The organism is Pseudomonas sp. 44 R 15, from assembly GCF_900004965.1.
Lineage (GTDB): Bacteria > Pseudomonadota > Gammaproteobacteria > Pseudomonadales > Pseudomonadaceae > Aquipseudomonas > Aquipseudomonas orientalis_A.
Genome location: NZ_CVTU01000090.1, coordinates 57,672 through 114,039 on the forward strand (window position 1 = coordinate 57,672; position 56,368 = coordinate 114,039).

The window sequence follows — 56,368 nt, forward strand, 5'->3', positions numbered from 1 at the left end:
CGTGAATACTGCCGTTGATCGTGGAGCCTTGGCCGATACCGTCATAGGCAACGGCGTGAAGCTCGACAACCAGATCCATATCGCTCACAACGTGCAGATTGGCGACCACACCGCCATGGCGGCATGCGTGGGCATTTCCGGCAGTACCAAAATCGGCAAGCATTGCATGCTCGCCGGTGGCGTCGGGCTGGTGGGGCATATCGATATTTGCGACAACGTCTTCATCACCGGCATGACCATGGTCACCCACTCGATTACCGAGCCGGGTTCCTATTCTTCCGGTACCGCCATGCAGCCCTCGGCTGAATGGCGCAAGAGTGCAGCACGCTTGCGGCAGATCGACGACATGGCTCGACGTCTCAAACAGCTGGAAAAGCGTGTTGGGGACGTGACCCCTGGCGGTGATGCTTCATCAGAAGGCTGATACCATTTCCATATCAAGTGTGCACAGCCGATAGACTGCCTCCTTGATTTGCTAGCGGGGCGTGCTTTTAGTCCGCCCGCCCCCAATCTTTATTACAGGCTTCCCCCCGAAATGATGGACATCAACGAGATTCGCGAATACCTGCCTCACCGTTATCCGTTCCTGCTGGTGGATCGTGTAGTGGACCTCAATGTTGAGGAAAAGCGCATTCGTGCCTACAAGAATGTCAGCATCAACGAACCGTTTTTCAATGGTCACTTTCCTGCGCATCCCATCATGCCGGGCGTGTTGATCATCGAAGCAATGGCCCAGGCTGCCGGTATCCTTGGTTTCAAAATGCTTGACCTCAAGCCTGCCGACGGCACGCTTTACTATTTCGTGGGTTCCGACAAGTTGCGTTTCCGCAATCCGGTCACTCCGGGTGACCAGTTGATCCTGGAAGCCAAGTTCATCAGCTGCAAGCGCCAGATCTGGAAGTTCGAATGCCAGGCTTCGGTGGATGGCAAGCCGGTGTGCTCAGCCGAGATCATCTGTGCGGAACGCAAACTATGAGTTTGATTGACCCTCGCGCAATCATCGATCCGTCGGCCGTACTGGCCGCCGACGTTGAGGTCGGCCCCTGGTCGATCGTCGGCGCAGGTGTGGAAATCGGCGAGGGGACTGTCATCGGGCCACACGTGATCCTCAAGGGTCCGACCCGCATTGGCAAACACAATCGTATCTACCAGTTTTCCTCGGTAGGCGAAGACACCCCGGACATGAAGTACAAGGGTGAAGAAACACGGCTGGTCATCGGTGACCACAACATCATCCGTGAAGGCGTGACCATTCACCGTGGCACTGTGCAGGACCGCGCCGAGACCACGCTGGGTGATCACAACCTGGTGATGGCCTACGCGCATATCGGCCACGACAGCGTGATTGGCAACCACTGCATCCTGGTCAATAACACCGCGTTGGCCGGGCATGTGCATGTGGATGACTGGGCAATCCTGTCCGGTTTCACCCTGGTTCATCAATACTGCCATATCGGCGCCCACAGCTTTTCCGGCATGGGCACCGCCATCGGCAAGGATGTCCCTGCATTCGTCACGGTGTTCGGCAACCCTGCCGAAGCGCGCAGCATGAATTTCGAAGGCATGCGCCGTCGCGGTTTCAGCGACGACGCAATCCAGGCCCTGCGCCGCGCCTACAAGACGGTTTACCGTCAAGGGCTGACGGTTGAGCAGGCCTTGATCGAACTGACCGAGCCGGCAGCGTCGTTCCCGGAAGTCGCGGTGTTCCGTGACTCGATCCAGGCGTCGACTCGCGGCATTACTCGCTGATCATGGCCAAGTTGCGTATCGCATTGGTCGCCGGGGAAGCTTCCGGCGATATTCTCGGCGCCGGCCTGATGCGGGCGCTGAAAGCCCGGCACCCGGCCATCGAGTTTATCGGCGTCGGCGGCCCCTTGATGCAGGCTGAAGGCCTTACCTCCTACTTTCCGATGGAGCGCCTGTCGGTCATGGGGTTGGTCGAAGTGCTGGGGCGCCTGCGTGAATTGCTCGCGCGGCGCAAGTTGCTGATCAAGACGCTGATCGACGAAAGGCCCGACGTCTTTATCGGTATCGATGCCCCGGATTTCACCCTCAACATCGAACTCAAGCTGCGCCAGGCCGGGATCAAGACCGTGCACTATGTCAGCCCGTCCGTATGGGCGTGGCGGCAAAAGCGTGTGCTCAAGATTCGCGAAGGCTGCGACTTGATGCTGACCCTGCTGCCGTTCGAGGCCAGATTCTACGAAGAGAAGGGCGTGCCGGTGCGGTTCGTCGGCCATACCCTGGCCGATGCCATTCCTTTGCAGGCTGACCGTGACGCGGCGCGTACCGAACTGGGGCTGGTTGCCGGCCCGCTGGTCGCACTGATGCCGGGTAGCCGAGGGGGCGAGGTCGGACGACTGGGCAGCCTGTTTTTTGATGCCGCCGAACGTCTGCAGGCACTCAAGCCAGGCGTTCGTTTTGTGCTGCCGTGCGCCAGCCCGCAGCGCCGCGCGCAAATTGAAACACTGCTGCAAGGGCGCAACCTGCCGCTGACCCTGCTCGACGGTCAGTCCCATCTGGCCCTGGCCGCTTGCGACGCCGTATTGATCGCGTCGGGTACCGCGACCCTGGAAGCCCTGCTGTACAAGCGTCCGATGGTAGTGGCCTATCGCCTGGCTCCGCTGACTTTCTGGATTCTCAAGCGGATGGTCAAGAGCCCGTATATTTCATTGCCCAATCTGCTGGCCCAACGGTTGCTGGTGCCGGAGTTGTTGCAGGACGATGCTACGCCCGAAGCGCTGGCGCAAACTCTACTACCCTTGATTGACGGCGGCGCCGAGCAGACCCGTGGTTTCGACGCTATTCACCGCACCTTGCGCCGTGATGCCTCGAACCAGGCGGCGGATGCTGTGCTGGAGCTGATCGGCCACAAACAGGAAGCCTTATGAGCACGCAGATGGGCCTGGATTTCAGCCTGGTTGCACAAGCCCACGAATTGGTGGCGGGTGTCGACGAAGTCGGACGCGGCCCGTTGTGCGGTGCGGTCGTGACGGCGGCGGTGATCCTCGACCCGAGCCGTCCGATCCTGGGCCTGAATGACTCGAAAAAACTCACTGAAGCCCGTCGTGAAAAACTCTATGACGAGATCTGTGAAAAGGCTTTGAGCTGGCATATCGCCCGGGCGGAAGTCGAAGAAATCGACGAGTTGAACATCCTGCACGCCACCATGCTTGCCATGCAGCGCGCGGTTGAAGGGCTGCATATCACGCCCAGGCTGGCGATGATTGACGGTAACCGTTGCCCCAAACTGGCGATGCGCGCCGAGGCCGTGGTCCAGGGCGACAGCAAGGTGCCGGCGATTGCGGCGGCGTCGATTCTGGCCAAGGTCAGCCGCGACCGCGAAATGGCGGCTTTCGATCTGGTTTACCCGGGCTACGGCATGGGCGGCCATAAAGGCTACCCGACGCCCGTTCATCTGGAAGCCCTGGCGCGACTCGGTCCTACGCCGATCCACCGCCGCTCGTTCGCCCCGGTGCGCCAGGCTTATGAGCTGCGCGAGAGCCTCAGCGAGGTGTAGTCGCGAGGCTGATGTTTTGCTCCAGGCCCGGTACAATCCCGGGCCTTGTCGTTTCCAAGTTATTGCACAGGATCACTATGCCGGCTTCATTCGTTCATCTACGCCTGCACACTGAATACTCCCTGGTCGACGGCCTGGTACGGATCAAGCCGCTGGTCAAGACCCTGGTGGGCATGAACATGCCGGCGGTGGCGGTTACCGACCAGAACAACATGTGCTCCCTGGTCAAGTTCTACAAAAACGCCATGGGCGCAGGTATCAAGCCGATCTGCGGCGCCGACCTGTGGTTGTCCAACAAGGACCCGGATAACCCGCTGAGCCGCATCAGCCTGCTGGCGATGAACGGCGTGGGTTATCGCAACCTGACCGAGCTGATTTCCCGTGGATTTATCGATGGTCAGCGAAATGGCTCGATCATCATCGAGCGCGAGTGGGTGGCCGAAGCCAGCGAAGGCGTGATCATGCTCTCGGCCGCCAAGGAGGGCGAGATCGGTATCGCGCTGCTGGGTGGCAATCCGCAGGAAGCCGAAGTGCTGGCCCGCGAATGGATGCAAGTCTTCCCTGACCGCTTCTACCTCGAAGTGCAACGCACCAATCGTCCCAACGATGAAGAGCATCTGCACGCCGCCGTGGCCCTGGCCGACAAGCTGGGCGCACCGCTGGTGGCGACCAACGATGTGCGCTTTATCAAGAAGGAAGATTTCGAAGCCCACGAAACGCGCGTGTGCATCGGCGAAGGCCGCGCCCTGGATGACCCGCGCCGCTCGAAGAACTACAGCGAAGAGCAGTACCTCAAAAGCGCCGAGGAAATGGCCGAACTGTTCAGCGACTTGCCCGAGGCCCTGGAAAACTCGGTCGAAATCGCCAAGCGCTGCAACATCGAAGTGAAGCTGGGCAAGCACTTTTTGCCCAACTTCCCGATTCCCGATGGCATGACCATTGATGAGTACTTCCGCAAGGTGTCGTTCGACGGCCTTGAGGATCGCCTGCGCGTCCTGTTGCCCAAAGACACTACTGAAGACTACGAAGCCAAACGCCAGGTCTACGTCGACCGGCTGAATTTCGAGCTGGATATCATTATCCAGATGGGGTTCCCCGGCTACTTCCTGATCGTGATGGACTTTATCCAGTGGGCCAAGAACAACGGCGTACCGGTAGGTCCGGGCCGGGGGTCAGGTGCGGGCTCGTTGGTGGCCTACGTGCAGAAGATCACCGACCTTGACCCGTTGGAATATGACCTGCTGTTCGAACGCTTCCTGAACCCGGAGCGGGTATCCATGCCCGACTTCGACGTCGACTTCTGCATGGACGGTCGCGATCGGGTGATCGAATACGTGGCCGAGAAGTACGGCCGCAATGCGGTGAGCCAGATCATCACCTTCGGTTCCATGGCCGCCAAGGCGGTAATCCGCGACGTGGCCCGGGTGCAGGGCAAGTCCTACGGCCTGGCCGACCGCCTGTCGAAGATGATCCCGTTCGAAGTCGGCATGACCCTGGAAAAAGCCTACGAGCAGGAAGAAATCCTGCGCGACTTCATCAAGGTCGATGAAGAAGCCGCCGAAATCTGGGACATGGCGCGCAAGCTCGAAGGCGTGGTGCGTAACGTCGGTAAACACGCCGGTGGCGTGGTGATCGCGCCGACCAAGCTGACTGACTTCTCGCCGATCTACTGCGACGAAGAAGGTGACGGCCTGGTTACCCAGTTCGACAAGGATGACGTGGAGGCGGCCGGCCTGGTGAAGTTCGACTTCCTCGGCCTGCGCACCCTGACGATCATCGACTGGGCGCTCAAGACCATCAACCGCGACCGCGCCAAGGTGGGCGAGGAGCCGCTGGATATCGCGTTCATCCCGCTGGATGACAAACCGACCTACAGCCTGCTGCAAAAAGCCGAAACCACGGCAGTGTTCCAGCTTGAATCCCGGGGCATGAAGGAGCTGATCAAAAAGCTCAAGCCCGACTGCCTGGAAGACTTGATCGCACTGGTGGCCCTGTTCCGTCCTGGGCCGTTGCAGTCCGGCATGGTGGATGACTTCATCAACCGTAAGCACGGCCGCGCCGAACTGGCGTACCCGCATTCGGACTATCAGTACGAAGGCCTCAAGCCGGTACTGGCGCCGACCTACGGCATCATCCTGTATCAGGAACAGGTGATGCAGATTGCCCAGGTCATGGCGGGCTACACCCTCGGCGGTGCGGACATGTTGCGTCGCGCCATGGGTAAAAAGAAACCCGAGGAAATGGCCAAGCAGCGCGGCGGTTTCATTGAGGGCTGCGCCACCAACAATATTGACGCTGACCTGGCGGGTAACATCTTCGACCTGGTGGAGAAGTTCGCCGGTTACGGCTTCAACAAATCCCACTCCGCCGCCTATGGCCTGGTGTCGTACCAGACCGCCTGGCTGAAAGCCCACTATCCGGCGCCGTTCATGGCGGCGGTACTCTCGGCGGATATGCACAACACCGATAAGGTCGTGACCTTGATCGAGGAAGTGCGCACCATGAAGCTGCGCCTCGACGCGCCGGACGTGAACGCCTCGGAGTTCAAGTTCACGGTGAACGACGAAGGCCGCATCATTTATGGCCTCGGCGCGATCAAGGGAGTCGGTGAAGGCCCGGTGGAAGCCATCACCGAAGCGCGCCAGGACGGGCCCTTCAAGGACCTGTTCGACTTCTGCGCGCGGGTCGACCTCAAGCGTATCAACAAGCGTACCCTCGACGGCCTGATCCGCAGCGGCGCGCTGGACCGTCTTGGCCCGTACTTCCATGACGAGCCGAAGGCCTACCAGGCCAATATCGACCGCAATCGCGCGGTGTTGCTCACCGCCATGGAAGAAGCGATCAAGGCTGCCGAACAGACCGCCCGTACCCATGACAGCGGCCACGCCGACCTGTTTGGCGGGTTGTTCGTCGAAGAAGACGCGGATGTGTATGCCAACCACCGCAAGGCCAAGGATCTGACCCTCAAGGAACGTCTCAAGGGCGAGAAAGACACCTTGGGCCTGTACCTCACCGGTCACCCGATTGACGAGTACGAAGGCGAAATCCGCCGTTTTGCCCGCCAGCGCATCATCGACCTGAAACCGGCGCGCGATACCCAGACCGTCGCCGGCATGATCATCGCCCTGCGTGTGATGAAAAATAAGAAAGGCGACAAGATGGGCTTCATCACCCTCGATGACCGCTCGGGCCGGATCGAAGCCTCGCTGTTTGCCGACGCGTTCCACTCCGCCCAGTCGCTGCTGCAGACCGACGCCATGGTGGTGGTGGAAGGGGAGGTCAGCAACGACGACTTCTCCGGTGGCCTGCGCCTGCGCATCAAGCGGGTGATGAGCATGGAAGATGCACGCACAAACCTGGCCGAAAGCCTGCGCCTGAAGGTCAAGACCGAGGCACTCAAGGGCGATCAGCTACGCTGGTTGGGTGACCTGCTCAAGCGTCACCGTGGCGCGTGCCCGGTGACCATGGAGTACACCGGCAATGACGCCAAGGCCATGCTGCAGTTTGGCGAGACCTGGCGAATTGATCCGGCTGACGGCTTGATTCAAGCTTTGCGTGACCAGTTCGGGCGAGACAACGTCTTCCTCCAATACCGTTGACGGTCAGCACCCCTGACCTCGGCTGAACATTTAATCTCGACCTAACCGCGCCTCTCCCTTAAGGTAGGGCGCGAATAGACAACCGGCTGGCCAGGCACCCCTTGGCCGTCGACCCAAGACGGACGCTTATGAACCCGAATTTTCTTGATTTCGAACAGCCGATCGCTGACCTGCAAGCCAAGATCGAAGAGCTGCGCCTGGTCGGCAACGATAATTCGCTGAATATCGGCGATGAGATCGCCCGCCTGCAAGACAAGAGCAGCACGCTCACCGAAGACATCTTCGGCAAGCTGACCAGCTGGCAGATCGCGCGCCTGGCCCGCCACCCGCGCCGTCCGTACACCCTGGATTACATTCAGCACATCTTCACCGAATTCGACGAGCTGCATGGCGACCGCCACTTCTCGGACGACGCGGCCATCGTGGGCGGTATCGCTCGCCTGGACGACCAGCCGGTGATGGTGATCGGTCATCAGAAAGGCCGTGAAGTGCGCGAAAAAGTGCGTCGCAACTTCGGCATGCCGCGTCCGGAAGGCTACCGCAAGGCGTGCCGCCTGATGGAAATGGCCGAGCGCTTCAAGATGCCGATCCTGACGTTCATCGACACGCCGGGTGCCTACCCTGGGATCGACGCCGAAGAGCGCAACCAGAGCGAGGCGATTGCCTGGAACCTGCGCGTCATGGCGCGCCTGAAAACCCCGATCATCGCGACTGTGATCGGTGAAGGCGGTTCCGGCGGTGCACTGGCCATTGGCGTCTGCGACCAGTTGAACATGCTGCAATATTCGACCTACGCGGTGATTTCGCCGGAAGGTTGCGCCTCGATCCTGTGGAAAACCGCCGAAAAGGCGCCGGACGCTGCTGAAGCGATGGGCATCACTGCTGACCGCCTCAAAGGCCTGGGGATCGTGGACAAAGTGATCGCCGAGCCACTGGGCGGCGCACACCGTGACCCGGCTGCCGCTGCCGCCACCATCCGCGCCGAACTGGGCGCGCAACTGGCGATGCTCAAGAAGCTCGATAACGAAGCGCTGCTGGCCCGTCGTTATGAGCGCCTGATGAGCTACGGCCTCTAAGCCGACGCCGTCACTTAATGTGGGAGGAGGCTTGCTCCCGATTGCTGAGTGTCAGTCACAACATCTGTTGACTGGCCCACTGCTATCGGGGGCAAGCCCCCTCCCACATTTGCTTTGTGTATGCTTGACGGACGTATTTCAGATTTGCGGCGGTAACCTGTGATGAAATCAATCCTGCCGGCCCGACTTCTGAAAACCCTGGCCCCCTGGCGCAATGCCCCGGCCTGGCACATCGCGTTCTCTGGTGGGCTCGATTCCACCGTGCTGCTGCATCTTCTGGCCACCCTGGCAAAGTCCGAAACATTACCGCCCCTCTGCGCCGTGCATGTTCATCATGGCCTGCAAGCGGCCGCCGATGCGTGGCCCGCTCATTGCCAGTCGGTCTGCGACAGCCTGGGCGTGCGCTTGCGCATCCTGCGCGTGCAAGTACCACCCGGTGCCAGCCTTGAGCGCGCGGCTCGTGACGCACGTTATCTGGCCTTCGCCGGGGTGATCGGGGCAGGGGAGGTGTTGCTCACCGGCCAGCATCGCGACGATCAGGCCGAAACCCTGTTGTTCCGCCTGCTGCGCGGTGCGGGTGTGCGCGGGCTTGCCGCAATGCCTGCGCATCGTACGTTGGCGGCGGGGCATCTGGTGCGGCCGCTGCTGGAGGTGGCCCGTGGCGAGCTGCAAGCTTACGCCCACCAACATCACTTGAAGTGGATCGAAGACCCTTCGAACGCTGATCCACGCTTCTCCCGTAATTATCTGCGCCATCAAGTATTTCCATTGCTTACGCAGCGCTGGCCCCAGGCAGCCTCAAGTCTGGCCCGTACTGCCGAACACCTCAACGAAGCCCAGGGGCTGCTCGATGAGCTGGCGCACATGGACCTGAACCTCGCCGATCAGCCTTCAGCGTTTCCCTGGTTGCTTTTGCCATCCTTGGCCCTGGCGCCCTTGCGCGAGCTTTCCGACGCCCGCCAGCGCAACGCCCTGCGTCACTGGCTGAACCCACTGACCCGCCTGCCCGACAGCGATCACTGGGCCGGCTGGTGTTCCCTGCGCGATGCCAAGGGCGATGCACAGCCCGTATGGCGCCTGGCCGACGGCGAGTTACACCGTTGCGGCGAGCGCATCTGGTGGTTGCCTTCTATTTGGTCCGAATTCTCCGACGCATCGGTAAGCTGGCCCGATCCGCGAAACCCACTGGAGTTACCTGGCAATGGTCAGCTTCGATTTGTCGGCGAGGCACCTTCAGGTTCTTTGGTGATCCGTTATCGGCAGGGCGGCGAAGTCATCGACGTGCCGGGGCGAGGTCGTCGCGACCTCAAGCGCCTGCTCAACGAAAGTGGCGTGCCCGGCTTCGTCCGTGGCAGATTGCCGCTGGTCTACCGGGGTGAGCAATTGCTGGCTGTCCCAACCATCGCGGGGCCATGGGCCGGGTCGGCAGATCACGGGCAATTAGATTGGTTGCCGCAGACCTGCGATCAAGGTTTGAGCTGATAGCGCCTTTCCGGTAGACTACGCTCCCTTCTTGATACAACTTCTGTGGATTCGCCTGAATCGCAGCAGTTGCCGATTACCAAGCAGTCTTTGCTGGGCGATTCCAAAAAATGTGTAGCGATCAACGTACCGGTGTTCCATTGCTGGTCTGTCACAACGCGGCGGTTTTTTTGAAAGGTGCACTGTGATTAATGCAGGTGATCGGGGGCTTCGGCCTCTCTTCGCTTTCCCCGGCGGCTCGGACCGCTTTAACGCAGACTTCTAGGGTTTTTCATGACGCGCTACATATTCGTCACGGGCGGTGTTGTTTCTTCATTGGGGAAAGGCATTGCCTCCGCTTCATTGGCGGCCATCCTGGAGGCGCGGGGGCTTAAAGTCACCATGCTCAAGCTGGACCCGTACATCAACGTCGACCCGGGCACCATGAGCCCGTTCCAGCACGGTGAAGTGTTCGTCACGCATGACGGCGCCGAGACCGACCTGGACCTGGGCCACTACGAGCGGTTCATCCGCACGACCATGACCCAGAACAACAACTTCACCACCGGCCGCGTCTACGAGCACGTGCTGCGCAAGGAGCGCCGTGGTGACTACCTGGGTGCAACCATCCAGGTGATCCCGCACATCACCGACGAAATCAAGCGCCGCATCATCAAGGGTGCGGGCGATGCCGACGTGGCGATGGTCGAGATTGGTGGCACCGTGGGTGACATCGAATCCCAACCGTTCCTCGAAGCCATCCGCCAGTTGCGTTTCGAAGTCGGCGCCAAGCGCGCAATGCTGATGCACCTGACCTTGGTGCCCTACATCGCGACCGCCGGCGAAACCAAAACCAAGCCTACCCAGCACTCGGTCAAGGAACTGCGTTCCATCGGCCTGCAGCCGGACGTGCTGGTATGCCGCTCCGATCACCCGATCGACATTTCCTCGCGTCGCAAGATCGCGCAATTCACCAACGTTGAAGAACGTGCGGTGATTGCCCTGGAAGACGCCGACACCATCTACAAGATCCCGGGCATCCTGCATTCGCAAGGCCTGGACGATTTTGTGGTCGAGCGTTTCGGCCTGCAATGCAATTGCGCGGACCTGTCCGAGTGGGAAGCGGTGGTCGATGCCAAGCTCAACCCTGAGCACGAAGTCACCATCGCCATGGTCGGCAAGTACATGGAACTGCTGGATGCGTACAAGTCGCTGATCGAAGCGATGAGTCACGCCGGCATCAGCAACCGTACCAAGGTCAACCTGCGCTACATCGATTCCGAAGACATCGAGAACCAGGGCACCGCGCTGCTTGAAGGCGTGGATGCGATCCTGGTTCCCGGCGGTTTCGGCCTGCGTGGCGTGGAAGGCAAGATCACTGCCGTGCAATACGCTCGCGAGAACAAGGTGCCTTACCTGGGTATCTGCCTGGGCATGCAAGTGGCCGTTATCGAGTTCGCCCGTAACGTGATGGGCTGGAAAGACGCCAACTCCACCGAGTTCGATCACACCAGCGGCCATCCGGTCGTGGGCCTGATCACCGAGTGGGAAGACGCCACCGGCGCCGTCGAAACCCGTACCGAAAGCTCCGACCTGGGCGGCACCATGCGCCTTGGTGCGCAGGATTGCCTGCTGGAGCCGGGTTCGCTGGTTCACGATTGCTATGGCAAGGACGTGATCGTCGAGCGTCACCGTCATCGCTACGAAGTGAACAACAACCTGCTGCCGCAAATCAAAGAGGCCGGCCTGAAAATCTCCGGTCGCTCCGGCGATGGCGCGTTGGTTGAAGTGGTCGAGGCGCCGGATCACCCGTGGTTCGTGGCCTGCCAGTTCCACCCTGAGTTCACCTCGACGCCGCGCGACGGTCATCCGTTGTTCAGCGGTTTCGTCAAAGCTGCACTGACGCAACATCAGAAGAAGGCATAACCCTGATGGCCCAGAAGATCATTCGCGTAGGCGACATCGAAATTGCCAACGACAAGCCCATGGTGCTGTTCGGCGGCATGAACGTACTGGAAAGCCGCGACATGGCGATGCAGGTCTGTGAAGAGTACGTGCGGGTTACCCAGAAACTGGGGATCCCTTATGTGTTCAAGGCCAGCTTCGACAAGGCCAACCGTTCGTCCGTGACCTCCTATCGCGGCCCGGGCCTTGAAGAAGGCATGCGGATCTTCCAGGACATCAAGCAAGCCTTCGGCGTGCCGATCATCACCGACGTCCACGAGCCTGAGCAGGCTGCCGTGGTTGCCGAGGTGTGCGACATCATCCAACTGCCGGCCTTCCTGTCGCGCCAGACCGACCTCGTTGTCGCGATGGCCAGGACCGGCGCTGTGATCAATATCAAGAAAGCCCAGTTCCTCGCACCCCAGGAAATGAAGCATATCCTGAGCAAGTGCGTGGAAGCCGGTAACGACCAGTTGATCCTCTGCGAGCGTGGCTCGAGCTTCGGCTACAACAACCTCGTGGTGGACATGCTCGGTTTCGGCATCATGAAACAGTTCGAATACCCGGTGTTCTTCGACGTGACCCACGCGCTGCAAATGCCCGGTGGTCGCTCGGACTCCGCCGGTGGGCGTCGTGCCCAGGTCACCGACCTGGCCAAAGCGGGCATGAGCCAGTCCCTGGCCGGCCTGTTCCTGGAAGCCCACCCGGACCCGGACAACGCCAAGTGCGACGGCCCTTGTGCCCTGCGCCTGGACAAGCTGGAGCCGTTCCTGGCCCAGCTCAAGCAGTTGGACGAGCTGGTCAAGAGTTTTCCGACGGTAGAGACCGCGTAAGCGGCGTTTCTCCGGTAGAATTTCCCACGCTTTATGCTCAGGCCCCAGGCCTGGGCCTTGTCGTCTGCAAGCCTGCCCTGTTGTTCCACCCTTGCGGTCGGTCAAAAGATTTCCTTCAGCTGCGTCGTTTTCGTCAACTTTGGAGTGTTTACAACAATGGCAAAAATCGTCGACATCAAAGGTCGTGAAGTTCTCGACTCCCGTGGCAACCCCACCGTCGAAGCCGATGTGCTTCTCGATAACGGCATCATCGGCAGCGCCTGCGCGCCGTCCGGTGCTTCCACAGGTTCCCGTGAAGCGCTGGAACTGCGTGATGGCGACAAGAGCCGTTACCTGGGCAAGGGTGTACTCAAGGCAGTAGCCAACATCAACGGCCCGATCCGTGATCTGTTGCTGGGCAAGGACCCGCTGGACCAGAAAGCCCTGGACCACGCGATGATCAAGCTCGACGGCACCGAAAACAAAGGCAGCCTCGGCGCCAATGCGATCCTCGCCGTATCCCTGGCCGCTGCCAAGGCGGCTGCCCAGGATCAGGACCTGCCGTTGTACGCGCACATCGCCAACCTGAACGGCACTCCGGGTGTTTACTCGATGCCGGTCCCGATGATGAACATCATCAACGGTGGCGAGCACGCTGATAACAACGTCGACATCCAGGAATTCATGGTGCAGCCAGTGGGCGCCAAGACCTTCTCCGAAGGCCTGCGCATGGGCACCGAGATTTTCCATCACCTCAAGGCTGTACTGAAGGCCCGTGGCCTGAGCACTGCGGTGGGTGACGAAGGTGGTTTCGCGCCCAACCTGGCGTCCAACGAAGATGCACTGAAAGTGATCTCCGAAGCCGTGGCCAACGCCGGCTACAAGCTGGGCACCGACGTGACCCTGGCCCTGGACTGCGCCGCCAGCGAATTCTATGAAGACGGCCAATACAACCTGTCCGGCGAAGGCCAGGTGTTCAACTCCGAAGGTTTTGCCGACTACCTCAAGGGCCTGACCGAGCGCTACCCGATCATCTCGATCGAAGACGGCCTGGACGAGTCCGACTGGGACGGCTGGAAAATCCTCACCGACAAGATCGGCGAGAAAATCCAGTTGGTAGGCGACGACCTGTTCGTGACCAACACCAAGATCCTGAAAGAGGGCATCGACAAGAAGATCGCCAACTCGATCCTGATCAAGTTCAACCAGATCGGCACCCTGACCGAAACCCTGGAAGCCATCCAGATGGCCAAGGCTGCCGGCTACACTGCCGTGATCTCCCACCGCTCCGGCGAAACCGAAGATTCCACCATTGCCGACCTGGCCGTGGGTACCTCGGCGGGCCAGATCAAGACCGGTTCCCTGTGCCGTTCGGACCGTGTGTCCAAGTACAACCAATTGCTGCGCATCGAAGAGCAATTGGCGGGTAAAGCCAAGTACAACGGTCGCGGCGAGTTTCGCGGCTGAGCAGTAAATGGTAAAAAGTCGGCGGATTGCGTCGGAAATCTCACGACAGTGGGCATTTCGGCGCTAATCTGCTGACTGACAAGCACAAGCCTGGTTTTTCCAGGCTTCGTGCTATCAGTTGCTGCAAAAGGTTTGCATGACGGTCTTTTTTCACTGGATACCCGGATTTCGATGCGCAGTCCCAATTGGTTGTTCCTCGTCTTGCTCTTGTTGCTGGCTGGCCTGCAGTACCGCCTATGGGTCGGTAATGGCAGCTTTGCGCAGGTGGAAGAGCTGACCCAGCAAATTGCCGACCAGCACGCCGAAAACGAACGCCTGCTGGAGCGCAACCGCGTCCTCGATGCTGAAGTGCTGGAGCTGAAAAAAGGTACGGAGACCGTTGAAGAGCGGGCTCGCCATGAGTTGGGCATGGTCAAGGAGGGCGAGACCCTCTACCAGTTGGCCCAATGAACGCTGATTTACCGGCCTTCTGGGCCGTGATTCCTGCCGCGGGCGTCGGTGCCCGTATGGCCGCGGACCGTCCCAAGCAATACCTGCAACTGGGCGGGCGCACTATTCTCGAACACAGCCTCGGCTGTTTTCTCGACCATCCCTCGCTCAAGGGCCTGGTGGTCAGTCTGGCTGTCGATGATCCCTATTGGCCCACCCTGTCGTGCGCCACCGACCCGCGTATCCAGCGTGCGGACGGTGGCTCGGAACGCTCGGGCTCGGTGCTCAACGCGCTGCTGCATCTCAACGCCCTGGGCGCCAGTGATGACGACTGGGTGTTGGTGCACGATGCCGCGCGGCCCAATCTGAACCGTGACGACCTCGACAAGCTGTTGGCTGAACTGGCGGACGACCCGGTGGGCGGTCTGCTGGCGGTGCCCGCTCGCGACACCTTAAAGCGTGTCGACAAGCAGGGCCGCGTGGTGGAAACCGTCGACCGTCGCCTGATCTGGCAGGCGTACACGCCGCAGATGTTCCGCCTGGGTGCCTTGCACCGCGCCCTGGCCGACAGCCTGGTCGCCGACGCCATGATCACCGACGAAGCCTCGGCCATGGAATGGTCCGGCCAGGCGCCGCGGCTGGTCGAAGGGCGTGCGGACAACATCAAGGTCACCCGCCCCGAAGACCTCGAATGGCTGCGTCAGCGCCGGGGTTATCAAGGGTCCTGACCCTTAGCGGTAGACTTGCCGCATCCCGGGCTGGGTTCTCAGCTCGCTGACCAATGCCTCAATGCTGTCGAATGGCTTCTGGTCGATAGACCAGCCGGACGCCTCGATGAAGTACCTACCCGCCTGGCTATTGATCCTGATATTGCGCAGTTCCCCACGTCGGGAGCGATAGTCAATGTGGCTGGCCTCGCGGAGCATGAATTGGCCCGGCTGCATCAGCAATGTCTCGGCCGACGACACCACGCGACTGTGCGAAGGGCCGGGCTGGGGTTCCATCGAGTGCTGCAGGGCGGCAGGGTCAACGCGCAACACCAGGTTGGCTTTGACTGTGCCTTCCCCTTTATTGAGGCCCAGGCTGGCAGTGCGCCCCGGGTCGACTTCGATGCCTAAAGGTTGGGCGCCCACTCTATCTTCTATCCGCAGGCCGATGCTGCCGGTGAGTTCTGCCAGCCCAGGGATACCCTTGAAGGTATTGGTATGGGTATCGCCCACCAGTGCGATCCATTTTCCTGGTCTGCGCTTGAAGGTCTGGACCCACTGGATCACCTCGGTGGCGTAATAGTTCATCATCCGCTGGCGCAGGGTGCCCGTGCTGTCGCGGATATCGCGAAGTATGTAGCTCACGATGCAGTCGATCGGCTGAACCTTGATCCCGGCGTCTCGGGCTGTGCTCACGACGTGTCTGAATGAGTAATAACGGTTTTGGGGCAATGGGTAGATCCCGTTCAGAAAATTTGTCAGCTCCTCGGTCATTGGTGCGTTCTTGGACCGGTAAAACGCCCTCAGCATCGGAATATGCACATCCGTCAGCAGATGTTCGAAGTAGAGGCGTTTGACGCCCTGGCTGGCGAGTAGCTGCATGTTGTCGATCAGAAAGGCTTTGCTCGATTCGGCGCTGTGGCTTTCGCCGATCACGAGGCCATCACTGGCGCGCAGCAATTTCTCGATAATGCTTTGCTGCGGCTCGTTCAAGCTCAAGCGCGGGAGTATTGGCTGCAGGGGTGAATAGGGCAGGCGGTTAAAGAAGATCGCCGAATCGCGGTTTAATTGGCTTCTTTTCTCGAAAAACAGTTTCCGGGTGCTGTTGATCGATTGTGCAGCCGTGCCGACGGGTTCGAAGTCTTCCGAAAACAAGCTGGTGTCAGTGAGCATTTCCACGAGCGTCTCGCGAACGTGCGCAGGCATCTCGTAGAGGCTGAAGAAGCTTGCGTTCTCGGCGCCGCCGAACAGTGTGTAAACCCGTTGCCAGGCATTGCGAAATGCCCCGCCTCCGGCCAGCCCGGCACGTCGCCATTGCAGGTCGGCGCTTTGAATCGCGTAGAGACCGGTGGATTGGATCTTTTCCGGGGCTTCTGGATTGTTTACGAATAACTCGAAAAGGCCCCCGGCATTCGGTTTTTTGTAGGTCAGGAAGGTCTCGCCCTGAATCCTGACGCTCTGCAAGCCACTGGGGGCGGTCGTAGCGATCAGGGGGCGAGTCTCGGTTTCGGCCGACGCGGGGGCTTCAGTCATGACCCGGACACTGATCTGGCCTTCCTCTGCCCGCGTGGCCTGGCCAAGCCCAGGTCGCAACGTCTCAAAATTGCTCACCCCTTTACCGATGCCGTGGATAACCACCGGGAGCGCGTTCAAGGCGCCGAACACAATGCGCTCGACGGCGTGGGTTTTGTCTTTGATCACGTCATCGGCGCCGATGGCCATTGCAGTCAAGCCCGATGTCACGAAGCAAAACTCCGCCAGCAACGCCGTGCCCATGGTCAGCGCCACGGGGATCGCCAGCAGGCAGGCCTTTTCCAGAACGTCGAGGGTATCGGCCTTGAACGTGTCCAGGGGCGAGACAATGGTTTTTGCCGCCAGCTTGGCAATGCGAGTGCGGATCTGGCGTGCGATGAACGCAAATGGGTCACTTCTGAGCGCCGGATACAGCGGGTTATTGATGTATTGCTTCGGGTCCCAATAGCCGTTGTGCAGCAAACTGTTGAAAAAACCGGGAGGGCTGGAGGATTTCGGGTACATCGCCATGCCGATCAATGCTTCCTCGACACCCCTGTAGAGCAGGCCGGAGTCAACCGAGTCGGGTTCAAAGTGGTTGGTCAGGGCTTTGCGCAGGGTCGGATCCCCGGCCAGTTTCACCAGCGCACTGCGCATGTCCTTCGGGGTATTGAAACCATGGATGGGCGAGGAGTTTCCCGAGATGTACGCCAGCGTGATCAGGCTCTGGTTGTCGGTAATCGTGAGGATGTCGGTGGCTTCGAATTGATGGATGCGCAGCACCCGTACGGTCAGGTTTGCATCCGGTGAGTAAGGCGCCTGGAAGTCTTCGAGGGTCAGGTTGCCGGCGTCCTTGTCGACGCCGATACCTGCCGCTCGGGCGGCGAGCTGCCGTTCTGCCAGGGTGAGGGTGAATTCTGCGTACTGATGGAGGTAGGCCTTGGTAAATGCGATGCGCATCAGGGTGGTGTAGTTGTCCCGATGCTCGTCCCAGAACAGTGTGACGGCCTTGTCGTAGGTGTGTTCGAAGTGGCTTGAATCGATGACCCTCCTGAGAACGGCAGGCGCAATCGCCAATTGGGTAGTCGGATCGTAGACCTGAGGGTCGCTTTGCCGGTAGAGCGCTTCATAACGCCTGGGCGGTATCCAGCCGGACGTAATGAACTCTTCGTTGAACATTTGCGGTATGCGGTTATCCATCAGGCGCGGCAGTTCGGTCACGATCGTGAAGTAAGGCGCGGTGGTGGAAAAACCCGTGGTGTTGATCATGCCGCCTGGGGCATGGGGGGCATTGCAGATCATGGCCTCGGTCAGGCTCATGGATTGGACGATCTGTGCGTTGTACGCCGCGTTGGGGTGGTCGGTGTTGTATTCAAGCGTGGTCAGGAATGTGGTGTCCGGATCCAGTGTTTCCTGGCTGAACGGTTGCAGATGCTCACACAGCAATTGAGCGGCGATGGCGCTGGGCACTGGAAAGTCCGCCAGGACCTTGCGGACAAAGTGATTGATATGCTGAAGCTGTTGGGCGTTGGACTTCATCGGCTTGCCTGGTTTGTGCAGTCAAAGCGGCTATTGAGCGCTAACCAGGCAATACACGGGCGGTAATTGTTTATGCTCGATAAACCGGATGGTCACCCAAGCCTTCCTTGAGAAAATCCACCAGCTTCCTGACTTTCGGCGACAAATGCCGTTGCTGCGGGTACAGCGCCCACACCGCGGTATTTGGCGGTTGGTGGGCCTCGAGCAACGACACCAGCGTCCCGTGTTGCAAATGCTCCAGCACGTAATAGTCCGGCAACTGGCATAACCCCACACCTTGCAGCGCTGCATCCAGCACCGCCTGCCCACTGTTGCAGCGCCAGTTGCCCTGCACCCGCTGGGAAAATTCGCGTCCGTCCTGGGCCAGTTGCCAGATATCCGAACTGCCGATCAGGCAGTTGTGCCGACTCAGTTCCGACAAGCTATGTGGCCGACCATACCGTTCGAGGTAGGAAGGTGACGCGCACAGGTACATGCGCCGAGGGGCCAGGCGACTGGCGACCATGCGCGAGTCTTGCAGGCGCCCGAGGCGAATCGCCAGGTCGAGCCCTTCGTGCACCAGGTCCAGCGGGCGGTTGCTCAGCTCGATATCGACCCGCAACTGCGGATAGAGCGCCATGAACCTTGTGACGAGGGGCACGATAAAACGTTCGCCATAGGCCACCGCGCAGGTCATGCGCAACATGCCCTTGGGTTCGCTGGTCAGGTCGCCCACTGCACGCAGGGCTTCTTCGCGACCGTCCTGCAAACGTTGACAGTGGTGCAGGAAGGTCTGGCCCGCTTCGGTCAGCGTCACCTTGCGCGTACTGCGATACAGCAGTCGCGTTTGCAGGCGTTCTTCCAGGCGCGCCACCTGGCGGCTGATATGGGACGACGACACCCCCAGGCGCTCGGCCGCTGCCGTGAATTGGCTGCATTCGGCCACGGCGACGAACTCATCGATGCCTTCCCAGCGGTTTTCCAACACGTTGATTGTCCCCATATGGCAATAATGTTTTGCTTTTGCCTGGATTATTAATCAATAAGCCATGGTTTACACTCATTCCATCAATGTTCAACTCCATGGAGAAACCCGGATGATCAAGTCCCGCGCCGCCGTAGCCTTCGAAGCCAATAAACCTCTCGAGATCGTGGAAGTCGATGTCGCCATGCCCAAGGCGGGTGAAGTGCTGTTGCGCGTGGTCGCCTCCGGCGTGTGTCACACCGACGCCTACACGCTGTCGGGCGCGGACCCGGAAGGCATCTTCCCGTCGATTCTGGGTCATGAAGGCGGTGCAGTGGTCGAGGCCATTGGTGAAGGCGTGACCTCGGTTGCCGTTGGCGACCATGTGATCCCGCTGTACACCCCGGAATGCGGCAAGTGCAAATTCTGTCTGTCAGGCAAGACCAACCTCTGCCAGGCCATCCGTGCCACTCAGGGCAAAGGCTTGATGCCTGACGGCACCACGCGTTTCTCCTACAAAGGCGAGCCGATTTTCCACTACATGGGCACCTCGACGTTTTCCGAGTACACCGTGCTGCCGGAAATTTCGGTGGCCAAGATTTCTAAAGACGCGCCGCTGGAAAAAGTCTGCCTGCTCGGTTGCGGCGTCACCACCGGTATCGGTGCGGTGCTCAACACCGCCAAGGTCAAGCCGGGCGACACCGTGGCCATCTTCGGTCTGGGCGGTATCGGTCTGTCGGCGGTGATTGGCGCGGTGAAAGCCAAGGCGGGTCGCATCATTGCCATCGACATCAACCCGGCCAAATTCGAAATCGCCAAGCAACTGGGTGCTACCGACTGCATCAACCCGAAAGACTACGACCGCCCGATCCAGGACGTGATTGTCGATTTGACCGATGGCGGCGTGGACTTTTCCTTCGAATGCATCGGCAATGTTCAACTGATGCGTGCGGCCCTGGAGTGCTGCCACAAAGGCTGGGGTGAGTCAGTGATCATCGGCGTGGCCGGCGCCGGCCAGGAAATTTCCACCCGTCCTTTCCAACTGGTGACCGGTCGCGTCTGGCGCGGGTCGGCATTCGGCGGCGTACGCGGACGCAGCGAATTGCCAAGCTACGTGGACATGGCCCAGACCGGCGAGATTCCGCTGGACACCTTCATCACCCACACCATGGGCCTGGAAGACATCAACAAAGCGTTTGACCTGATGCATGAAGGCAAGAGCATTCGTACCGTCATCCATTTCTGAGGTCGGCCATGAGTCTGGAAAACCTGTCCTGCCAGAAAAGCTTCGGCGGCTGGCACAAACGCTATAAGCATCACTCCGATGTGCTCGATTGCGACATGACCTTCGCGGTCTACCTGCCGCCGCAAGCGGAGCAGGGCGGCAAGCTGCCGGTGCTGTATTGGCTGTCCGGCCTGACCTGCACCGACGAGAACTTCATGCAGAAGGCCGGCGCCCAGCGCATGGCCGCCGAGCTGGGCTTGATCATCGTGGCACCGGATACCAGCCCGCGCGGCCCCGGTGTTGCCGATGACCCGGACAATGCCTGGGACTTCGGCCTCGGCGCGGGTTTTTACCTCAATGCCACCCAGCAACCCTGGGCCAGGCATTATCGGATGCATGACTACGTGGTGCAGGAATTGCCGGCGCTGGTGGAAGCGCACTTCCCGGCTTCGGACAAGCGCGGCATCAGCGGTCACTCGATGGGCGGCCACGGTGCGTTGGTCTGTGCGCTGCGCAACCCCGGGCGTTACCAGTCAGTGTCGGCGTTTTCGCCGATCAGCAATCCGATGGATTGTCCCTGGGGCCAGAAAGCCTTTTCCCATTACCTGGGAGAGGAGCGCTCGAAGTGGCGTGAATGGGATGCCTGCGTACTGATCAGCGAAGCCTCGGAACAGTTGCCGCTGCTGGTGGACCAGGGCGATCGCGACGATTTCCTCGCCGTGCAGCTCAAGCCCGAGGCCCTGCAGCAAGCGGCCAAGGCCGCCGGCCATCCGCTGGAACTGCGCCTGCAACCTGGCTATGACCACAGCTACTTCTTTATCGCCAGCTTCATCGATGACCATTTGCGCCATCATGGTCGTGCTTTGCTCGGTTAATGTGAGGCAAAAGTAGGTAGAATCACGCCCTGAATTAAATCGGGGCGTTTTTTTATGCGTATTGGCCACGGCTACGATGTGCACCGTTTCGCTGAAGGCGATTTCATCACTTTGGGCGGCGTGCGTATCGCGCATCATCATGGGCTGCTGGCTCATTCCGACGGCGACGTTGTCCTGCACGCCTTGAGCGATGCATTGCTCGGCGCAGCGGCGTTGGGTGATATCGGCAAGCATTTTCCGGACACCGATCCAACCTTCAAGGGCGCGGACAGTCGTGTCCTGCTGCGCCATGTCGTGGGTTTGATCCATGCCAGGGGCTGGAAAGTCGGTAACGTTGATAACACCATCGTGGCCCAGGCGCCAAAAATGGCCCCGCACATCGAATCCATGCGTGCCCTGATTGCCGCAGACCTGCAAATAGAATTGGACCAAGTCAACGTGAAAGCCACCACCACCGAAAAGCTCGGGTTCACCGGTCGTGAAGAGGGCATCGCCGTGCACTCCGTCGCCTTGTTGCTGCGCGCATGAACGAATTTGAATTACTCGGCCCGCGAGCCTATGGCGAGGCCTTGGGCAGCGCGGTGCTGAAGGCCACTGCCGAAGATTTCCAGGTAGACGAAGTGCTCGACATCCCGCTGACCGGCGAGGGCGAACACTTGTGGTTGTGGGTGGAGAAGCGCGGCCTGAATACCGAGGAAGCGGCGCGGCGTATCGCCAAGGCGGCGGGCGTGCCGTTGCGCACCGTCAGCTATGCCGGGCTCAAGGATCGCCAGGCGTTGACCCGCCAGTGGTTCAGCGTGCAACTGCCCGGCAAGGCCGACCCGGACATGAGTGCCGCCGAGAACGACACCCTCAGGATCCTGAAAACCGCCCGGCACAAACGCAAGCTGCAGCGCGGCGCCCATGCCGCCAACGGCTTCACCTTGCGCCTGACCCAGTTGGCCGGTGATACCGCCGCCCTTGATGCGCGCTTGCAATTGATTGCCCGGCACGGCATTCCCAACTATTTCGGCGCCCAGCGCTTTGGCCACAACGGCGGCAATGTCGTCGATGCCCGTGACTGGGCTGCGCGCAAGGCCTTGCCGGAACAGCGCAATGTACGGTCGCGGCTGCTGTCCACCGCCCGAAGCTTTCTGTTCAACAAAGTGTTGGCGGCACGCGTCGCTGACGGCTCGTGGCAACGCGCCCAGGTCGGCGACCTGCTCGCCTTCACCGACAGCCGCAGCTTTTTCCCGGCCGGGGAGGCTGAATGCAGCGATCCGCGCCTGGCGATCCTGGACCTGCACCCCACCGGCCCGCAGTGGGGCGAGGGTGAGTCGCCGGCGAAGGGTCCTACGTACGAACTGGAACAATCTGTCGCCGCCGCAGAAGCTGACCTGCGTGATTGGCTAGTGAATGCGGGCATGAGCCAAGAACGTCGCATTCTGCGACTGCCCATTGGCGGGTTGACGTGGCATTATCCCGGGCCTGACATTCTGCAATTGGAATTCGTCCTGCCGGCCGGATGCTTTGCCACTGTATTGGTGCGCGAGCTTGTTGATCTGGTGCCGGTGGGGCCGACGGACAACCCATGCGTATTCTGATATCAAACGATGACGGTGCCACCGCACCCGGTCTCGCCGCGCTTCATGCTGCGCTGGCGGATTACGCCGAGTGCGTGGTGGTTGCCCCCGACCAGGACAAGAGCGGCGCCAGCAGTTCGCTGACGCTCGACCGTCCGTTGCACCCCAAGGTCCTGGCCAATGGCTTTATCAGCGTGAACGGCACGCCCACCGACTGCGTGCACCTGGCGATCAACAGCCTGCTGGAACACGCGCCGGACCTGGTGGTGTCGGGCATCAACCTCGGCGCGAACCTGGGCGACGATGTGCTGTATTCCGGCACCGTGGCGGCAGCCCTCGAAGGGCGCTTTCTGGGTGGGATCGGGTTCGCGTTTTCCTTCGCCTCCCGGCAACTGGATAACTTGGCCACGGCGGCGTATTACGCGCGCAAGCTGGTGGAGGCGCACGGTTCCCTGGACCTGCCGCCGCGCACCGTGCTCAACGTCAATATTCCCAACCTGCCTCTGGACCATATTCGCGGCATCCAGCTGACGCGGCTGGGGCACCGTGCCCGTGCGGCGGCCCCCTTGAAGGTGGTCGACCCGCGTGGCAGGGAAGGCTATTGGATCGCGGCGGCCGGCGACGCCGAGGATGGTGGTGAGGGCACGGACTTTCATGCGGTGATGCAAGGTTATGTATCGATTACCCCGTTGCAATTCGATCGCACCTTCAGTGATGCCTTCAGTGGTCTGGATGGCTGGCTGGAGGGACTGCGCTGATGGCTCGTGAACAAGACGACCTGCTGCGCCGTGGCATCGGGATGACCTCCCAGCGCACCCGCGAGCGTTTGATCCAGCGTCTGTACGAAGAAGGCCTGTCCAATGCGCAGGTGCTGGAAGTGATACGGCGCACGCCTCGGCACCTGTTTGTCGACGAAGCCCTGGCACACCGCGCCTACGAAGACACCGCGCTGCCGATCGGCCACAACCAGACCATCTCCCAGCCCTATATGGTCGCGCGCATGAGCGAACTGTTGCTGGCCGCAGGGCCATTGGACAAGGTGCTGGAAATCGGCACCGGATCCGGCTACCAGACCGCCGTGTTGTCCCAGTTGGTCGAGCGGGTGTTCTCGGTTGAGCGCATCAAGGTGCTGCAGGACCGCGCCAAGGAGCGCCTGGTGGAGCTGAACCTGCGTAACGTGGTGTTTCGTTGGGGGGATGGCTGGGAAGGCTGGCCTGCATTGGCGCCCTACAACGGCATCATCGTGACTGCAGTGGCCACCGATGTGCCGCAAGCGTTGCTGGACCAGTTGGCGCCTGGCGGCCGACTGGTCATCCCGGTGGGCTCCGGCGAAGTGCAACAATTGATGCTCATCATTCGAGAGGACGACGGCTTTTCCCGGCATGTACTTGGCGCCGTGCGGTTCGTGCCGTTGCTCAATGGCCCGCTGGCCTGACATTTATTCCCTGTTAGTGAATTCCATAGACGCGGATGTGTCTTACAGCGGGGTCTATAGATTCAACAAGGGTGAGAGCCGGCATTAAACACGATGAATTTTTCGTTTCATCCGTGTGCCGGTAAAAAGCCAGTGCCCAGTTATACTTGCGTCATATTTCAAGCCTGATACGGGCGTTAATGTTCAGCCACCACAAAGGGAGCGGCGGGTGAGTCTCACAGGTCCTGCGCAGCGAATGAGTAAAACAAGCTTTCAGCGACTGGTGCTTGGCCTTGTCTTGAGTTCCTTACTGGCCGCCTGTTCGAGCACGCCATCCGGTGGTGCGCGGGTGGTCGACCGCACGAATGCGGCACCGCAAAAGCCGATGGTGACCACGGGCCAGTACGTTGTACGCAAGGGCGACACGTTGTTCTCGATTGCCTTCCGTTACGGTTGGGATTACAAGGCGCTTGCAGCTCGTAACAACATTCCCCTGCCTTATACGATACATCCGGGGCAGACGATTCGTTTTGACGGTCGCACCGGTTCGGCCCCTACGGCAGTTGTGACAAAGTCCGGTTCTTCGTCTTCCTCCTCGAGCAAAACCACCGTATTCACACGGCCGGCCGGCACCGCCTCGCCTTCGGTGGCGAGCAAGCCGGCACCCGCGCCATTGCCTCCTGCGGGGCCTGCGCCGACCGGATGGGGATGGCCCTCAAACGGTGTGTTGATTGGAAAATTCTCTTCAAACGGCAGTTTGAATAAAGGCATTGATATCGCCGGGGATTTGGGACAGCCTGTTTTGGCTGCGTCTGATGGGACAGTGGTGTACGCCGGGAGTGGTCTACGGGGCTACGGCGAGCTGGTCATCATCAAACACAGCGATACCTACGTCAGTGCCTACGGTCATAACCGCAGGTTGTTGGTTCGGGAGGGGCAGCAGGTCAAGGTCGGACAGACGATTGCCGAAATGGGTTCAACGGGGACAGACCGGGTGAAACTGCACTTTGAGATTCGCCGTCAGGGCAAACCTGTAGATCCACTGCAATTCCTACCCCGTCGTTGATGTGTTGCCAGCCTGTTCCCTCACGTAGAAGGAACAGGCTCCAGCGTTGCCAAGGATAAAGGCGTCGCTTGAGCTTGAGGTCGAACTCACCAAAGGACTATAACAATGGCTCTCAGTAAAGAAGCGCCGGAGTTTGACATCGACGATGAGGTTCTCCTTATGGAGACCGGCATCGCTACGGAAACGATGTCAGATAATGAGAGGGCTTCACCCCCCTCGGTTCGCACCAAATCCAAGAACTCCTCCGCGTTAAAGCAACACAAGTACATCGACTACACCCGGGCGCTCGATGCGACCCAGTTGTACCTCAATGAAATCGGCTTTTCCCCTCTGCTCACCCCCGAAGAAGAAGTCCATTTTGCGCGTCTGTCGCAGAAGGGTGATCCGGCTGGGCGCAAACGCATGATTGAAAGCAACCTGCGCCTGGTGGTTAAAATCGCCCGACGCTACGTCAATCGCGGATTGTCGCTGCTGGACTTGATCGAGGAGGGCAACCTGGGCTTGATCCGGGCGGTGGAGAAGTTCGACCCTGAGCGGGGCTTTCGCTTCTCGACCTACGCCACCTGGTGGATTCGCCAGACCATCGAACGGGCGATCATGAATCAGACCCGCACGATCCGGTTGCCGATCCATGTGGTCAAGGAGCTCAACGTCTACCTGCGGGCAGCACGGGAGCTGACACAGAAACTCGATCATGAACCTTCGCCCGAAGAAATCGCCAACCTGCTGGAAAAACCGGTAGGGGAGGTCAAGCGCATGCTCGGCCTGAACGAGCGCGTGTCTTCGGTTGACGTCTCGCTGGGTCCGGATTCGGATAAAACCCTGCTGGACACCCTGACGGATGATCGTCCGACGGATCCTTGCGAACTGTTGCAGGACGACGATTTGTCCCAAAGCATCGACCAGTGGCTGTCGGAACTCACGGACAAGCAGCGTGAGGTGGTGATTCGCCGCTTCGGCCTGCGCGGCCATGAGAGCAGTACCCTGGAGGACGTAGGCCTGGAGATCGGCCTGACCCGTGAGCGGGTTCGGCAGATTCAGGTAGAAGGTCTCAAGCGCTTGCGCGAGATCCTGGAGAAGAACGGCTTGTCGAGTGAGTCGTTGTTTCAATAACGATCCTGCTTGAAGGCTTGAATGTGGGAGGGGGCTTGCCCCCGATGGCGGCGCTTCAGTCGATATAGGCTTCGACTGACACACCGCTATCGGGGGCAAGCCCCCTCCTACATTTTCCCAGGCATAAAAAAACCCCGCTTTTGAGGGCGGGGTCTTTTCGACTAAGTCAGTACAAGTTAGATAACTTGAACTTCTTCAGCTTGCATGCCTTTCTGACCGCGGGTAGCGATGAAAGAAACCTGTTGGCCTTCTTTCAGGCTTTTGAAGCCGTCGGATTGGATAGCTTTGAAGTGAACGAACAGGTCGTCACCGGATTGTGGAGTGATGAAGCCGAAGCCTTTTTCATCGTTGAACCACTTAACGGTACCAGTTTGGCGATTAGACATGGTGTAACTCCTTGAACAAAGTTAACTGCGACTCAGGAAAAGCCCTGGCCGAGACTGAGTGCAAAGAGCAGGAAAAATTCTTGGAGATGGTTGGATCGAAATTCAACATATCGTGTAGAGATTCTCAGTGACACAAGCAACACAGTGACGCCACCTTAACCCTTTTTCCGGAACGTGCCAATGGTATTTCCGCAGGTTTCTCTAATTTCGTCACTGGCGGTGGTATTTATTGTCCCGTAAAACTGCGCCAGGAGCCCCGGCCCCGTTGGCTGGGGGTTATGGACACCGGTGCATTCGTCATTAAAAGCGGTGCGCCCTTTGAACCCCACCGCCGGCCCCGGTAAGATGCCCCACAGAATTTTTCCACCTCGCTATTCAGGACACCGCCATGAGCATCAAATCGGACAAGTGGATTCGCCGCATGGCGCAGGAACACGGCATGATCGAACCGTTCGTCGAGCGCCAGATTCGTGGCGAAGGTGACGAACGCGTGATTTCGTACGGGGTTTCCAGCTATGGCTACGACGTGCGTTGCGCCGATGAATTCAAGGTGTTCACCAATATCAACTCGGCGATCGTCGATCCGAAGAACTTCGACGAAAAAAGCTTCGTCGACGTCAAGAGCGACGTATGCATCATCCCGCCAAACTCCTTCGCCCTGGCCCGCACCGTGGAGTTTTTCCGTATTCCACGGGACGTATTGACCATCTGCCTGGGTAAAAGCACTTATGCCCGTTGCGGCATCATCGTCAACGTCACGCCGCTGGAACCCGAGTGGGAAGGCCACGTGACCCTGGAGTTCTCCAACACCACCACTTTGCCGGCGAAAATCTACGCCAACGAAGGCGTGGCACAGATGCTGTTCCTGCAGTCCGACGAGGCATGTGAAGTGTCCTACAAGGACCGTGCGGGCAAGTACCAGGGCCAGCGCGGCGTTACTCTCCCACGCGCTTGATAGAAAGCTCCTACGCTTAAAGGGAATTAGTCTGCAGAAAGTGACTCTATCTAGGTGTACTGCCTCGGCGCGTGTGAAACGCGTCGAGCCACGCTTGAGGAGTGCCTTATGAAGATCAACCCGCGAATCAGCGCAGAACTTGCCCGGCTTGAACCCAACCAGATTGGTGTTCTGGCCTGGTCCTTGATGGCCGACCCTGCTTATGCGGGCGGCATCCCCGGTCAACCTGAGCCGGACTATCCGCAACCTACCGAACCTGGTGAGCCGACCCTGCCGGATGAGCCACCACCCGCGCCCGTGGCCTGATCCACGCACGCCCAACCGGCGTTCACTGAACGGGCCATACCTGGTGATCGCCGATCACGAAGATTCGGCGCTCACTGTCCTGTTCCACTGCATACCCTCCGGTAAATGCGCCAAACGCCGGCAGCAGGCTGACGCGATCGCCTATCTGGAAGCACGGCAGGCGCAGGCTCTGCCGACCTCTGCCGCGCAAGCGATACACCGGATGGACATGCCCGGCCAGCACATGATGGCTGGGGTGGGCGTCCGGTTCGTGCTGCAGCGCGAACGGGCCCATTAAGAGAGGCTCGGAAACGACCTCAATGCCCAAGTCGGCAGGCGGATCGCCAGCGCGTTGATCGTGGTTGCCGCGAATCAACGTGATGGGCAACTCGGCATGCCGCGCTCGCCAGGCCCTCAGCGCGCCCAGGGTGCCGCTGGCGTGGGAGCCGGGGCCGTGGAGGAAGTCGCCGAGAAAGATCACCTCATTGCAGGGAAACGCCGCCAGCAGCCGGTCCAGGCGCTGCAGGTTTTCGCTTGTGGTGCCCTGGGGGACCGGTTGCCCGAGGCTGCGGTAGGCCGAAGCCTTGCCAAAGTGAGCGTCGGCGATCAACAGGCTTTGGCGCGCCGGCCAGTACACCGCCTTGTCCGCCAGCAACCACAACTGCTCACCCTCAAGCGTTATCGAACAAGCCATTAACCGTTTCCTTTGTCCGCAATTTTTTCCAGGTCCTTGACCATCCGCGCAATGCGCTCCGAGAGTTTTTCCGAACTCAGGCTTTCGCGCATCCGCTCCACCAGCAGGGGGAAGGCCAGCGGCGTAGGCCGTTGGATCACATGCAGGTCCAATTGCAGCGCCGACAAGCGCAGCAATGTCTCCTCCAGGCGCTGAATGTCCAGTTCGTTGCGCAGGACTTCTTCCCCCGCCTGGGCCAGCAACAGGTTCTGCGGGTCGTATTGCTTGAACACTTCGAAGAACAGCCCGCTGGAAGCCTGCACCTGGCGAGTACTTTTCGGCGCACCGGGATAGCCGGCGAACACCAGCCCGGCAATGCGCGCGATTTCGCGAAAGCGGCGCAACGCCAGTTCACCGGCATTGAGGCTTTCTGCCACATCCGTCAGCAGGTCCTGCGGGCTGAGCAGTGCCTCGTTGAAGATATCCGGCCAGTGCACCTCGGTGGCGCTCAGCAGTTCCAGCCCGTAATCATTGACCGCAATGGAAAAGGTTACGGGCTGCCGCCGGCTGACGCGCCACGCCAGCAAACTTGCCAGCCCCAGATGCACCTGACGCCCCGCGAAGGGGTAGAGAAACAGGTGCCAGCCCTCGCGTGACTTGAGAAACTCCGCCAGCAAGTGGTCGCGGGTCGGCAGTCCGGACCAGCGCAATTGCGTCTGCAACAACGGCTGTACCGCGCGCATTTCCGGCCCCTCGAAGCGACCCTGAGCCGCCGCGTCGAAGCGCTCGATCACCGCCTGCGCCAATTCATTGGAAAGGGGCATGCGCCCGCCATTCCAGCGCGGCACGGCGGCTTTTTTCGCGGTGCTGCGGCGGACATAGGCGGTCATGTTTTCCACGCGCACCAACTCCAGCAGGCGCCCGGCGAACAGAAAGCCATCCCCCGGCTTGAGCCGTGCAATAAAGCCTTCCTCGACACTGCCCAGGTTCTTGCCGCCGCCGCCCTTGCTCCAGTACTTCAGATGAATACTCGCATCGCTGACGATGGTGCCCACGCTCATGCGATGGCGGCGTGCCAGGCGCGCATCGGGGACGCGCCAGATGCCCTGTTCGTCGGGCTCGACGCGGCGGTAATCCGGATAGGCGGTGAGCGACAGCCCGCCATGGCGCACGAAGGCCAGGGCCCAGGCCCAATCGGCGTCGGTCAGGTCGCGGTAGGCCCAGGCACCGCGTACCTCCGCCAGCAGCGCGTCGGGAGTAAACCCACCGCCCAGGGCCATGCTGACCAGATGCTGCACCAGCACATCCAAGGGTTTGTGCGGCGATTCGCGGGCTTCGATGCGCCGCTGGGCAATCGCATCCTGGGCGGCGGCGGCTTCCACCAGCTCCAGGCTGTGGGTCGGTACCAATGTCACCCGTGACGGCCGCCCCGGTGCATGCCCCGAGCGGCCGGCGCGTTGCATCAGGCGCGCCACACCCTTGGCCGAACCGATCTGCAGCACTCGTTCCACCGGCAGAAAGTCCACGCCCAGGTCCAGGCTTGAGGTACACACCACCGCCTTGAGTTGGCCTTCTTTCAACGCACGCTCCACCCAGTCACGGGTTTCCCGCGACAGCGAACCGTGATGCAGCGCAATCAGGCCGGCCCAGTCCGGCCTGGCCTCGAGCAGCGCCTGATACCAGATTTCCGATTGCGCGCGGGTGTTGGTGAATACCAGGCAGCTGCTGCTTGAATCCACTTCAGCCACGACTTGGGGCAGCATCTTCAAACCGATATGTCCGGCCCAGGGAAAGCGTTCGGCGGTGGGCGGCAGCAGTGTGTCCACTTGTAGCTGTTTGGCGGTTTGCCCCTGCACGTTTATCCCGCCACCCTGTGGGACCAACACCTCCAGCGCGTGCGCCTGATTACCCAGGGTTGCGGAAATACCCCACACCAGCAAATCCGGGTGCCAGCGCCGCAGCCGCGCCAACGCCAATTGCAGTTGCACGCCGCGTTTATTGCCGATCAGTTCGTGCCACTCATCCACCACCACCATGCGCAGATGCCCCAGGCTGATCTCGCTGTCGGCGCGCGCAAGCATCAGCGTCAGGCTTTCCGGCGTGGTGATCAGCGTGGTGGGCTGGCGGCGGGTCTGGCGCGCACGTTCGCTGCTGCTGGTGTCGCCCGTGCGCAGGCCAACGCTCCAGGGGATCTGCAATGCCGCCAACGGCGCCTCGAGGGCGCGCGCGGTGTCGGCGGCCAACGCACGCATCGGCGTGATCCACAGCACGGTCAGGGGTTCGGCCGCAGGCTTGCGCTTGCCGGTAGCGGGTGGGCGCGTTACGGCGAAACGATTGAGGGCTGCGAACCACAGCGCGTAGGTTTTACCCGCGCCGGTACTGGCATGCAATAAGCCTGACTGACCCTCCTTGACGGCCTTCCACACGTCTTTCTGAAAGGCGAACGGGCGCCAGCCGCGGGTGGCAAACCATTGTTTGGCGAAGTCGACGGGTTTTGCCATGCGGCAGCGGACGCTCTGGAGGCTCTAATGCACAGACCCCCCAGGCGCCCCAAAGGTTTACTTCAAGTTGCCGCTCAGGAATTGCTGCAGACGCTCGCTCTTCGGATTGCCCAATACGTCCGCCGGCGCGCCTTGCTCTTCCACGCGGCCCTGGTGCAGGAACAGCACCTGGCTTGAGACTTTGCGCGCGAAGCTCATTTCATGGGTCACCATGATCATGGTGCGGCCTTCTTCGGCCAGGCCCTGGATCACTTTCAACACTTCACCCACCAACTCCGGGTCCAGCGCCGAGGTGGGTTCATCGAACAGCATCACCTCTGGCTCCATCGCCAAGGCGCGGGCAATCGCGACCCGTTGCTGCTGGCCGCCGGAGAGGAACGCCGGGTATTGATCAGCCACCCGCGCGGGCAGGCCGACTTTATCCAGGTAGCGGCGGGCGCGGTCTTCGGCGTCTTTCCTGCTGCACCCCAGCACGCGGCGCGGGGCCATGGTGATGTTTTCCAGCACGCTCATGTGGCTCCACAGGTTGAAGTGCTGGAATACCATAGCCAGCCGCGTGCGCAAACGTTGCAACTCGGCATCGTCGGCCACGCGCATGCCGTGGCGGTCGCTGATCATGCGGATCACTTGACCATCCAGGGTCATGGCGCCGTCATTGGGGGTTTCCAGGAAGTTGATGCAGCGCAGGAACGTGCTCTTGCCCGAGCCGCTGGCGCCGATCAGGCTGATCACGTCGCCGGTTTTGGCCTTGAGCGAGACACCTTTGAGCACTTCATTGTCGCCATAGCTTTTATGCAGGCCTTCAACGGTCAATTTGTACATGGGGCGTGCATCCTCAAGGCGAAAGTAGGTAGCCGCTGCGGTAGGCCTCTGCGCCGGCGACATGGCTGATCACCATCCCGGCGGTGGCCATGCGTCGCAGCGAACGCGCGTAAAGCAGGCCGGCATTGCGGCAATGCACGGGCGTTACGCGGTCGGTGATAGGGTCGATGATTTCGGCGATAAGCTGCCCGGCCTCCAGGTATTCCCCCGGCAAGGCGTGGAACACCAGCAAGCCGCCCACCGCTGTGGTCACAGGCTCCACGCCCGCCAGGGGCGTGGCCGGGTAGGGCAGTGCGGGCTGTGCTGGCGCGTCCCCTTCAATCGCGCCGAGGTGGGTCAGGTAATTGATGATCGCCTGGCAGTCCAGGGCCGCCAGGCCGTGGTTGACATCGCCTTGGCCGCGCAATTCGACGGTCACGGAAAAGCTGCCCATGGGGATCGGGAAGCGCGTGCCGAAGCGTTGCTGCAACTGCCACCACACCAGGGTGAAACATTCATCAAAGGACTGCCCGCCGGAATCGGTGGCCAGCAGGTTGGCCTCCGACCCCAGGTAACGCGCCAGCGGCTCCACCTGCGGCCAGGCCTCGGGCGTGGTGTAGAGGTGCGCCACGGCTTCGAAGTCACAGTGCAGGTCCAGCACCACGTCGGCATCGCACGCCAGGCGCTGCAGCACCAGGCGCTGGGATTGCAGTTGAGTCGACGCGGTTTGCGCGGCCAGGGCGGCGGATAACGCGGTGCGGATCAACCGCGCGTTGTGTTGGGGATCATTGCCCAGCAAGTCTTCAACCTGATCGCCGACCGCGTCGCTGAGGTCGACAAACAGACGATTGAAGTTCTGTCCGCTTTCCAGCTCGTAGCGGCCCAGGGGGACGTCCATCAGCACCTGTTCCAGCCCCACTGGGTTGGCGACCGGCACCAGGACGATTTCGCTGCGCACGCGCCCGGTCGCCGCCAACTGTGCCAGGCGCGCCTTCAAGTGCCAGGCCACCAGCATGCCCGGCAGTTCATCGGCGTGCAGTGATGATTGGATGTAGACCTTGCTTTGCGCCTGCTCCGGGCCGAAGTGGAAACTGTGAATCTGTCGCGCCGTGCCGGGCACCGGCGCAATCAGGTCATGTTGCTGATGACGCATGAGCGCTCCTTAATGGCTCGGCCCGAGAAAGGCCAGCCAGCGGCGTTCCGCCAGCCGAAACAGGCCGACCAGGGCAAAGGTCACGGCCAGGTAGATCAATGCCGCGATGCCGAATGATTGAAAAGTCATGAAGGTGGCCGAGTTGGCGTCCCTGGCGACTTTGAGGATATCCGGAATGGTCGCGGTAAACGCCACCGTGGTCGAATGCAGCATCAGGATCACCTCGTTGCTGTAGTAGGGCAACGAACGGCGCAGTGCCGACGGCATGATCACATAGGCGTACAGCTTCCAGCCGCTGAGGCCGTAGGCCTTGGCCGCTTCGACTTCGCCGTGGGCCATGCTGCGGATCGCCCCGGCGAAAATTTCCGTGGTGTAGGCGCAGGTGTTGAGGGCGAAGGCCAGGATGGTGCAGTTCATCGCATCGCGAAAGAACCCATCGAGTACCGGTTGCGCACGCACGGCGGCAAGGCTGTAGATGCCGGTGTAGCAAATCAGCAACTGGATATACAGCGGCGTGCCGCGAAACAGGTAGGTGTAGAACTGCACCGGCCAGCGCACCAGGCGCCTGCGCGATACCCGGGCGATAGACAGTGGAATCGACACCAGGAAGCCGATCACCAATGCCGCGCTGAGCAGCCACAGGGTCATGGCCAGGCCGGTGATGTGCTGGCCGTCGCTATAAAGGAACGGGCGCCAGTATTCCTGCAAAAGCTCGATCATCGCACGGCCTCCCGTGAACCTGCGGCGTAGCGACGTTCAAGACGGCGCAAGACAAAATTGGATGCGCTGGTGATCAACAGGTAGATCAGCGCGGCCAGTACCAGGAAGTAGAACAGTTGATAGGTGCTCTTGCCGGCATCCTGGGCTGCTTTCACCAGATCGGCCAGGCCGATGATCGACACCAGCGCGGTCGCCTTGAGCATCACCATCCAGTTATTGCCGATGCCCGGCAGGGCAAACCGCATCATTTGCGGGAAGGTCACGTAGCGAAACCGTTGCCCGCGCTTGAGCCCGTAGGCGGTGGCGGCTTCCAGCTGGCCACGGGGCACGGCCAGGATCGCGCCTCGAAAGGTCTCGGTGAAATAAGCACCGTAGATAAAGCCCAGGGTGATGACCCCGGCGCTGAATGGGTCGATCTCGATGTATTCCCATTCCATGAAGTCGGTGAGGCCGGTCAGCCAGGTTTGCAGGCTGTAGAAAATCAGCAGCATCAGCACCAGGTCGGGGACGCCGCGAATCAATGTGGTGTAGAGCTGGGCGGGGATACGCAGCACGGGCAGGCTGGACAGTTTGGCGCTGGCGCCGAGCAGGCCCAGCAACACGCTGACGGCCAGGGACAGCACCGACAACTTGATTGTCATCCAGGTGCCTTGCAGCAACAGCGGGCCGAAACCCTTCAAGCTGAACGCGCTCAGCCCGAGGGTTTGCAACAGATCTTCGAACATAAATCAGGACCTATGGCGATAAAAAAGCGCCCCTTGAAAAAGGGGCGCCCCAGGCATTATTTGCCGCTGTACAGGTTCAGATCGCCAAAGTGTTTTTTCTGGATGGTGGCGTAGGTGCCATCATCGTGTAACGCTTTGATACCTTTATCCAAAAGCGCCTTGAGCTCAGTGTTACCTTTTTTGATACCGATCGCGGTTTTCGAAGGCAGCAGTGGGTCGTCGATGGCGGCGCTGACTTCGTAACCGGCACCGGCCGGCGACTTGAGGAAGCCCAGTTCGGCTTGCAGCATGTCCTGCACGGAAGCGTCGAGGCGCCCGGACGTCAAGTCGGCATACACCTGGTCCTGGTTGGCGTAGGCCTTGGTGGTCACACCGGCCTTGTCCAGCACGGCCTTGGCGTAGGCTTCCTGGATGGTGCCTTGCTCATAGCCCACGGATTTGCCCTTGAGCGATTCAGGCGTCGAATACCCTGCACCTTTTTTGAACACCAGCGAAGTAGGGCCCGAGAACAGCTCGTTGGAGAAGTCGATTGCCTTCTCGCGCACCGGGGTCACGGTCATGGAAGAAATCACACCGTCGAACTTGTTGGCTTTGAGGCCCGGAATCATGCCGTCAAAGTCGCTTTCAACCCATTTGCACTTGACCTTCAGCTCCGCGCAAATGGCATTGCCCAGGTCAATATCGAAGCCCACCAGGCTGCCGTCGGCGGCCTTGGATTCGAACGGTGCGTAGGAAGGATCGACACCGAAACGCAATTCCTTGTATTCCTTGGCGGTTGCAACACCTGCAGCCATGCACAGAGCCAGTGCAGAAAGGGTCAGCAATGCTTTTTTCATTATGTGTTCCCTGAAAACCAAGATAAGCGCTTGTGGCGCGTTTAGGACTGTTACTGAACGGTGTCAGACGCAGCACAAGTAGCAATTTCTGCACCATAGTTCCGAATGATCGTTTTAAAAGGTGGGATAAGGGATTTATAAGTGTAGGAAATGCCCACTAGTGTGCATTGAAAGAGTAGCGCACCATTTCAGGTCGAGCGTAAATCCAAATGTGGGAGGGGGCTTGCCCCCGATGGCGGTGTGTCAGTCAGAGCATCTGTGTCTGACCCTCCGCTATCGGGGGCAAGCCCCCTCCCACAGTTGATTTGTGTCAGGCCAACAAGTCCTGCAGCGTGGCGAGACTGTCGGCTTCCTCCACCGGCTTATCCTGGCGCCAGCGCAACATCCGCGGAAAGCGCACCGCAATGCCGCTCTTGTGCCGCTTTGACAGGGCGATCCCTTCAAAGCCCAACTCAAACACCATGCTCGGCGTGACGCTGCTGACCGGGCCGAATTTTTCCACGGTGGTCTTGCGCACGATCGCATCGACCTTGCGCATTTCTTCGTCAGTCAGCCCCGAATAGGCCTTGGCGAACGGCACCAGGGTGCGCTCGCTGCCCGGCGGGCCATCCCAGACCGCGAAGGTGTAATCGCTGTACAGGCTCGCGCGCCGGCCATGGCCGCGCTGGGCGTAGATCAGCACGGCGTCGATGCTGAACGGGTCCACCTTCCACTTCCACCACAGGCCCATGTCCTTGGTGCGGCCCACGCCGTAAAGGCCTTTGCGATCCTTGATCATCATGCCTTCGACGCCGAGGCTGCGGGAGGCTTCGCGTTGCACGGCCAACGCTTCCCAGGTTTGCCCCTCGAGCAGTGGCGAGGGCAGCAGCGCGGGTTGGTTGCACTGCGCGATCACGCGTTCCAGCTGCGTACGGCGTTCAGCCAAGGTGTGGTTGCGCCAGTCGTCGCCCTGGTATTCGAGCAGGTCGTAGGCGAGCACCGCCACCGGTGCATCCTCCAGCACTTTTTTACTCAATGTCTTGCGGCCGATCCGCTGCTGCAGCAGGGCGAAGGGTTGCACCGCCTCTTTCCAGACCACAATTTCACCGTCGATCACCGTGCCGTCGGGCAAGCCGCTGACCAGGCTGTGAAGCTCGGGGAACCGCTCGGTCACCAGTTCTTCACCGCGCGACCAGACCCACAAGCGGCCCTCACGCTTGACCAACTGCGCGCGAATGCCATCAAACTTCCATTCCACTTGCCAGTCGGCGGGAGAGCCGAGCAGGGCGTCAAACTGCTCCACTGGTTGCGCCAGGCCATGGGCGAGAAAAAACGGATACGGCTGCCCGCCGCGTTGCGCATGCTCGTCGGATGATTCGGCGGCAATCAGCTTGAGATAGCCTGCGGCCGTAGGGCGATTGGACAGGTCGGTGTAGCCCACCAGCCGTTGGGCCACGCGCTTGCTGTCGAGCCCGGCCATGGCGGCAAGCGCACGGGTCACCAGCAGTTTGGACACGCCCACGCGAAAGCTGCCGGTGATCAACTTGATGCACACCATCAGGCTCGGTTGATCCAGTTGCACCCACAGCGCCGGCAGGCGCTCGGCCAGTTCAAGCGGCGCAAGGCCACGCAGCGGTAACAGTTTGTCTTCCAGCCACACCGCCAGGCCATCTTCAGAGGTGTAGGTGGATTCGGGTAACAGCAAGGAAATGGTCTCGGCCAGATCGCCGACGGACTGGTAGCTTTCTTCGAACAACCACGGCTCGATGTTCGCCGCTTGCGTCGCCATGTCCCTGAGCAGGCGGGTCGGCACCAATTGCCGCGGGCGCCCGCCGGAGAGGAAGTACACCGCCCAGGCCGCATCCTCTGGCGGTGCCTGTCGGAAATACGCTTGCAGTGCCGCCAGCTTGGCGTTGCTGGAGGTCGTGGCATCGAGGTTGGCGTACAGCTCGGCGAAGGCTTTCATGCGCTGGCCTCTTCTTCGTCGTCGCCGTATTCGGTGCTGAAACCTTGGGCATCCAGGCCTTTCTCGCGCAGATGGCGCACCAGCACGCCGACCGAACCGTGGGTGACCATCACCCGCTCGGCGCCGGTCTGCTCAATCGCCCACAACAGCCCGGGCCAATCGGCATGGTCCGACAGCACAAAGCCGCGATCGACCCCGCGCCGCCGCCGCGTGCCGCGCAGGCGCATCCAACCGCTGGCGAAGGCGTCGCTGTAGTCGCCAAAGCGACGTATCCAGGTGCTGCCACCGGTGGAGGGCGGGGCGATGATCAGGGCCTGGCGCAGCAGCGGGTCGTTTTTTTTGAAGTCGCCGGCGTATAGCGTCTCGGGGATGTAGATACCCGCTTCGCGGTAGACCCTGTTCAATGGCTCGACGGCGCCATGGCTGAGGATCGGACCGATGCTGGCATCGATACCGTGCAGAATGCGTTGTGCCTTGCCGAAGGAATAGCAGAACAACACGCTGGCTTTGCCGGCGGCGATATTGGCCTGCCACCAGTCGTTGATACCGGAAAAAATCTGCGCCTGCGGCTGCCAGCGGTAGATCGGCAGGCCAAAGGTGGATTCGGTGATAAAGGTGTGGCAGCGCACCGGTTCGAAAGGCGCGCAGGTGCCATCGGGCTCGACCTTGTAATCGCCGGACGCGACCCAGACCTCGCCCTGGTATTCCAGACGCACCTGGGCCGAACCGAGCACATGCCCGGCCGGGTGGAAACTCAATGTGACGCCGTGGTGCACGAGTTTTTCGCCGTAGGCCAGCGTCTGCAAGTTGATGTCCTGGCCCAGGCGCGAGCGCAGGATGCCTTCGCCGGGCGCGGCGGCCAGGTAATGCTCGTTGCCGGTGCGGGCGTGGTCGCCGTGGGCGTGGGTGATGACGGAGCGTTCCACCGGGCGCCAGGGATCAATGTAGAAATCCCCGGCGGGGCAATAGAGGCCTTCGGGTCGGGCGATGACGAGGTCCATGGGGTGACCGGGGAGATGGGCTTGTTATTTAGGAGGATGGGACGGTGAGAGAAGTTCTATCAGAATGCATGGGGTCCAAATGTGGGAGGGGGCTTGCCCCCGATAGCGGTGTGGCAGTCAACACATTCATTGACTGAAATACTGCTATCGGGAGCAAGCCCCCTCCCACATTTGGATTCGGTTTCTTCTGAGAAAACCGGGTTATTTGCCAGGTGTGAGGGTTAGCCGGCTTTTGCCATACACCTTGTCAAAGTTCTGCGGCTGCATCGGGAAGCTCAGGTATTGCGCCTTGAGCGACGGATCGATGCCGTTGGCATAGTTCGGGCTGGCCGGGTTGCCGGACTGGCCGGTGCCGCCCTGGCCCATCATCGGTTCGGGCTGGCCGAAGTCGACAATCATGCGCAGCGCTGACGTCCGGGCCACATTGAAATCCTGCCCCCAGTGGTACGGTGCCGGGTTCAGGGTGTTGTGGTCGCCACCACTGGCGAAAGGCCCGCGGATAACCTGGCCGCTGGCGTTTTTCCAGGCGGTGGTGTGCAGCTTGCCCCATTGCCAGGCCTTGTGATCGGCGCCCAGCAAGCTGTCGCCGCTGCTGATCGCAGCGGCCAGGGTGCGTGCGAGAATCGCCGGCTTGTCTTCTTTTTGCGGTGTGCGCGTGTCATCCCAGAGCGGGCTGTCTTCACGGCCCAGCAAATGGTCTGCGATGGCGGTGTAGGACAGGCTGGCGTTGCTGACAAAGGCTTTCCAGCTGGCGCTGTGTTCCGGGCCGAGTTTGTCGAGGAAGATCTGCCTGGCGCTTTCCTGCAGGAACAGTTCGTAGACCGCCGCGTCGGCGGACGTCGGTGCAAGGCGACCATCAAAGGCCATGAGGCGGCCCAGTGCTTCACGCGCCTTGGCCTGTTCGGCGGCGGGCAGCGCATCGATTGCCTGTTTCAGCGGCTGGGCCATGCCCGGCGCCTGGAACATCCCCTTGAGTTTGGCGGCAAACAGGGTGGTCTGGTCGTATTGCATGGCGATCAGGCTGCGGCTGTCGTGCTTGCCGGCGTTGGCCAGTTGCGCCAGGCGCTCGCTGCGCTCCGGCGCGTCCCAGGAATTGGACAGTTGCATGCCATAGCCACGCGGGGCTGTGCGCTGGTTGGCGGTGCCGATCCAGCCTTGAGCCGGGTCCTGGTCATAGGGGTGCAGCATGGCGTCGGCGTAACCGTCCCAGTCAAAGCGCGTGTCCCAGCCCGGCGAGGGCAGCAGGCCTTGGCCTTCGCGGCGGTTGGGGAAGCGGCCGGTGACTTGCCAGCCAATGTTGCTGGCGTCGGCGAAGATCATGTTCAGCGCAATGGCGCGAATTTCGCGGGTAGCGTCCGAGGCCTTGCCGGCGTTCTGCGCGCGGGACAGGTCGAAGAACGCATCCAGGCTCTTGTCGTCCTTCAAATCGGCGGTTTGCAGGGCCAGGCCAAAACCGCTGGTGAGCGCCTGGCTGCTGTTGAGCAAGGCGCCGTGGCGGGTTTCGTACACCACGTCGCGAATCGAGCGTTGGCCTTTGATGAAGAAGGTCTCGTTACGCACGCCGGCCGGTAGCCATTTGCCGTTGTTCTCGTAGTACAGCGCGCTGCCCTGGCGTTTGACCTTTTCCAGGAACAGGTCCTGGGTGTCGCCCTTGACCGCGCTCATGCTCCACGCCACCTTGCCGTTGAAACCCGACAGCAGGGTCGGCAGGCCGGCGATCGACGCGCCGACCGCCTGATATTTCGGCGCACGGATCTGCACGTAGCTCCAGGGCGTTGGTGCTTGCGGCTGCGCGGCGATGTCGTTGGCCAGCAGGCTTTTGCCGCTGCGGCTGCGTTGCGGCCCGATGGCCCAGTTGCTCGACGTGGTCACGCCCAGGGCATTGAGGCTGTTGAGTTGCTGGCTGACGGTGTCCAACCCGGCAAGACCGGTGATCTGGCTCAGGTTCACGCCCTTGAGCTTGTCGGCCTCGGCCAGCGGGATCGCTTCGTCCGGCGCGCTGGGGATAAGCCAGGCGAGCTTGTCGACGCCGACTTTTTGCGCCAGCACCAGCGATGAGATTTCTTCCTGCAGGTTGCTCGACTCACTGAAGTTCAGCAGGCAGAACAGCAGCGCCGAATCTTCCGGTTTCCAGTATTCGGGTTTGTAGCCGGTCTGGGCCAGGTCGGTCGGCAGCTTGTCGCGGTAGCGGAACAGGTAGGCGTTGACGCCCCGCGCGTAGACTTCAAAGAAACGCTTGAGCCGCGGCGACGAAGCGTTGTACAGCTCGCCTGCGCTCTTTTTAAGGTTGACTGCGCGCATGAAGCGGTCGACATCAAGGACCTCGGGCCCGGACATTTCCGCCAGGCGGCCTTGGGCCAGCAGCCGCAGAGTGACCATCTGGGTGATCCGGTCGCTGGCATGCACATAGCCGAGGCTGAACAACGCGTCGTGGAAGGTGTTGCTTTCGATCAGCGGCATGCCCTGGGCATTGCGGCGTATCGACACGTTTTGCGCCAGGCCCTTGATCGGCTCTACGCCGGCTGCGGGGGGCAGGGTGTCCTGGGTGTTCTGGAGCTGGCAACCGGACAGGCTCAACGCACTGACCACTGCCGCGGCAACGCCGAACCGGGGAAGAAAATGTGTAAGGGCTGGCGAGGCCATGGCAAAGCTCCTGCGGGGGGTAGCGTCATTAAAGGCGCTACGTTAGTGAGCGCGGCGAAACGACGCAAGCGGGAGTTGTGTAATTGCATGAGTACTCATGTAGGAGGGGGCTTGCCCCCGATAGCGGTGGGTCAGTAACAGATAGGCTGACTGGCACACCGTATCGGGAGCAAGCCCCCTCCCGCATTGAGTGTCGAGTGGCTTAAGCGCCGTGGCACTTCTTGAATTTCTTCGCGCTGCCGCATGGGCAAGGATCGTTGCGACCCACGTCTTTCAACGCATTGCGCACCGGCTCCTGGTGAGCGTGGCCGCAGTTCGGGCCGTGGACATGGCCGTGGTCGTGATCCTGGTGATCGTGATCGTGGTTGCAGTCGGGACCATGGACATGGGGTTGCTGAGTCATCGATGTCGCTCCGGAATAAAATCGCCGGGGATTATCTCGCCATTGTGAGCCACCTGCACGTCATTACCGATGAATAATCCGGTTTTCAACTCGCCTTCAAGACGATAGGGCACGGGGCGCTCGGGGTTTTTCAGCATTTGCACCACATCGCGTATTCGCGGCCACAGGTTGGTCCGTACCGACACCCGGAAGTATTTATGGCCGCGCGGCGGTACGGTCAGCCATTCGTTGGACTCACCTTCGGTCAGTACCAGGTCGCCGAGGGTGACCTTGTAGATCAGGCCGCGCACGGTCAGGTCGGCGTCGTCGCGGTTATCCACGCGAAAGTAGAGCTTGAACTTCTGCTCCAGCAACTTGGCACGCACCACTTCGACCTTCACCAGTGATACATGGGGCGGCGGCGAATCGTCCTCGAACCAGGAGGCGCAGCCGCTCAGGCCCAGGGTTAACGCCAGCATCAGGCTGAATCTGCGAAGCATTGGCGTTATCCCTGTCAGGTCGTTAAAAATAGCTGGAACAGCACTTCTTGAACTTCTGCCCGCTGCCGCACAGGCATGGGTCATTGCGCCCGGCCTTCACGTCCACCGTCGGGTCGATGAAGTACCAGCGCCCCTCATTCTGTACGAAAGAAGACCGCTCGCGGTGGCTATGTTCACCACTGCTGTCGTGCCAGCGCGCCGTGAAGGTCACGAAGGCATGTTCCGGTTGGCCGCCGAAGAGCTCGGAATTTTCCACCTCCAGCCCAAGCCAGGTGCTCTGCGCACTCCAGGCGCTAATGGCCTCGCGGTCCAGGCCTGCCTGCTGCGCCGGCAAGGTGGTTGCCACCAGATAGTCGACCAGGCCCAGCACATAGGCGCTGTAGCGCGAGCGCATCAATGCGCTGGCACACGGCGCGGGATGGCCGGCGTGGTAATGGCCGCAGCAGGCATCCAGCAGATTGCCACTGCCGCAGGGGCAAATGGATGTACTCATTGTGTTACCACCAATACTTGCCAAAATTTTCCGGGTTGGCCCAGAAACGGGCGTTGAGCCAGTCGGGTACTTGTTTATAGTCAAGCAGATCATAGGTAAACAGCGTCAGCACCTGCTCATCGCGCTGAAAGCGTTCGCCGGCCTGCAGGGCCAGGGAGAAAAAATCGGTGTCCTTCCAGTCGCAGGCGCCCAGGTCCACCAGCACCGCGATGCGGCTGGCATTGAGGTTGCGAATGCCGCCCAGCAACGTCAGACCCTGGGATTTGGGCAGGTGTTCAAGGCAATCGACCACCAGCGCCAGGTCAAAACGCTGCGCCGCCAGTTCCGCGGGCAGCGGTCCGGGTGGGGCAATGCTGACACGCACATCGGGATGCGCCGTTTTAAACGCATCCAGTGCGGGAAACTGGCTGGCGCCCAACAGCAACAGGCGTTTGGGGGCGTGCAGGTCCAGCAACGCGGCCAGCGCTTGCTGGGGTGTACGGGAAGAAAATCCAGCGGTCATTTAAGATCCTCACATCAGGACCCTAGAGACTAGCGCGGCTGGGCGTGCTGGCCTAGCGCCTCAGTGCCGATAGCGCCGGTGCCTGAGCCGGGCCTTCTGAAGTTTTTTGATCCTTCACTGGCAAATCGCCTGTAGAAGTCGTTACTGTGCGTCCAAAGAAAAATTCGGAAACACTCGGGAGCCCCATGATGCGTAAGGTTTTTCTGCTGGCCCTGTTGGTCAGCCCCATTGCCCTGGCCCAGAGTGTCAGCGTCGAAACCCATTCGTTGATGCGCCTGCCCAGCAGTACCAGCGTGTTGCAGCTCGAGCGCCTGGACGTGGCGGACTACGGCACCCTGTTGATTCCGGCCACCATCAGTCAGATCGCGGTGGAGGAGCTGCATCTGGGGCGTGAAGCACGTATCGCCATCGTCCCCGGCACTACCGCGCTGCAGCTGCAGGTGCGCCAGGCTCAACTGGATCAGGGCAGCCAGATCACCTCTCGCGGCGCGCCCGGCACCCATGAAAGACCAGCCAAGCCGGGGCGCGACTTGACCTTGCGTATCGAGTCGCTGACTGCAGAAGCACTGTCGGTGGATGCCCGCGGTGGCGCCGGTGCCCAGGGTTATGCCGGCCTGGATGGCGCCAATGGCGTCGATCCGGGGTGCACCTGGGGTTCTGCCGGGCGTGGGTTCAATGGCGATAACGGCGGCGATGGGTTGCCGGGTGCGTCGGGTGCGCTAGTGCGCGTGGAGTTGCCGCAGAGTTTCCCGGCTGATCAGATCAAGGTCTTGGTGGACGGCGGGCCTGGGGGCTTGGCCGGTGTTGCGGGTAAGCCCGGCAAGGGCGGTCAGTCCAAGGGCTGCCTGGTGTACCGCGCCGATGGCGGTGAAAAAGGCCGCTCGGGGTTGGAAGGGCAACCGGGGCCGGCGGGGCCTGCGGGGGCGGTGACCATTCAGCGGCTTTGAGTCGCTTGTTCTGACGCCATCGGGGGCAAGTCGAATCGTCGCACCGCCCCTCCCACATTGGAATGCATTCCAATGTGGGAGGGAGCTTGCCCCCGATAGCGATGTAAGAGTCGCCTTACAACATCGGCCGAGCCGACGCCACGGCCACCACCACCAACCCGACAATCAAGTTAATCCCTACCAACTTACGAATCTGCCCCAGTGTAGCCGCGCCTGCCGGCCAATCCTCAGCCGCCACCGCCGCCTTCAACGCCGGAAACTTCAACGCCTGGATGCGGATAAACAGCGCCGTCATCACCAGATACAAACCCATCATCACCTGCACATAGCGCGGCGCCGTTTCAAAACCGTTGAAGCGCAGGTGCAGCAGGCCTACGCCGCTGATCGGCAAAATCAACACCGCCACCCACACCCATACAAAAAAACGTTGAAACACATTTGCCCACAACTTGAGCCGGGCAGGGCCCTCAAGGGCCGCCATGGCGGCGGGGCGCAGGATCATCCAGGCGAAAAACATGCCGCCGACCCAGATCAGGGCGGCCAATACATGCAGGGTGTAAGCGAGGCTAAACGCGGTCATTGTGGTACTCCGTTCTGCGCGGGATTAATTAGCGGGGTATGATAGCGGCCGATCCGAACCACTGAAAATTTATCCAGCGTTTTTTGCGCCCGACTATCCATGATCAGCACTGAACTCAAAACCACGATCCAGGGCGCCTACTCGCGTTTTCTCGAAGCCAAGAGCTTGAAACCGCGTTACGGCCAACGCCTGATGATCGCCGAAGTGGCCAAGGTCCTCGGGGATATCGACACCGACGACGAAGGGCGGCGCAGCGGCGACCCTGCGGTCGTGGCCGTCGAAGCCGGCACCGGTACCGGCAAGACCGTGGCCTACAGCCTGGCGGCGATCCCCACCGCCAAGGCCGCCGGCAAACGCCTGGTGATTGCCACCGCTACGGTCGCCCTGCAGGAGCAGATTGTCTACAAGGACCTGCCTGACCTGATGCGCAACAGCGGGCTGAACTTCACGTTCGCGCTGGCCAAGGGCCGTGGCCGTTACATGTGCCTGTCCAAGCTTGACGTGCTGCTGCAGGAAGGCCACGCGCAGACCGCCACGGCTTCGTTGTTCGAAGAGGAAGGCTTCAAGATCGAAGTCGACGAAGTCAGCCAGAAACTGTTTACCAGCATGATCGAAAAACTGGCCGGTAATAAATGGGACGGCGACCGCGACAGCTGGCCCACCGCCCTGGAAGACTCCGACTGGGCGCGCCTGACCACCGACCACAGTCAATGCACCAACCGCCATTGCCCCAACTTCGGTCAGTGCGCCTTCTACAAGGCCCGCGAAGGCATGGGCAAGGTCGACGTGATCGTCACCAACCACGACATGGTGCTGGCCGACCTGGCCCTGGGCGGCGGCGCCGTACTGCCGGACCCGCGCGACACCCTGTATGTGTTCGACGAAGGTCACCACCTGCCGGACAAGGCCATCGGCCACTTCGCCCATTACACGCGCTTGCGCTCTACCGCCGATTGGCTGGAAACCACCGCCAAGAACCTCACCAAGCTGCTGGCCCAGCATCCGCTGCCCGGTGACCTGGGTAAGCTGATCGAACAGGTGCCTGAGCTGGCGCGGGAGATCAAGACCCAGCAGCAGTTTATGTTCAGCGCCTGCGAGCAGGTGGCCGACTTCAAGCCCGGCGAAGACGTGGAAGGCCGTGAGCGGCCGCGTCACCGTTTTGTCGGTGGGATGATTCCCGAGCATATGCGTGAAATGGGCATTGAACTGAAGAAGGGCTTTTCCCGCCTGACCGACCTGTTCACCCGTCTCACCGACTTGCTCAAGGAAGGCATGGATGGCGAGGTCAATATCGGCATCGCCAGTAACCAGGCCGAAGAATGGTACCCGCTGTTCGGCAGCCTGCTGTCCCGCGCCCAGGGCAACTGGGAGTTGTGGACGGCCTTTACCGTCGAAGACCCGGAAGACAACCCGCCGATGGCGCGCTGGTTGACCTTGGCGGAAAGCGGTGCGCTGTTCGATATCGAGGTCAATGCCAGCCCGATCCTCGCCGCCGAGATGCTGCGCCGCAACCTGTGGAACGTGGCCTACGGCTGCCTGGTGACCTCGGCCACGCTGACGGCGCTGGGCACCTTCGACCGCTTCCGCATGCGCGCCGGCCTGCCGAAAAAGGCCGTCACTGCAGTGGTGCCAAGCCCGTTTCATCACGCCGACGCCGGCGTCCTGCGGGTGCCCGACCTCAAGGCCGACCCAAGGGACGCGGCGGCGCACACGGCGGCGATCATCCGCGACCTGCCCGAACTGGTGGAAGGCTCGCGAGGCACCCTGGTGCTGTTTTCGTCGCGTAAACAGATGCAGGATGTGTTTGATGGCCTTGACCGCGACTGGCGTAAACAGGTGTTCATCCAGGGCAACCTGTCCAAGCAGGAAACCTTGAACAAACACAAGGCGCGGGTCGATGGCGGTGATTCCAGCGTGCTGTTCGGCCTGGCGAGCTTTGCCGAGGGCGTGGACTTGCCCGGCGCCTACTGCGAGCACGTGGTCATTGCCAAGATCCCGTTCTCGGTGCCGGATGATCCGGTCGAAGCGGCGCTGGCCGAATGGATCGAAGCCCGCGGCGGCAATCCTTTCATGGAAATCTCGGTACCCGATGCGTCGCTCAAGCTGGTGCAGGCCTGCGGACGCTTGCTGCGCACCGAGCAGGACCGGGGCACCATCACGTTGCTCGATCGCCGCCTGGTCACCCAGCGCTATGGCAAGGCAATCCTGAATGCCTTGCCGCCGTTCAGGCGCGAAATTTCTTAAGCCACCGTGGGCGAACTCGCCCACTTCGTGGTCTATCTCATGTATGTCATCAGGCCATTCACCGGCCGTCTGGGAGAACCTTGTTCGTATGATTCGCACGCTGCCCGCTCTTTTTGCCCTGCTGTTCGCCGCGCCCTTGATGGCCGCGCCGGCCGGGCAACAAACGCTGTTCAACTTCGTCCGGCCCGCCGATGTGGTCAAGGTGGCGACCCAGGACGCCAGCCTGCCGCAATACAACGCCGAACAAACCCCGGAGGGCGAAGTGCTGCGCCGCATCACCTTCAGCCCGGCGGCCGAGCCGAGCCTGGTGCTCAGCCCGCAAACCGGCGTGTGGGACTGGTCGCAATCGGGCGCCATGAGCCTGCGCATCCAGAGCGCGATGAGTTGGGCGTTGACCCTCTACGTGAAAGTACAAAGTGCCGACGGCAAGACCCTGGTCAGTCGCATCGACCTGCCGGCCGGCCCGGCCCAGACCTTGCTGGTGCCACTGCAAGCCAACTCGCCGCTGAGCCAGGGCATGAAGGCCGGCCCGCCGATGCCGATGACCGTGGACGGCCAGCGTGTGTTGCTGGCCGCCAGCACCGGGGAAGTCGACCGTAGCCAGGTGGTGTCGGTGACGCTGTCGATGATCAAACCCGATGCCGCCCAAAGCATCCTGCTGGAGCGCTTTGGCGTGCAGGACAGCGAGCCGGTGATGAAGGCCGCCTATAGCGAACTGGTGGACGCTTACGGTCAGTCCACCCGTGCACGCTGGCCGGAAAAAGTCAGCAGCGACGAGCAGCTCAAGGCCGCAGCCGCCAAGGAGCAGCAACAACTGAAGGGGTGGCTTGCCGAGCGTGACAAATCCGCCCTGGATCAATACGGCGGCTGGAACAAAGGCCCGGCGTTCGACGCCAGCGGCTTCTTCCGCACTGAAAAGCGCGATGGTCGCTGGTACTTGGTCACGCCGCAAGGCCATCCGTTCTACTCGCTGGGTGTCAACACCGTGGCGGCGGACAACAGCCAGACCTACGTGGCGGGGCGAGAGTGGATGTTTGCGGCGCTGCCCAAGGCCGGTGAACCCTTCGACAAGTATTACGGCAGTGGCGACAACCGTACCGGCAACGGCGCGGGCGAAGGTCGCGGTTTCGGTTCGGGACGCTGGTATGATTTTTATGGCGCCAACCTGCAGCGCACCTATGGCGGTGACGGCTTCGATCAGAAGCGCTGGGTGACCCATACCCTCGACCGCCTGCAAGCCTGGGGCTTCAACACCGTGGGCAACTGGAGCGATCCGGACCTGGCCACGGCTGACCGTGTGCCTTACACCTTGCCGCTGTCGATTGTGGGTGACTACGCCAGCATCAGCACCGGCACCGACTGGTGGGGCGGCATGCCTGACCCGTTCGACCCACGCTTTGCCATGGCCACTGAGCGCGCCGTGGCCATTGCCGCTCGCGATCATCGCGACGACCCGTGGCTGATCGGCTTCTTCGCCGACAACGAACTGGCCTGGGCCGGCCCTGGCGACGATGCAAAATCGCGCTATGCCCTGGCCTACGGCACCTTACGCATGACCACCGACGTACCGGCCAAGCGTGCTTTCCTCAAGCAACTGCGCGACAAGTACCGCAATGAAGACGGTCTGTCGAAAGCCTGGGGCATCCACCTGGCCGGCTGGGAGCTGATGGAAGACCCCGGCTTCGAGCCGCCGATGCCCAGCCCGGAACACCCGGAAATCGAGGCCGACTTCAAGTATTTCCAGAAGACCTTCGCCGATGCCTACTTCAAGACCATCTCCGACTCGCTGAAATGGCACGCGCCCAACCAACTGCTGCTGGGCGGGCGTTACGCCGTGAGCACCCCTGAAGCCGTGGCGTCCTGTGCACAGTATTGCGATGTGCTGAGCTTCAATATGTATACCCTCAAGCCCCAGGACGGTTATGACTTCGCCGCCCTGCGCGCACTCGACAAACCGGTATTGATCACCGAATTCAACTTCGGCTCGAGCGACCGTGGCCCATTCTGGGGCGGCGTGACGCAGTTGGCCCGTGAAGAAGAGCGGGGCGCGGCCTATGCCGCCTTCCTCAAGCAAGCCATGGCGGAGCCTTCGATTGTCGGCGTGCACTGGTTCCAGTACCTGGACCAGCCCGTGACCGGGCGCCTGCTGGACGGTGAAAACGGCCATTTCGGCCTGGTTGGCATCACTGACGTGCCCTTTCAGGGCTTTGTCGAGAGCGTGCGTAAAAGCAATCTCGCGGCGGTCGACCAACTGGGTAAGGAGGCTGAAAAAGCCAGGGCCGCCGGTGCGTCCCGCGAGAGTGAAGGCGGCCGCTCGGGCCAGGCCGGCAAAGGTGCGGGCCAGGGCGCCGGGCATGCTGGCGGGCACTCCGGAAATGGGCATTGATTCGCCGTTGACGGGTTCACAAATCCCTCAATGACTGGAACAATGTCGGCCACTTTTCATGCGGTTTTCTCGAGGTCGCTCCGGTGCAGATTCAGGGTCATTACACGCTCCAGTTCGAAGCGGTACGTGAAGCGTTTGCCGCATTGTTCGATGACCCTCAGGAGCGCGGTGCCGGGCTTTGCATCCAGGTCGGCGGCGAGACGGTTGTCGACCTGTGGGCCGGCACCGCCGATAAGGACGGGACCGAAGCCTGGCACAGTGACACGATCGTCAATCTGTTCTCCTGCACCAAGACCTTCACTGCCGTCACCGCCCTGCAGCTGGTGGCCGAAGGCAAGCTGAAGCTGGATGCGCCCGTGGCCGATTACTGGCCGGAATTTGCCGCAGCGGGCAAAGCGTCCATTACCTTGCGCCAGTTGCTCTGCCATCAGGCCGGGCTGCCGGCGATCCGCGAGATGCTGCCCATCGAAGCCCTGTACGACTGGCAACTGATGGTCGATACCCTGGCGGCCGAAGCGCCGTGGTGGACACCCGGCCAAGGCCATGGCTACGAGGCGATCACCTATGGCTGGCTGGTCGGTGAACTGTTGCGCCGTGCCGATGGGCGCGGGCCTGGAGAGTCTATCGTGGCGCGGGTGGCGCGGCCGTTGGGGCTGGATTTTCACGTGGGCCTGGCGGACGAAGAGTTTTACCGTGTCGCCCATATAGCCCGCAGCAAGGGCAATATGGGCGATGCTGCGGCACAACGGTTACTTCAAGTAATGATGCGTGAACCCACGGCAATGACTACACGTGCATTTGCCAATCCGCCGTCTATTCTGACCAGCACTAATAAACCCGAATGGCGGCGTATGCAGCAACCCGCGGCAAATGGTCACGGTAATGCACGCAGCCTGGCCGGCTTTTATAGTGGTTTATTGGACGGTAGTTTGCTGGAAAGCGACATGCTCGAACAATTGACCCGCGAGCACAGTATCGGGCCGGATAAAACCTTATTGACCCAAACCCGTTTTGGCCTGGGTTGCATGTTGGATCAACCGGAGTTGCCCAATGCTACGTTCGGCCTTGGTCCGCGCGCATTCGGGCATCCGGGGGCAGGGGGCTCGGTAGGGTTTGCCGACCCTGAGCATGATGTAGCCTTCGGTTTTGTGACTAATACCCTGGGGCCCTATGTACTTATGGACCCACGGGCTCAGAAGTTGGTCGGAATATTGGCCGGTTGTCTATAAACCCCTTGCTGTTTCACAATTTTTTGTTACAAAGGCACGTATAAGAAGACGCTGAACGCAATGATGTAACTTCAATGTTCTTTAAGCGTCTGGTTAACGGGGCATGTGGCCCCTTGGTTTTTTCTCATTTTGTGGATATCTCATGTTATCGAACAAGTCCTTGGCACTGGCGCTGTGCCTCACTATTACCGGCTGTGCACAAACTCCACAAAATGATGCCGAAGGTGGGCACTGGTGGTCATTTGGATCAGATAAGGCTGCTACCAAGGACGCAGTGACCCAGACCGACGCCAAGCCGGATGCCAAGCCCGCCGCCGATGCCAAGCCTGTTGCTGACGCCAAGCCCGCTGCCGACGCCAAGCCTGTCGCGCCTGTCGCCGCAGCGCCTGCTCCGGCAGCCAAGAGCGACACTGGCTTCAACTGGTGGCCATTCTCCGCCAAGAGCGCCGACGACAAGGCCGCCGAGGCCAAGGCCGACCTGAAAGCCGACCTCCAGGCCGCTACCCCGGCTCCCGTGGCCAAGACCGACACCGAAGCCCACTGGTGGTGGCCGTTCGATACCAAGCCCAAGCCACTGGCCAAGGTCGATGTGACCAACGTGCCGATGCCCGATCCAAAAATCACCCAGGCCTGGCTGGACGATTACGAGCCACGCCTGCGCGCCGCGATCAAAGACAGCAACCTGCAATTGGAACGTCGCGACAACGTACTGGTGGTGATTGCCCCGGTAGATGGCTCTTACAACCCGAAACGCCCGGCGATGCTGCTGCCGGTGACCCTGGGTCCGTTCACGCGCGTCGCCAAGGCCGTTGAAGCCGATCCAAAGACCGCCGTACTGGTTCTGGGCCACGTTGATGCCACCGGCAGCGCTCCGGCCAGCCAGGCGCTGAGCAAGGAACGTGCGCAGTCGATCGCTTCGATTTTCAGCCTCAGCGGTTTGAAGCAGGACCGCCTGATGCTGCGTGGCATGGGCGACCTGATGCCGCGTGCCGCCAATGACAGTTCCCAGGGCCGTGCGCTGAATCGTCGCATGGAAATCATGTTCACTCAGCGTACAACTATGTTGGCGCTGCTGAGCCAGTACAACTCGGGCAAGACTCCGCCTGTGGCTGAAATGGTCGCTGTGCAGGATGTTCCCGCACCGGCCCCGGCGGCAAAAGCCCCGGCCAAGAAAGCGCCGGCCAAGAAAGCCGCCGCCAAGCCGGCTGCCAAGTCAGCCGCTAAAAAGGCCCCGGCCAAGCCGGCTGCGAAGAAACCGGCTGCGACCAAAGCCAAGGCTGCTGCACCGGCGAGTAACGACCAGGCGAAAAACTGATCCGTTGAACCACAAGGATAAAGCCGCATGACCCAGGCACTGGCCGATATGCGCCGTGACTACACACGGGACGGTTTGAGCGAGGCCCAGGCCCCGGACGAGCCGTTGGCCTTGTTCCACCAGTGGTTCGCCGATGCGGTGAAAACCGAGCAGGCACCGGTGGAGGCCAATGCCATGACCCTGGCGACGGTTGACCAGGACGGTCGGCCGCACTGTCGCATCCTGTTGCTCAAGGGCCTGGATGCACAGGGCTTTACCTTCTTTACCAACTATCAGAGCGCCAAGGGTGAGCAACTGGCGGCGCGGCCGTTCGCGGCCATGACCTTTTTCTGGCCGACCCTCGAGCGCCAGGTGCGTATTGAAGGGCGCGTGGTCAAGGTCACGCCTGAGGAGTCGGATGCTTATTTTCAGGTGCGCCCCCTGGGCAGCCGCCTGGGTGCGTGGGCATCGCCGCAGAGCAAGGTCATTGGTGATCGCGAAGAACTGCAGCAACTGCTCAAGGCGACTGAACAACGTTTCAGCGACACCCAGCCCGATTGCCCCGAGCATTGGGGAGGCTATCGTTTGTTGCCGGAGCGCATCGAGTTCTGGCAAGGCCGCGCCAGCCGACTGCATGATCGCCTCAACTATCGGCTGCAAGGGGGCCAATGGACGCGCGAGCGTCTTGCGCCTTGAGCGTCGCCTTTCGTCATCTCATCTGAATCATGTCCTGTGCGCCGAAGTCTTTATGTACGAGATTTCGGCGTTTTCGGCTGTACGACTACACTGATCAACCAGGCTATGGCATGGTGCGGCTTAGCTACCGTTCGTCGAATCCTGTGGTACCGACAGTCTGTACTCAGGCTGAATGAAAGCACTTTTTTGCCTGGCTTGCCGTGACAGGCGCCAAGCCGCAGCGTTTAATGAATACCTGTCCTTTGGAGTTGATGCTATGCGTAAGTCTGTTTTACTAGTTGCCTGCTTTACTACCCTGTCCTTGCTGTTGGGTGGCTGCGCCTCGAGTCTGACCGGCGACTCCTACTCCCGTGACGAGGCGCGTCGCGTACAGACCGTTCGCATGGGCACCATCGAATCCCTGCGTCCGGTGAAAATCGAAGGCACCAAAACCCCAATCGGCGGCGCTGCGGGTGCAGTCATCGGCGGCGTTGGCGGCAGCGCCATCGGCGGCGGCCGTGGCAGTATCGTCACCGCTGTGATCGGCGCGGTGGCCGGCGGCCTGCTGGGTTCGGCCACCGAAGAAGGCCTGACCCGCACCCAGGGCGTGGAAATCACCGTTCGCGAAGACGACGGCAGCATGCGCTCCTACGTACAAGCCGTGCAGGAAAATGAAATTTTCCGCATTGGCGACCGCGTACGCATCATGACGGTTGACGGTACCAGCCGCGTTACCCGCTAAGCGGTCAGCGAAAGGCAAAGAAAAACCCCAACCGGGTGACTGGTTGGGGTTTTTTGTTTAATGGGCCGTGATCTTACCGTCTAAAAAATCCTAATTGCGCATAATAAAAAACCGCCTTAGTAGGGCGGTTTTTTATCGCAAGGCCATATCAAGCTAGCCTTGCAGGCTCACAGAACGCAATGACATGGTCGGAATATTACTGCCGGCTGCGGTATCTGGCAAGAAGCCGTTGTAAAGCAGCACTAGCGCTTCTGATACTTTTTTTGTCAGAAAGAAATTGAAAATAAATAACAAAATTCGCCGTGCGCTTGGTCACGCCTTCGGCGGGCCGCTCAGTTAGTATCGACGCCGTTCTACGTTCGTCATCCTGTGAGTAGGCCGGGTCAATGAGCAAGTTTTTGGACCCGCCGCCACGGGCTAGTAATCCGTGCCGGATTGATGCGGAGGGCCCGTCAACCCTGCCGCCTCATAGAACGCAATGACAGCATTCGAAGGCCCACGTGTTCCGGTAAGTGCGCTGGAGGTAAGGCCCAACGCTTGGAGGGCCGAGTATGTCTAAGTTTGCACGACGTACGTGGAACCTCGTAGTGAATGCCCTGCGTGTTTATCACGTATGGGTATTCCTGCGGGACAGCTTCGATGACCTGTAAGGTCTGAGAAGTGGAGCCGCCTCGATTCAGTTCGAGGCGGCTTTTTGCTGTTTGGATATCACCCGACTAGGCGGTGACGGCTTTCTTGCGACTCGCCATCGCCGTCACCGCATAACCGATACACGCCGCCAATATCGAACCGGTCAGAATCCCCATGCGATCCTCGCCGGCAAACTCGCTGACGCCCGGTACGAACGCCAGTGAGCCGACAAACAGGCTCATGGTAAAGCCGATACCACACAGTATCGCTACCCCCAGCACCTGGCCCCAGTTAGCGCCGCTGGGCAGTGAGGCGATGCCGGTCTTGATGGCCAGCCAGGTCAGGCCGAACACACCGATGGTCTTGCCGATCAACAGGCCGGCGGCAATGCCCATGGGCACGTGGTGGGTAAAGCTCTCGAGGCTGACGCCGGTGAGGGACACCCCGGCGTTGGCAAACGCGAACAGCGGCAGGATGGCGTAGGCCACCCACGGGTGCAGGGCATGCTCCAGGGTCAGCAGGGGCGAGGTTTCGGCATTACGGGTGCGCAGTGGAATGCAGAACGCCAGGGTCACCCCGGCCAACGTGGCGTGCACGCCGCTCTTGAGTACGCACACCCACAGGATCAGGCCGATGATCAGGTACGGCCCAAGCTTGACCACACCCAGGCGGTTCATCGCGATCAAGGCGATCAGGCAGGCCGCTGCGCCTGCCAGGGAAGCCCCGGACAGGTCGGCGGAATAGAACAGCGCAATGACGACAATGGCGCCCAGGTCGTCAATGATTGCCAGGGTCATCAGGAACAGTTTCAGCGACACCGGCACACGCTTGCCCAGCAGTGCCAGGACGCCCAGCGCAAAGGCGATATCCGTGGCCATCGGTATCGCCCATCCGGCGAGGGCCGCAGGGTTGTCCTTGTTCAATGCCCAGTAGATGAGCGCGGGTACGACCATGCCGCCGATCGCCGCCGCACCCGGAAGCACCACCTGCGACGGTTTGGACAGGTGACCGTCGAGCAGCTCGCGTTTGACCTCCAGACCGATCAGCAGGAAGAACAACGCCATCAGGCCATCATTGATCCACAACAAGGCGGGCTTGGCGATTTGCAGCGCGCCAACCTGGGCCACCACGGGCGTGTCGAGAAAGGCGCCGTACAGGTGCGACAAAGGTGAGTTGTTGATAATCAGCGCCAGGGCAGCGGCAGCGATCAGCAACAGACCGCTGGCGGCCTCCAGCTGGAAGAAACGGGTGAAAGTGCTACGCAGAGGCAAGGGATGCTCTCCAATCCAGGTTCAATAGGTGCGTACCCTAACCCGTACCGTTAGTTGTTAAAACAAAAGTTATATTCTTATTTGTTATAAGCATTCGGTAGAGCTGGCGTTGCGTCTAAGCCTAGCAATTGTGTGTCCAATTGAGTCGTTACTGTATCTGTGTGCAGTGTAGGAAACCCCCTAATATCAGGCCCAAATCCTTAGAGAAGTCTCGTCATGAGCGACCACCGTCCCTGGGCCCGCGAAGCCATTCGTATCATTGAAGCGGATTTTCAGCGCAGCGCCGACACCCACCTGATCCCGTTGCCATTGCCGGGCTTGCCGGGTATCGAGCTGTACTTCAAGGATGAGTCCAGCCACCCGACCGGCAGCCTGAAGCACCGGCTGGCGCGTTCGCTGTTCCTGTACGCGTTGTGCAACGGCTGGCTGAAGCCGGGTGCACCGGTGATCGAGGCTTCCAGCGGTTCGACGGCCATTTCCGAAGCCTATTTCGCGCGCCTGCTCGGCCTGCCGTTCATTGCCGTGATGCCCGCCACCACCTCCCAGGAAAAGATCGCCCAGATTGCCTTTTATGGCGGCAAGAGCCACCTGGTGCAGGACCCTACGCAGATCTATGCCGAGTCCGAACGCCTGGCGCAGGAAAGCGGCGGGCACTTCATGGACCAGTTCACCTACGCCGAGCGCGCCACCGACTGGCGCGCGAACAACAACATCGCCGAGTCGATCTTCCAGCAGTTGCGTTTCGAGCAACACCCGGAGCCCAGTTGGCTGATTTCCAGCCCCGGCACCGGCGGTACTACCGCGACCCTGGGACGCTATGTGCGCTATCGCCAGCATTGCACCCGCGTGCTGTGTGCCGATGCCGAACGTTCGGTGTTTTTCGATTATTACCTGAGCGGCGACGCCAGTCTGCGCCTGGACTGTGGCTCGCGGATCGAAGGCATTGGCCGGCCACGGGTCGAGGCCTCATTTTTGCCTGCAGTGATCGATGCGATGGTCAAGGTGCCGGATGCGCTGTCCCTGGCAGCCATGCATTACCTGGCCGAGCGGTTGGGGCGGCGAGTGGGGGGCTCCAGCGGGACGAACCTGATCGGTGCACTGGTGGCTGCGCAACAGATGAAAGCGGCGGGGGAGTCGGGGTCGATCGTGGCGATTCTATGTGATGGGGGAGAGCGCTATGCCACCACTTACTACGATCAGGCGTGGCTGGCGGGGCAGGGCTATGACTTGCAAGGGTTGATCGCGGCCGTTGCGGCAAGTGTCGAGCAGGGAGAGTCACTGCCCGACAGCATCCTGCGCGCCAATATCTGAAACACCGCAAACCAAATGTGGGAGGGGGCTTGCCCCCGATTGCGGTGTGTCAGTCAAAGAGGCTCCGACGGAACCACTGCTATCGGGGCATAGGTATCTACACAATTGTGGTGCGAAACCGCACCTGTGGCGAGGGAGCGGACGCGTATCTACCTGACGCTCCGAGGTCCAAATGTGGGAGGGGCGGTGCGACGATTCGACTTGCCCCCGATGGCGGCCTCTGGGCCGACCAGGATGTTGGATCAGATCGAGTACATATCCGTTTCTGCGGTCACGGCCACTTAGGGTTCCGCC

The 56,368-nt window shown here is 60.9% G+C and carries 50 protein-coding genes (1 of these 50 running past the window's edge); 31 read left to right on the forward strand and 19 right to left on the reverse strand.

Annotation, left to right across the window (positions count from 1 at the left end; translation table 11 throughout):
* The 13 genes from lpxD to ispD form a co-directional block, all read left to right on the forward strand.
* A protein-coding gene (gene lpxD / locus BFP93_RS12565) for a UDP-3-O-(3-hydroxymyristoyl)glucosamine N-acyltransferase (protein ID WP_065893372.1) crosses the window boundary here: on the forward strand, window positions 1–424 show its 3' end. The gene continues 632 nt to the left of window position 1, outside the view; only the last 424 of its 1,056 coding nucleotides appear in the window; its start codon lies beyond the left edge, outside the window; it ends in the stop codon at window positions 422–424.
* Window positions 425–535: 111 nt separating this feature from the next.
* The gene (gene fabZ / locus BFP93_RS12570) at window positions 536–976 is read left to right on the forward strand and encodes a 3-hydroxyacyl-ACP dehydratase FabZ (RefSeq protein WP_003172281.1); all 441 of its coding nucleotides are present in this window, start codon (window positions 536–538) and stop codon (window positions 974–976) included.
* A complete protein-coding gene (lpxA, locus tag BFP93_RS12575) occupies window positions 973–1,749 on the forward strand; it encodes an acyl-ACP--UDP-N-acetylglucosamine O-acyltransferase (protein WP_065886094.1) in 777 nt (258 codons plus the stop codon). The genes fabZ and lpxA overlap by 4 nt, the downstream gene beginning before the upstream one ends.
* Before the next feature lie 2 nt (window positions 1,750–1,751).
* Window positions 1,752–2,891 (forward strand): lipid-A-disaccharide synthase, encoded by a 1,140-nt coding sequence (lpxB, locus tag BFP93_RS12580; protein WP_065893373.1) that lies wholly within the window; start codon window positions 1,752–1,754, stop codon window positions 2,889–2,891.
* Window positions 2,888–3,520 (forward strand): ribonuclease HII, encoded by a 633-nt coding sequence (gene rnhB / locus BFP93_RS12585; protein ID WP_065893374.1) that lies wholly within the window; start codon window positions 2,888–2,890, stop codon window positions 3,518–3,520. The genes lpxB and rnhB overlap by 4 nt, the downstream gene beginning before the upstream one ends.
* Window positions 3,521–3,597: 77 nt before the next feature.
* Window positions 3,598–7,119: a DNA polymerase III subunit alpha gene (gene dnaE, locus BFP93_RS12590; RefSeq protein WP_065893375.1), complete on the forward strand. Its 3,522-nt coding sequence runs from the start codon at window positions 3,598–3,600 to the stop codon at window positions 7,117–7,119.
* 128 nt (window positions 7,120–7,247) lie between these two features.
* Window positions 7,248–8,195, forward strand: coding sequence for an acetyl-CoA carboxylase carboxyltransferase subunit alpha (locus BFP93_RS12595; RefSeq protein WP_057723192.1), 948 nt, complete (start codon window positions 7,248–7,250; stop codon window positions 8,193–8,195).
* 162 nt (window positions 8,196–8,357) lie between these two features.
* Window positions 8,358–9,677, forward strand: coding sequence for a tRNA lysidine(34) synthetase TilS (tilS, locus tag BFP93_RS12600; protein ID WP_065893376.1), 1,320 nt, complete (start codon window positions 8,358–8,360; stop codon window positions 9,675–9,677).
* Window positions 9,678–9,950: 273 nt separating this feature from the next.
* Window positions 9,951–11,582, forward strand: a complete 1,632-nt coding sequence (locus BFP93_RS12605; protein ID WP_065893377.1) for a CTP synthase — start codon at window positions 9,951–9,953, stop codon at window positions 11,580–11,582.
* Window positions 11,583–11,587: 5 nt separating this feature from the next.
* A complete protein-coding gene (gene kdsA, locus BFP93_RS12610) occupies window positions 11,588–12,433 on the forward strand; it encodes a 3-deoxy-8-phosphooctulonate synthase (RefSeq protein ID WP_065886101.1) in 846 nt (281 codons plus the stop codon).
* Between the two features lie 156 nt (window positions 12,434–12,589).
* Window positions 12,590–13,879: a phosphopyruvate hydratase gene (eno, locus tag BFP93_RS12615; protein ID WP_065893378.1), complete on the forward strand. Its 1,290-nt coding sequence runs from the start codon at window positions 12,590–12,592 to the stop codon at window positions 13,877–13,879.
* 171 nt (window positions 13,880–14,050) lie between these two features.
* Window positions 14,051–14,329: a cell division protein FtsB gene (gene ftsB / locus BFP93_RS12620; RefSeq protein ID WP_057723188.1), complete on the forward strand. Its 279-nt coding sequence runs from the start codon at window positions 14,051–14,053 to the stop codon at window positions 14,327–14,329.
* Window positions 14,326–15,036 (forward strand): 2-C-methyl-D-erythritol 4-phosphate cytidylyltransferase, encoded by a 711-nt coding sequence (gene ispD, locus BFP93_RS12625; protein ID WP_065893379.1) that lies wholly within the window; start codon window positions 14,326–14,328, stop codon window positions 15,034–15,036. Before ftsB ends, ispD begins: the two co-directional genes overlap by 4 nt.
* Window positions 15,037–15,039: 3 nt before the next feature.
* Here the strand turns inward: ispD and BFP93_RS12630 are convergent, their stop codons facing one another.
* Entirely contained in the window at window positions 15,040–18,066 is a 3,027-nt protein-coding gene (locus BFP93_RS12630; RefSeq protein WP_065893380.1) for a dermonecrotic toxin domain-containing protein, read from the reverse strand.
* Between the two features lie 70 nt (window positions 18,067–18,136).
* On the reverse strand, window positions 18,137–19,048 hold the full coding sequence (locus tag BFP93_RS12635) for a LysR substrate-binding domain-containing protein (protein ID WP_165386127.1): 912 nt from the start codon (window positions 19,046–19,048) through the stop codon (window positions 18,137–18,139).
* Between the two features lie 94 nt (window positions 19,049–19,142).
* On the opposite strand from BFP93_RS12635, the gene BFP93_RS12640 reads away from it, so the two are divergent.
* The 8 genes from BFP93_RS12640 (at window position 19,143) to rpoS (ending at window position 26,264) form a co-directional block, all read left to right on the forward strand.
* The gene (locus BFP93_RS12640; protein ID WP_065893381.1) at window positions 19,143–20,255 is read left to right on the forward strand and encodes an S-(hydroxymethyl)glutathione dehydrogenase/class III alcohol dehydrogenase; all 1,113 of its coding nucleotides are present in this window, start codon (window positions 19,143–19,145) and stop codon (window positions 20,253–20,255) included.
* Window positions 20,256–20,263: 8 nt separating this feature from the next.
* Window positions 20,264–21,109: an S-formylglutathione hydrolase gene (fghA, locus tag BFP93_RS12645; RefSeq protein ID WP_065893382.1), complete on the forward strand. Its 846-nt coding sequence runs from the start codon at window positions 20,264–20,266 to the stop codon at window positions 21,107–21,109.
* A gap of 54 nt (window positions 21,110–21,163) precedes the next feature.
* A complete protein-coding gene (gene ispF / locus BFP93_RS12650; RefSeq protein WP_057723182.1) occupies window positions 21,164–21,637 on the forward strand; it encodes a 2-C-methyl-D-erythritol 2,4-cyclodiphosphate synthase in 474 nt (157 codons plus the stop codon).
* The gene (gene truD / locus BFP93_RS12655; RefSeq protein ID WP_065886107.1) at window positions 21,634–22,692 is read left to right on the forward strand and encodes a tRNA pseudouridine(13) synthase TruD; all 1,059 of its coding nucleotides are present in this window, start codon (window positions 21,634–21,636) and stop codon (window positions 22,690–22,692) included. Before ispF ends, truD begins: the two co-directional genes overlap by 4 nt.
* Window positions 22,680–23,429 (forward strand): 5'/3'-nucleotidase SurE, encoded by a 750-nt coding sequence (surE, locus tag BFP93_RS12660; RefSeq protein ID WP_065886108.1) that lies wholly within the window; start codon window positions 22,680–22,682, stop codon window positions 23,427–23,429. Before truD ends, surE begins: the two co-directional genes overlap by 13 nt.
* Before the next feature lie 41 nt (window positions 23,430–23,470).
* On the forward strand, window positions 23,471–24,106 hold the full coding sequence (locus BFP93_RS12665; protein WP_170827533.1) for a protein-L-isoaspartate(D-aspartate) O-methyltransferase: 636 nt from the start codon (window positions 23,471–23,473) through the stop codon (window positions 24,104–24,106).
* 208 nt (window positions 24,107–24,314) lie between these two features.
* Window positions 24,315–25,151, forward strand: a complete 837-nt coding sequence (locus tag BFP93_RS12670; protein WP_065886110.1) for a peptidoglycan DD-metalloendopeptidase family protein — start codon at window positions 24,315–24,317, stop codon at window positions 25,149–25,151.
* Window positions 25,152–25,256: 105 nt separating this feature from the next.
* A complete protein-coding gene (rpoS, locus tag BFP93_RS12675; protein ID WP_065886111.1) occupies window positions 25,257–26,264 on the forward strand; it encodes an RNA polymerase sigma factor RpoS in 1,008 nt (335 codons plus the stop codon).
* A 176-nt stretch (window positions 26,265–26,440) separates the two neighbouring features.
* Here the strand turns inward: rpoS and BFP93_RS12680 are convergent, their stop codons facing one another.
* Window positions 26,441–26,650, reverse strand: coding sequence for a cold-shock protein (locus BFP93_RS12680; protein ID WP_002554837.1), 210 nt, complete (start codon window positions 26,648–26,650; stop codon window positions 26,441–26,443).
* Window positions 26,651–27,038: 388 nt separating this feature from the next.
* Between BFP93_RS12680 and dcd the strand changes: the two genes are divergently transcribed.
* Entirely contained in the window at window positions 27,039–27,605 is a 567-nt protein-coding gene (dcd, locus tag BFP93_RS12685; RefSeq protein WP_003189215.1) for a dCTP deaminase, read from the forward strand.
* A gap of 108 nt (window positions 27,606–27,713) precedes the next feature.
* Window positions 27,714–27,911 (forward strand): hypothetical protein, encoded by a 198-nt coding sequence (locus tag BFP93_RS12690; protein ID WP_065886112.1) that lies wholly within the window; start codon window positions 27,714–27,716, stop codon window positions 27,909–27,911.
* 22 nt (window positions 27,912–27,933) lie between these two features.
* Here the strand turns inward: BFP93_RS12690 and pdeM are convergent, their stop codons facing one another.
* From pdeM to BFP93_RS12760, 14 genes are all read right to left on the reverse strand, one after another.
* A complete protein-coding gene (gene pdeM / locus BFP93_RS12695; RefSeq protein ID WP_065893383.1) occupies window positions 27,934–28,584 on the reverse strand; it encodes a ligase-associated DNA damage response endonuclease PdeM in 651 nt (216 codons plus the stop codon).
* Window positions 28,584–31,064 carry a ligase-associated DNA damage response DEXH box helicase gene (locus tag BFP93_RS12700; protein ID WP_065893384.1) on the reverse strand — a complete coding sequence of 827 codons (2,481 nt, stop codon included), beginning with the start codon at window positions 31,062–31,064 and terminating at the stop codon, window positions 28,584–28,586. Before BFP93_RS12700 ends, pdeM begins: the two co-directional genes overlap by 1 nt.
* Before the next feature lie 57 nt (window positions 31,065–31,121).
* Complete coding sequence (locus BFP93_RS12705; protein ID WP_065893385.1) at window positions 31,122–31,886, reverse strand: ABC transporter ATP-binding protein; 765 nt, start codon at window positions 31,884–31,886, stop codon at window positions 31,122–31,124.
* A gap of 13 nt (window positions 31,887–31,899) precedes the next feature.
* Window positions 31,900–33,018: a succinylglutamate desuccinylase/aspartoacylase family protein gene (locus BFP93_RS12710; RefSeq protein ID WP_065893386.1), complete on the reverse strand. Its 1,119-nt coding sequence runs from the start codon at window positions 33,016–33,018 to the stop codon at window positions 31,900–31,902.
* 9 nt (window positions 33,019–33,027) lie between these two features.
* Entirely contained in the window at window positions 33,028–33,738 is a 711-nt protein-coding gene (locus tag BFP93_RS12715; RefSeq protein WP_065893387.1) for an ABC transporter permease, read from the reverse strand.
* Window positions 33,735–34,463 (reverse strand): ABC transporter permease, encoded by a 729-nt coding sequence (locus BFP93_RS12720; RefSeq protein ID WP_065893388.1) that lies wholly within the window; start codon window positions 34,461–34,463, stop codon window positions 33,735–33,737. The genes BFP93_RS12715 and BFP93_RS12720 overlap by 4 nt, the downstream gene beginning before the upstream one ends.
* A gap of 56 nt (window positions 34,464–34,519) precedes the next feature.
* Entirely contained in the window at window positions 34,520–35,299 is a 780-nt protein-coding gene (locus tag BFP93_RS12725) for a transporter substrate-binding domain-containing protein (protein ID WP_057723170.1), read from the reverse strand.
* A 310-nt stretch (window positions 35,300–35,609) separates the two neighbouring features.
* Window positions 35,610–37,244: an ATP-dependent DNA ligase gene (locus BFP93_RS12730; RefSeq protein ID WP_065893389.1), complete on the reverse strand. Its 1,635-nt coding sequence runs from the start codon at window positions 37,242–37,244 to the stop codon at window positions 35,610–35,612.
* Complete coding sequence (locus BFP93_RS12735; RefSeq protein ID WP_065893390.1) at window positions 37,241–38,245, reverse strand: ligase-associated DNA damage response exonuclease; 1,005 nt, start codon at window positions 38,243–38,245, stop codon at window positions 37,241–37,243. The genes BFP93_RS12730 and BFP93_RS12735 overlap by 4 nt, the downstream gene beginning before the upstream one ends.
* Window positions 38,246–38,446: 201 nt before the next feature.
* Window positions 38,447–40,888, reverse strand: a complete 2,442-nt coding sequence (locus BFP93_RS12740; RefSeq protein ID WP_065893391.1) for a penicillin acylase family protein — start codon at window positions 40,886–40,888, stop codon at window positions 38,447–38,449.
* A gap of 202 nt (window positions 40,889–41,090) precedes the next feature.
* Entirely contained in the window at window positions 41,091–41,291 is a 201-nt protein-coding gene (locus BFP93_RS12745) for an SEC-C metal-binding domain-containing protein (protein ID WP_065886122.1), read from the reverse strand.
* Window positions 41,288–41,770 carry an LEA type 2 family protein gene (locus BFP93_RS12750; RefSeq protein WP_065893392.1) on the reverse strand — a complete coding sequence of 161 codons (483 nt, stop codon included), beginning with the start codon at window positions 41,768–41,770 and terminating at the stop codon, window positions 41,288–41,290. Before BFP93_RS12750 ends, BFP93_RS12745 begins: the two co-directional genes overlap by 4 nt.
* A 22-nt stretch (window positions 41,771–41,792) precedes the next feature.
* Entirely contained in the window at window positions 41,793–42,263 is a 471-nt protein-coding gene (locus tag BFP93_RS12755) for a YchJ family protein (RefSeq protein ID WP_065893393.1), read from the reverse strand.
* Window positions 42,264–42,267: 4 nt separating this feature from the next.
* Entirely contained in the window at window positions 42,268–42,765 is a 498-nt protein-coding gene (locus BFP93_RS12760) for a DUF6231 family protein (RefSeq protein ID WP_065893394.1), read from the reverse strand.
* 188 nt (window positions 42,766–42,953) lie between these two features.
* Here BFP93_RS12760 and BFP93_RS12765 point away from each other — a divergent pair, with 188 nt between their 5' ends.
* Window positions 42,954–43,712 (forward strand): collagen-like triple helix repeat-containing protein, encoded by a 759-nt coding sequence (locus tag BFP93_RS12765; RefSeq protein ID WP_065893395.1) that lies wholly within the window; start codon window positions 42,954–42,956, stop codon window positions 43,710–43,712.
* Between the two features lie 115 nt (window positions 43,713–43,827).
* Here the strand turns inward: BFP93_RS12765 and BFP93_RS12770 are convergent, their stop codons facing one another.
* On the reverse strand, window positions 43,828–44,292 hold the full coding sequence (locus tag BFP93_RS12770; protein ID WP_065893396.1) for a CopD family protein: 465 nt from the start codon (window positions 44,290–44,292) through the stop codon (window positions 43,828–43,830).
* A gap of 99 nt (window positions 44,293–44,391) precedes the next feature.
* On the opposite strand from BFP93_RS12770, the gene dinG reads away from it, so the two are divergent.
* From dinG to BFP93_RS12800, 6 genes are all read left to right on the forward strand, one after another.
* On the forward strand, window positions 44,392–46,536 hold the full coding sequence (gene dinG / locus BFP93_RS12775; RefSeq protein ID WP_057723161.1) for an ATP-dependent DNA helicase DinG: 2,145 nt from the start codon (window positions 44,392–44,394) through the stop codon (window positions 46,534–46,536).
* A gap of 88 nt (window positions 46,537–46,624) precedes the next feature.
* On the forward strand, window positions 46,625–48,922 hold the full coding sequence (locus BFP93_RS12780) for a beta-galactosidase (protein ID WP_065893397.1): 2,298 nt from the start codon (window positions 46,625–46,627) through the stop codon (window positions 48,920–48,922).
* Window positions 48,923–49,005: 83 nt separating this feature from the next.
* Window positions 49,006–50,151, forward strand: a complete 1,146-nt coding sequence (locus tag BFP93_RS12785) for a serine hydrolase domain-containing protein (RefSeq protein ID WP_065893398.1) — start codon at window positions 49,006–49,008, stop codon at window positions 50,149–50,151.
* Between the two features lie 142 nt (window positions 50,152–50,293).
* Window positions 50,294–51,466, forward strand: a complete 1,173-nt coding sequence (locus tag BFP93_RS12790) for an OmpA family protein (protein WP_083205661.1) — start codon at window positions 50,294–50,296, stop codon at window positions 51,464–51,466.
* Between the two features lie 27 nt (window positions 51,467–51,493).
* Window positions 51,494–52,141, forward strand: coding sequence for a pyridoxamine 5'-phosphate oxidase (gene pdxH, locus BFP93_RS12795; RefSeq protein WP_065893400.1), 648 nt, complete (start codon window positions 51,494–51,496; stop codon window positions 52,139–52,141).
* A 256-nt stretch (window positions 52,142–52,397) separates the two neighbouring features.
* Window positions 52,398–52,862: a glycine zipper 2TM domain-containing protein gene (locus BFP93_RS12800; RefSeq protein WP_065886131.1), complete on the forward strand. Its 465-nt coding sequence runs from the start codon at window positions 52,398–52,400 to the stop codon at window positions 52,860–52,862.
* Between the two features lie 716 nt (window positions 52,863–53,578).
* Here the strand turns inward: BFP93_RS12800 and nhaA are convergent.
* Window positions 53,579–54,763, reverse strand: a complete 1,185-nt coding sequence (gene nhaA / locus BFP93_RS12805; RefSeq protein ID WP_065893401.1) for a Na+/H+ antiporter NhaA — start codon at window positions 54,761–54,763, stop codon at window positions 53,579–53,581.
* A gap of 216 nt (window positions 54,764–54,979) precedes the next feature.
* Here nhaA and BFP93_RS12810 point away from each other — a divergent pair, with 216 nt between their 5' ends.
* The gene (locus BFP93_RS12810; RefSeq protein WP_065893402.1) at window positions 54,980–56,074 is read left to right on the forward strand and encodes a PLP-dependent cysteine synthase family protein; all 1,095 of its coding nucleotides are present in this window, start codon (window positions 54,980–54,982) and stop codon (window positions 56,072–56,074) included.
* Window positions 56,075–56,368: the final 294 nt, after the last annotated feature.

Bases quoted from the DNA above. Each gene is read 5' to 3' on its own strand.
- BFP93_RS12750 (WP_065893392.1), bottom strand. From the start codon at position 41,770: ATGCTTCGCAGATTCAGCCTGATGCTGGCGTTAACCCTGGGCCTGAGC.
- rnhB (WP_065893374.1), top strand. From the start codon at position 2,888: ATGAGCACGCAGATGGGCCTGGATTTCAGCCTGGTTGCACAAGCCCAC.
- ftsB (WP_057723188.1), top strand. From the start codon at position 14,051: ATGCGCAGTCCCAATTGGTTGTTCCTCGTCTTGCTCTTGTTGCTGGCT.
- ispD (WP_065893379.1), top strand. From the start codon at position 14,326: ATGAACGCTGATTTACCGGCCTTCTGGGCCGTGATTCCTGCCGCGGGC.
- lpxB (WP_065893373.1), top strand. From the start codon at position 1,752: ATGGCCAAGTTGCGTATCGCATTGGTCGCCGGGGAAGCTTCCGGCGAT.
- lpxA (WP_065886094.1), top strand. From the start codon at position 973: ATGAGTTTGATTGACCCTCGCGCAATCATCGATCCGTCGGCCGTACTG.
- BFP93_RS12710 (WP_065893386.1), bottom strand. From the start codon at position 33,018: ATGCGTCATCAGCAACATGACCTGATTGCGCCGGTGCCCGGCACGGCG.
- BFP93_RS12690 (WP_065886112.1), top strand. From the start codon at position 27,714: ATGAAGATCAACCCGCGAATCAGCGCAGAACTTGCCCGGCTTGAACCC.
- dcd (WP_003189215.1), top strand. From the start codon at position 27,039: ATGAGCATCAAATCGGACAAGTGGATTCGCCGCATGGCGCAGGAACAC.
- BFP93_RS12730 (WP_065893389.1), bottom strand. From the start codon at position 37,244: ATGAAAGCCTTCGCCGAGCTGTACGCCAACCTCGATGCCACGACCTCC.
- BFP93_RS12755 (WP_065893393.1), bottom strand. From the start codon at position 42,263: ATGAGTACATCCATTTGCCCCTGCGGCAGTGGCAATCTGCTGGATGCC.
- BFP93_RS12790 (WP_083205661.1), top strand. From the start codon at position 50,294: ATGTTATCGAACAAGTCCTTGGCACTGGCGCTGTGCCTCACTATTACC.
- BFP93_RS12780 (WP_065893397.1), top strand. From the start codon at position 46,625: ATGATTCGCACGCTGCCCGCTCTTTTTGCCCTGCTGTTCGCCGCGCCC.
- BFP93_RS12800 (WP_065886131.1), top strand. From the start codon at position 52,398: ATGCGTAAGTCTGTTTTACTAGTTGCCTGCTTTACTACCCTGTCCTTG.
- tilS (WP_065893376.1), top strand. From the start codon at position 8,358: ATGAAATCAATCCTGCCGGCCCGACTTCTGAAAACCCTGGCCCCCTGG.
- truD (WP_065886107.1), top strand. From the start codon at position 21,634: ATGAACGAATTTGAATTACTCGGCCCGCGAGCCTATGGCGAGGCCTTG.
- BFP93_RS12715 (WP_065893387.1), bottom strand. From the start codon at position 33,738: ATGATCGAGCTTTTGCAGGAATACTGGCGCCCGTTCCTTTATAGCGAC.
- BFP93_RS12740 (WP_065893391.1), bottom strand. From the start codon at position 40,888: ATGGCCTCGCCAGCCCTTACACATTTTCTTCCCCGGTTCGGCGTTGCC.
- BFP93_RS12725 (WP_057723170.1), bottom strand. From the start codon at position 35,299: ATGAAAAAAGCATTGCTGACCCTTTCTGCACTGGCTCTGTGCATGGCT.
- BFP93_RS12665 (WP_170827533.1), top strand. From the start codon at position 23,471: ATGACCTCCCAGCGCACCCGCGAGCGTTTGATCCAGCGTCTGTACGAA.
- BFP93_RS12765 (WP_065893395.1), top strand. From the start codon at position 42,954: ATGCGTAAGGTTTTTCTGCTGGCCCTGTTGGTCAGCCCCATTGCCCTG.
- BFP93_RS12760 (WP_065893394.1), bottom strand. From the start codon at position 42,765: ATGACCGCTGGATTTTCTTCCCGTACACCCCAGCAAGCGCTGGCCGCG.
- rpoS (WP_065886111.1), top strand. From the start codon at position 25,257: ATGGCTCTCAGTAAAGAAGCGCCGGAGTTTGACATCGACGATGAGGTT.
- pdeM (WP_065893383.1), bottom strand. From the start codon at position 28,584: ATGGCTTGTTCGATAACGCTTGAGGGTGAGCAGTTGTGGTTGCTGGCG.
- dinG (WP_057723161.1), top strand. From the start codon at position 44,392: ATGATCAGCACTGAACTCAAAACCACGATCCAGGGCGCCTACTCGCGT.
- pdxH (WP_065893400.1), top strand. From the start codon at position 51,494: ATGACCCAGGCACTGGCCGATATGCGCCGTGACTACACACGGGACGGT.
- BFP93_RS12745 (WP_065886122.1), bottom strand. From the start codon at position 41,291: ATGACTCAGCAACCCCATGTCCATGGTCCCGACTGCAACCACGATCAC.
- BFP93_RS12680 (WP_002554837.1), bottom strand. From the start codon at position 26,650: ATGTCTAATCGCCAAACTGGTACCGTTAAGTGGTTCAACGATGAAAAA.
- ispF (WP_057723182.1), top strand. From the start codon at position 21,164: ATGCGTATTGGCCACGGCTACGATGTGCACCGTTTCGCTGAAGGCGAT.
- dnaE (WP_065893375.1), top strand. From the start codon at position 3,598: ATGCCGGCTTCATTCGTTCATCTACGCCTGCACACTGAATACTCCCTG.
- eno (WP_065893378.1), top strand. From the start codon at position 12,590: ATGGCAAAAATCGTCGACATCAAAGGTCGTGAAGTTCTCGACTCCCGT.
- kdsA (WP_065886101.1), top strand. From the start codon at position 11,588: ATGGCCCAGAAGATCATTCGCGTAGGCGACATCGAAATTGCCAACGAC.
- BFP93_RS12720 (WP_065893388.1), bottom strand. From the start codon at position 34,463: ATGTTCGAAGATCTGTTGCAAACCCTCGGGCTGAGCGCGTTCAGCTTG.
- BFP93_RS12810 (WP_065893402.1), top strand. From the start codon at position 54,980: ATGAGCGACCACCGTCCCTGGGCCCGCGAAGCCATTCGTATCATTGAA.
- BFP93_RS12735 (WP_065893390.1), bottom strand. From the start codon at position 38,245: ATGGACCTCGTCATCGCCCGACCCGAAGGCCTCTATTGCCCCGCCGGG.
- fghA (WP_065893382.1), top strand. From the start codon at position 20,264: ATGAGTCTGGAAAACCTGTCCTGCCAGAAAAGCTTCGGCGGCTGGCAC.
- BFP93_RS12605 (WP_065893377.1), top strand. From the start codon at position 9,951: ATGACGCGCTACATATTCGTCACGGGCGGTGTTGTTTCTTCATTGGGG.
- fabZ (WP_003172281.1), top strand. From the start codon at position 536: ATGATGGACATCAACGAGATTCGCGAATACCTGCCTCACCGTTATCCG.
- BFP93_RS12635 (WP_165386127.1), bottom strand. From the start codon at position 19,048: ATGGGGACAATCAACGTGTTGGAAAACCGCTGGGAAGGCATCGATGAG.
- BFP93_RS12705 (WP_065893385.1), bottom strand. From the start codon at position 31,886: ATGTACAAATTGACCGTTGAAGGCCTGCATAAAAGCTATGGCGACAAT.
- BFP93_RS12630 (WP_065893380.1), bottom strand. From the start codon at position 18,066: ATGAAGTCCAACGCCCAACAGCTTCAGCATATCAATCACTTTGTCCGC.
- BFP93_RS12640 (WP_065893381.1), top strand. From the start codon at position 19,143: ATGATCAAGTCCCGCGCCGCCGTAGCCTTCGAAGCCAATAAACCTCTC.
- surE (WP_065886108.1), top strand. From the start codon at position 22,680: ATGCGTATTCTGATATCAAACGATGACGGTGCCACCGCACCCGGTCTC.
- BFP93_RS12700 (WP_065893384.1), bottom strand. From the start codon at position 31,064: ATGGCAAAACCCGTCGACTTCGCCAAACAATGGTTTGCCACCCGCGGC.
- BFP93_RS12595 (WP_057723192.1), top strand. From the start codon at position 7,248: ATGAACCCGAATTTTCTTGATTTCGAACAGCCGATCGCTGACCTGCAA.
- BFP93_RS12770 (WP_065893396.1), bottom strand. From the start codon at position 44,292: ATGACCGCGTTTAGCCTCGCTTACACCCTGCATGTATTGGCCGCCCTG.